The 56,917-nt window shown below is 70.2% G+C and carries 53 protein-coding genes (2 of these 53 only partly in view); 24 read left to right on the top strand and 29 right to left on the bottom strand.

Annotated elements, in window-relative coordinates; translation table 11 throughout:
• From ITJ67_RS00505 to ITJ67_RS00490, 4 genes are all read right to left on the bottom strand, one after another.
• Positions 1-262 carry the start of a sensor histidine kinase gene (locus tag ITJ67_RS00505; protein ID WP_194676394.1) on the bottom strand. The gene continues 1,193 nt to the left of window position 1, outside the view, so only the first 262 of its 1,455 coding nucleotides appear in the window; it begins with the start codon at positions 260-262; its stop codon lies off the left edge, out of view.
• 46 nt (positions 263-308) lie between these two features.
• Entirely contained in the window at positions 309-791 is a 483-nt protein-coding gene (locus tag ITJ67_RS00500; protein ID WP_160075133.1) for a hypothetical protein, read from the bottom strand.
• Positions 792-922: 131 nt separating this feature from the next.
• Entirely contained in the window at positions 923-1,741 is an 819-nt protein-coding gene (locus ITJ67_RS00495; RefSeq protein ID WP_194676393.1) for a M48 family metalloprotease, read from the bottom strand.
• A gap of 74 nt (positions 1,742-1,815) precedes the next feature.
• The gene (locus ITJ67_RS00490; protein ID WP_104240193.1) at positions 1,816-2,214 is read right to left on the bottom strand and encodes a BlaI/MecI/CopY family transcriptional regulator; all 399 of its coding nucleotides are present in this window, start codon (positions 2,212-2,214) and stop codon (positions 1,816-1,818) included.
• 177 nt (positions 2,215-2,391) lie between these two features.
• Here ITJ67_RS00490 and ITJ67_RS00485 point away from each other — a divergent pair, with 177 nt between their 5' ends.
• The 3 genes from ITJ67_RS00485 to ITJ67_RS00475 are packed head-to-tail and all read left to right on the top strand — an operon-like array spanning position 2,392 to position 5,764.
• Positions 2,392-2,955 (top strand): ECF transporter S component, encoded by a 564-nt coding sequence (locus ITJ67_RS00485; RefSeq protein WP_194676392.1) that lies wholly within the window; start codon positions 2,392-2,394, stop codon positions 2,953-2,955.
• On the top strand, positions 2,952-4,898 hold the full coding sequence (locus ITJ67_RS00480; protein WP_323741340.1) for an ABC transporter ATP-binding protein: 1,947 nt from the start codon (positions 2,952-2,954) through the stop codon (positions 4,896-4,898). The genes ITJ67_RS00485 and ITJ67_RS00480 overlap by 4 nt, the downstream gene beginning before the upstream one ends.
• The gene (locus ITJ67_RS00475) at positions 4,895-5,764 is read left to right on the top strand and encodes an energy-coupling factor transporter transmembrane component T (protein ID WP_194676390.1); all 870 of its coding nucleotides are present in this window, start codon (positions 4,895-4,897) and stop codon (positions 5,762-5,764) included. The genes ITJ67_RS00480 and ITJ67_RS00475 overlap by 4 nt, the downstream gene beginning before the upstream one ends.
• 31 nt (positions 5,765-5,795) lie before the next feature.
• Here the strand turns inward: ITJ67_RS00475 and ITJ67_RS00470 are convergent, their stop codons facing one another.
• The 4 genes from ITJ67_RS00470 to ITJ67_RS00455 form a co-directional block, all read right to left on the bottom strand.
• Positions 5,796-6,131: a hypothetical protein gene (locus ITJ67_RS00470; protein ID WP_194676389.1), complete on the bottom strand. Its 336-nt coding sequence runs from the start codon at positions 6,129-6,131 to the stop codon at positions 5,796-5,798.
• Positions 6,132-6,245: 114 nt separating this feature from the next.
• Entirely contained in the window at positions 6,246-8,351 is a 2,106-nt protein-coding gene (locus ITJ67_RS00465) for a DEAD/DEAH box helicase (RefSeq protein ID WP_194676388.1), read from the bottom strand.
• Positions 8,352-8,522: 171 nt separating this feature from the next.
• A complete protein-coding gene (locus ITJ67_RS00460) occupies positions 8,523-11,969 on the bottom strand; it encodes an efflux RND transporter permease subunit (RefSeq protein WP_228502150.1) in 3,447 nt (1,148 codons plus the stop codon).
• A gap of 129 nt (positions 11,970-12,098) precedes the next feature.
• Positions 12,099-13,250: a YdcF family protein gene (locus ITJ67_RS00455; protein WP_194676386.1), complete on the bottom strand. Its 1,152-nt coding sequence runs from the start codon at positions 13,248-13,250 to the stop codon at positions 12,099-12,101.
• Between the two features lie 123 nt (positions 13,251-13,373).
• On the opposite strand from ITJ67_RS00455, the gene ITJ67_RS00450 reads away from it, so the two are divergent.
• The 6 genes from ITJ67_RS00450 to ITJ67_RS00425 all read left to right on the top strand — a co-directional run bounded on the left by ITJ67_RS00450 (position 13,374) and on the right by ITJ67_RS00425 (position 18,918).
• Positions 13,374-14,351 (top strand): hypothetical protein, encoded by a 978-nt coding sequence (locus ITJ67_RS00450; protein ID WP_194676385.1) that lies wholly within the window; start codon positions 13,374-13,376, stop codon positions 14,349-14,351.
• Complete coding sequence (locus ITJ67_RS20395; protein WP_194676384.1) at positions 14,348-15,376, top strand: PadR family transcriptional regulator; 1,029 nt, start codon at positions 14,348-14,350, stop codon at positions 15,374-15,376. Before ITJ67_RS00450 ends, ITJ67_RS20395 begins: the two co-directional genes overlap by 4 nt.
• Before the next feature lie 141 nt (positions 15,377-15,517).
• On the top strand, positions 15,518-16,033 hold the full coding sequence (locus ITJ67_RS00440; RefSeq protein ID WP_194676383.1) for a fluoride efflux transporter FluC: 516 nt from the start codon (positions 15,518-15,520) through the stop codon (positions 16,031-16,033).
• Positions 16,033-16,497 carry a FluC/FEX family fluoride channel gene (locus tag ITJ67_RS00435; protein WP_194676382.1) on the top strand — a complete coding sequence of 155 codons (465 nt, stop codon included), beginning with the start codon at positions 16,033-16,035 and terminating at the stop codon, positions 16,495-16,497. Before ITJ67_RS00440 ends, ITJ67_RS00435 begins: the two co-directional genes overlap by 1 nt.
• A gap of 127 nt (positions 16,498-16,624) precedes the next feature.
• Entirely contained in the window at positions 16,625-17,443 is an 819-nt protein-coding gene (locus ITJ67_RS00430; RefSeq protein ID WP_194676381.1) for an ABC transporter ATP-binding protein, read from the top strand.
• Entirely contained in the window at positions 17,440-18,918 is a 1,479-nt protein-coding gene (locus ITJ67_RS00425) for a permease (RefSeq protein WP_194676380.1), read from the top strand. Before ITJ67_RS00430 ends, ITJ67_RS00425 begins: the two co-directional genes overlap by 4 nt.
• A gap of 206 nt (positions 18,919-19,124) precedes the next feature.
• Here ITJ67_RS00425 and ITJ67_RS00420 read toward each other — a convergent pair whose 3' ends face one another.
• Positions 19,125-20,354 carry a flavin-containing monooxygenase gene (locus ITJ67_RS00420; protein WP_194676379.1) on the bottom strand — a complete coding sequence of 410 codons (1,230 nt, stop codon included), beginning with the start codon at positions 20,352-20,354 and terminating at the stop codon, positions 19,125-19,127.
• A gap of 144 nt (positions 20,355-20,498) precedes the next feature.
• Here ITJ67_RS00420 and ITJ67_RS00415 point away from each other — a divergent pair, with 144 nt between their 5' ends.
• Together ITJ67_RS00415 and ITJ67_RS00410 are read left to right on the top strand one after the other, a co-directional pair.
• Positions 20,499-20,744: a DUF3073 domain-containing protein gene (locus ITJ67_RS00415; RefSeq protein WP_160074629.1), complete on the top strand. Its 246-nt coding sequence runs from the start codon at positions 20,499-20,501 to the stop codon at positions 20,742-20,744.
• A gap of 72 nt (positions 20,745-20,816) precedes the next feature.
• Positions 20,817-21,194, top strand: coding sequence for an SdpI family protein (locus ITJ67_RS00410; RefSeq protein ID WP_181059585.1), 378 nt, complete (start codon positions 20,817-20,819; stop codon positions 21,192-21,194).
• A 27-nt stretch (positions 21,195-21,221) separates the two neighbouring features.
• Here ITJ67_RS00410 and ITJ67_RS00405 read toward each other — a convergent pair whose 3' ends face one another.
• The 8 genes from ITJ67_RS00405 to ITJ67_RS00370 form a co-directional block, all read right to left on the bottom strand.
• The gene (locus tag ITJ67_RS00405) at positions 21,222-21,713 is read right to left on the bottom strand and encodes an FBP domain-containing protein (protein ID WP_160074631.1); all 492 of its coding nucleotides are present in this window, start codon (positions 21,711-21,713) and stop codon (positions 21,222-21,224) included.
• Positions 21,714-21,738: 25 nt separating this feature from the next.
• Positions 21,739-22,419, bottom strand: coding sequence for an alpha/beta fold hydrolase (locus ITJ67_RS00400; RefSeq protein WP_194676378.1), 681 nt, complete (start codon positions 22,417-22,419; stop codon positions 21,739-21,741).
• Positions 22,420-23,219: 800 nt separating this feature from the next.
• Positions 23,220-24,527, bottom strand: a complete 1,308-nt coding sequence (locus ITJ67_RS00395; RefSeq protein WP_194676377.1) for a M20 family metallo-hydrolase — start codon at positions 24,525-24,527, stop codon at positions 23,220-23,222.
• On the bottom strand, positions 24,517-25,635 hold the full coding sequence (locus ITJ67_RS00390) for a DUF917 family protein (protein WP_194676376.1): 1,119 nt from the start codon (positions 25,633-25,635) through the stop codon (positions 24,517-24,519). Before ITJ67_RS00390 ends, ITJ67_RS00395 begins: the two co-directional genes overlap by 11 nt.
• Positions 25,628-27,484 (bottom strand): urocanate hydratase, encoded by a 1,857-nt coding sequence (locus ITJ67_RS00385; protein WP_323741339.1) that lies wholly within the window; start codon positions 27,482-27,484, stop codon positions 25,628-25,630. The genes ITJ67_RS00390 and ITJ67_RS00385 overlap by 8 nt, the downstream gene beginning before the upstream one ends.
• Positions 27,477-28,319, bottom strand: coding sequence for an IclR family transcriptional regulator (locus ITJ67_RS00380; protein WP_194676374.1), 843 nt, complete (start codon positions 28,317-28,319; stop codon positions 27,477-27,479). The genes ITJ67_RS00385 and ITJ67_RS00380 overlap by 8 nt, the downstream gene beginning before the upstream one ends.
• Positions 28,320-28,321: 2 nt before the next feature.
• Positions 28,322-29,710: a dihydroorotase gene (locus ITJ67_RS00375; RefSeq protein ID WP_194676373.1), complete on the bottom strand. Its 1,389-nt coding sequence runs from the start codon at positions 29,708-29,710 to the stop codon at positions 28,322-28,324.
• A 376-nt stretch (positions 29,711-30,086) separates the two neighbouring features.
• Positions 30,087-30,569, bottom strand: a complete 483-nt coding sequence (locus ITJ67_RS00370) for an Lrp/AsnC family transcriptional regulator (protein ID WP_416362272.1) — start codon at positions 30,567-30,569, stop codon at positions 30,087-30,089.
• A gap of 141 nt (positions 30,570-30,710) precedes the next feature.
• Between ITJ67_RS00370 and ald the strand changes: the two genes are divergently transcribed.
• Complete coding sequence (ald, locus tag ITJ67_RS00365; RefSeq protein ID WP_194676372.1) at positions 30,711-31,832, top strand: alanine dehydrogenase; 1,122 nt, start codon at positions 30,711-30,713, stop codon at positions 31,830-31,832.
• A gap of 234 nt (positions 31,833-32,066) precedes the next feature.
• On the opposite strand, the gene ITJ67_RS00360 is transcribed toward ald, so the two are convergent.
• The 5 genes from ITJ67_RS00360 to ITJ67_RS00340 form a co-directional block, all read right to left on the bottom strand.
• Positions 32,067-32,822: an ABC transporter permease gene (locus tag ITJ67_RS00360; protein WP_194676371.1), complete on the bottom strand. Its 756-nt coding sequence runs from the start codon at positions 32,820-32,822 to the stop codon at positions 32,067-32,069.
• The gene (locus ITJ67_RS00355) at positions 32,822-33,547 is read right to left on the bottom strand and encodes an ABC transporter permease (RefSeq protein WP_104240165.1); all 726 of its coding nucleotides are present in this window, start codon (positions 33,545-33,547) and stop codon (positions 32,822-32,824) included. Before ITJ67_RS00355 ends, ITJ67_RS00360 begins: the two co-directional genes overlap by 1 nt.
• Positions 33,544-34,608 carry an ABC transporter ATP-binding protein gene (locus tag ITJ67_RS00350; protein WP_160073898.1) on the bottom strand — a complete coding sequence of 355 codons (1,065 nt, stop codon included), beginning with the start codon at positions 34,606-34,608 and terminating at the stop codon, positions 33,544-33,546. The genes ITJ67_RS00355 and ITJ67_RS00350 overlap by 4 nt, the downstream gene beginning before the upstream one ends.
• Positions 34,609-34,654: 46 nt before the next feature.
• Positions 34,655-36,334: an aromatic amino acid ammonia-lyase gene (locus tag ITJ67_RS00345; RefSeq protein ID WP_194676370.1), complete on the bottom strand. Its 1,680-nt coding sequence runs from the start codon at positions 36,332-36,334 to the stop codon at positions 34,655-34,657.
• Positions 36,335-36,501: 167 nt separating this feature from the next.
• Positions 36,502-37,440: an ABC transporter substrate-binding protein gene (locus tag ITJ67_RS00340; protein ID WP_160073894.1), complete on the bottom strand. Its 939-nt coding sequence runs from the start codon at positions 37,438-37,440 to the stop codon at positions 36,502-36,504.
• Between the two features lie 243 nt (positions 37,441-37,683).
• Between ITJ67_RS00340 and ITJ67_RS00335 the strand changes: the two genes are divergently transcribed.
• Positions 37,684-38,625 (top strand): asparaginase domain-containing protein, encoded by a 942-nt coding sequence (locus ITJ67_RS00335; protein ID WP_323741338.1) that lies wholly within the window; start codon positions 37,684-37,686, stop codon positions 38,623-38,625.
• 625 nt (positions 38,626-39,250) lie between these two features.
• Here the strand turns inward: ITJ67_RS00335 and purM are convergent.
• A complete protein-coding gene (gene purM, locus ITJ67_RS00330) occupies positions 39,251-40,357 on the bottom strand; it encodes a phosphoribosylformylglycinamidine cyclo-ligase (RefSeq protein WP_160073892.1) in 1,107 nt (368 codons plus the stop codon).
• A gap of 280 nt (positions 40,358-40,637) precedes the next feature.
• Here purM and purF point away from each other — a divergent pair, with 280 nt between their 5' ends.
• The 4 genes from purF (at position 40,638) to ITJ67_RS00310 (ending at position 44,297) form a co-directional block, all read left to right on the top strand.
• A complete protein-coding gene (gene purF, locus ITJ67_RS00325) occupies positions 40,638-42,095 on the top strand; it encodes an amidophosphoribosyltransferase (RefSeq protein WP_104240160.1) in 1,458 nt (485 codons plus the stop codon).
• 144 nt (positions 42,096-42,239) lie between these two features.
• A complete protein-coding gene (locus tag ITJ67_RS00320; protein ID WP_194676369.1) occupies positions 42,240-42,872 on the top strand; it encodes a biotin transporter BioY in 633 nt (210 codons plus the stop codon).
• A 51-nt stretch (positions 42,873-42,923) separates the two neighbouring features.
• On the top strand, positions 42,924-43,625 hold the full coding sequence (locus ITJ67_RS00315) for an energy-coupling factor ABC transporter ATP-binding protein (RefSeq protein WP_194676368.1): 702 nt from the start codon (positions 42,924-42,926) through the stop codon (positions 43,623-43,625).
• 57 nt (positions 43,626-43,682) lie between these two features.
• Positions 43,683-44,297: an energy-coupling factor transporter transmembrane component T family protein gene (locus ITJ67_RS00310; protein WP_194676367.1), complete on the top strand. Its 615-nt coding sequence runs from the start codon at positions 43,683-43,685 to the stop codon at positions 44,295-44,297.
• 25 nt (positions 44,298-44,322) lie between these two features.
• On the opposite strand, the gene ITJ67_RS00305 is transcribed toward ITJ67_RS00310, so the two are convergent.
• A complete protein-coding gene (locus tag ITJ67_RS00305) occupies positions 44,323-44,754 on the bottom strand; it encodes a hypothetical protein (protein WP_194676366.1) in 432 nt (143 codons plus the stop codon).
• Between the two features lie 104 nt (positions 44,755-44,858).
• A complete protein-coding gene (locus tag ITJ67_RS19480) occupies positions 44,859-45,233 on the bottom strand; it encodes a sterol carrier family protein (protein ID WP_416362270.1) in 375 nt (124 codons plus the stop codon).
• A gap of 130 nt (positions 45,234-45,363) precedes the next feature.
• Here ITJ67_RS19480 and purD point away from each other — a divergent pair, with 130 nt between their 5' ends.
• From purD to ITJ67_RS00280, 4 genes are all read left to right on the top strand, one after another.
• A complete protein-coding gene (gene purD, locus ITJ67_RS00295) occupies positions 45,364-46,647 on the top strand; it encodes a phosphoribosylamine--glycine ligase (protein WP_160073880.1) in 1,284 nt (427 codons plus the stop codon).
• A complete protein-coding gene (locus ITJ67_RS00290; protein ID WP_160073878.1) occupies positions 46,644-47,537 on the top strand; it encodes a phosphoribosylaminoimidazolesuccinocarboxamide synthase in 894 nt (297 codons plus the stop codon). Before purD ends, ITJ67_RS00290 begins: the two co-directional genes overlap by 4 nt.
• Positions 47,538-47,749: 212 nt before the next feature.
• Positions 47,750-49,291, top strand: a complete 1,542-nt coding sequence (locus ITJ67_RS00285; RefSeq protein ID WP_323741337.1) for a SulP family inorganic anion transporter — start codon at positions 47,750-47,752, stop codon at positions 49,289-49,291.
• Between the two features lie 48 nt (positions 49,292-49,339).
• Positions 49,340-49,648, top strand: a complete 309-nt coding sequence (locus ITJ67_RS00280; RefSeq protein ID WP_194676364.1) for a DUF1905 domain-containing protein — start codon at positions 49,340-49,342, stop codon at positions 49,646-49,648.
• Between the two features lie 22 nt (positions 49,649-49,670).
• On the opposite strand, the gene ITJ67_RS00275 is transcribed toward ITJ67_RS00280, so the two are convergent.
• A complete protein-coding gene (locus ITJ67_RS00275) occupies positions 49,671-51,152 on the bottom strand; it encodes an MFS transporter (RefSeq protein WP_228502148.1) in 1,482 nt (493 codons plus the stop codon).
• Positions 51,153-51,245: 93 nt separating this feature from the next.
• On the opposite strand from ITJ67_RS00275, the gene ITJ67_RS00270 reads away from it, so the two are divergent.
• The gene (locus ITJ67_RS00270) at positions 51,246-51,959 is read left to right on the top strand and encodes a TetR/AcrR family transcriptional regulator (RefSeq protein WP_194676362.1); all 714 of its coding nucleotides are present in this window, start codon (positions 51,246-51,248) and stop codon (positions 51,957-51,959) included.
• 323 nt (positions 51,960-52,282) lie between these two features.
• Here ITJ67_RS00270 and ITJ67_RS00265 read toward each other — a convergent pair whose 3' ends face one another.
• The 3 genes from ITJ67_RS00265 to ITJ67_RS00255 form a co-directional block, all read right to left on the bottom strand.
• Positions 52,283-53,395, bottom strand: coding sequence for a transaldolase family protein (locus ITJ67_RS00265; RefSeq protein ID WP_194676361.1), 1,113 nt, complete (start codon positions 53,393-53,395; stop codon positions 52,283-52,285).
• Between the two features lie 248 nt (positions 53,396-53,643).
• On the bottom strand, positions 53,644-54,501 hold the full coding sequence (locus ITJ67_RS00260; RefSeq protein ID WP_194676360.1) for a hypothetical protein: 858 nt from the start codon (positions 54,499-54,501) through the stop codon (positions 53,644-53,646).
• Positions 54,501-55,904 (bottom strand): AI-2E family transporter, encoded by a 1,404-nt coding sequence (locus tag ITJ67_RS00255; RefSeq protein WP_160073866.1) that lies wholly within the window; start codon positions 55,902-55,904, stop codon positions 54,501-54,503. The genes ITJ67_RS00260 and ITJ67_RS00255 overlap by 1 nt, the downstream gene beginning before the upstream one ends.
• A 165-nt stretch (positions 55,905-56,069) precedes the next feature.
• Here ITJ67_RS00255 and purS point away from each other — a divergent pair, with 165 nt between their 5' ends.
• Both purS and purQ read left to right on the top strand, forming a co-directional pair.
• Positions 56,070-56,435, top strand: a complete 366-nt coding sequence (purS, locus tag ITJ67_RS00250) for a phosphoribosylformylglycinamidine synthase subunit PurS (protein ID WP_160073864.1) — start codon at positions 56,070-56,072, stop codon at positions 56,433-56,435.
• Positions 56,432-56,917, top strand: the 5' portion of a protein-coding gene (gene purQ, locus ITJ67_RS00245; RefSeq protein ID WP_104240145.1) for a phosphoribosylformylglycinamidine synthase subunit PurQ. It continues 219 nt past the right edge of the window; only the first 486 of its 705 coding nucleotides appear in the window; its start codon is at positions 56,432-56,434; its stop codon lies beyond the right edge, outside the window. The genes purS and purQ overlap by 4 nt, the downstream gene beginning before the upstream one ends.

Raw genomic sequence — 56,917 nt, 5'->3', positions numbered from 1 at the left:
GGACGAGGAACATGCCGACCAGCGCCGAGGCGGGGTCGGAATCGTGGAGGATCGCGCCGACCTCTGCCGGATCTGCGCCCTTGCGCAGCTCGAGCACGGCCCAGTTCGAGAAGGCCATGAGCGCGACGGCGACCAGCGCCACGACGATGTCGGTGCGCAGCGCGCGAGGCGACGGCCCCGGACGCCTCCAGTCGGCGGGATGCTCGGCATCGATGCCCTGCAGCCGCTGCCACAGCTCGCTGCCACGTGCTGACGAGATCATGCGGCCAAGCGTAGGTGCGGGCTTCGACATTCGGCGCGCGAGCGCATCAGTCGAGGAGCCCCGTCGGCTCAGCCGGGAGGCGGCGCCAGGCGGCGTGCAGCCAGATCGCGCCGACGACGCCCGTGCCGAGGCCCACGACCAGCTGCACCGTGCCCGTCGGGCTCGCACCGGTGATGGCGAGCACTCCGGTGAGGAGCAGGCCCGTGACCGCAAGCACCGACAGGATGCTGCCCGCCGTGCGGGCCCCCTCCGCGCGCTTCCGCCTCGGCGAGCCGAGCAGCTTCCAGATCGCACCGTAGCCGACCACGACGACGACGAGCGTGACCGCGAAGCTCAGCACGCTCGCTGAGCGGAACTCGGCCTCCTGCTGCCAGTTGGCGAGCGCGCCGGCTGCGATCATCACGGCGAGCAGAATCGTGAGCTTGCGCAGCCTCGAGACCCGGGACGGCGTGAGCGCGCGCTCTGGCTCAGCGTCGCGCGCGACGTCGTAGCCCGGGCGTGGTTCTTCGAACGGGGTGGAGTCAGGCATGACCCAAGCCTCCCACGTCGAGCACCCGCGGCCGTGTCCGTCCCGTCACAGAACGGATTCGAACACCTGGATGCGCGTCCAGCTTCGCCAGCGATCGACGTGAGCTGAGAGCCCTCCCTGCCTCGCTGAGCTCAGGCGTCGAGGCTCGGCGCTGCTCCGGTGGTCCGCGTGCGGAGCCTCCGCGCGCGCTGCACGAGCACGTCGTCCTCGGCGCCGGCACCCGCGAGCGCCTGGAGCGCACCGGCGAGTGCATCCGCACCGGCCTCGTTCGCGGCCGCGTCGTCGGCGATGAGCTCGATGAGCAGCGACGTCGCACGCGACAGGTTCTTCGCGCCGGCGTACCGCGGCAGGCAGGCCTCGTTGACCTCCGCGAGGCGCTGCGCGAGGGCGTGGAAGCGCATCAGGTGGCAGCGCTCGTGCGCCACGACGGCCTCGAGCTGCTCGCGCGTCAGCAGTTCCACGAGGCCGCTCGACACGATGACGACCGGCGCACGCCCCGCGGCCGCGAGAGCGTGGGGCACTGGCGAGTCGACGAAGCGCACGAGCGCTCCGCCGATTCGCTCGTCCCGGTAGGACAGCACGCGCGCGGCGTCTCGGAGCTCGTCGTTCGCGCGACGGCCGTCGGCGAAGGCGCGACCGGACCGGCGCGTCATGATGAAGCCCCAGCCGAACATCGCGATCAGGCCGGCGCTCGCGAAGACGGAGGCGAGTGCGATCTCGAATCCGCTCAGCCAGCTTCCCTCATCGTGCTCCCAGGTGAGCACCGCGACGACCGAGAGGGCGACGGCCGCGAGCAGGGCGAGCGAACCGCCGACGACTGCCCCGTGCCAGAGGCCGAGGGCGAGCTGCGGGTGTCGCACCTGCCAGGTGCCGCGCGTCAGCAGCGAGGGTGCGGCGAGCATCGTGAACACCGCGAACACGAGGCACACGAGGGCAGGGATGATCCACATCGGAGATCACTCGCGCTCGGGCAGCACGCCCGAACGCCCTCTCGGAGCCATGGTGAAGGCCAGTCCGGCTCCGGCTAGCTGGCCGTGGCGGCCTCGGAGGCCGCGGCAGGCGCGTGCTGGAGGGCGGCACGCAGCAGGTCGGCGTCGCGGGCGTCGAGGTTGCCGGCGAACTTCAGCAGTGCGGCCTCGCGGCCGTCGATGGTCTTGAGGGCGTTGAGCATGGCTCGAGACGCGTGCTCCGCCTCGCTCTGCGTGGCAGCGAAGCGGATGCCCCGCTGCTCGTGGCCGACACGGGCGACATCGCCCTTGGCCCTGAGCCGGTCGAGGGCTGTGAGAATGGTCGTGGAGGCGGGAACCCGGCCCGGGAAGCGGTCCTGGATCTCGCGCGCGGTGAGGGGTTCCGCCGCTGCCCAGAGGAGCCGGAGCACGACGAGTTCGAGCTCACCCCGCGCTCGAGTGCGAGTTCCTGGCATTGTGCTGCTCCAATTCTTGTCGCGGTGGTGCCATGGGGAGCGTCACCCAGGCATCCGCGAATCTCCAGGCTATCAAGCCCGGCGGCCTGTCGCGCGACTCGCTCTACATTTTGTAGACTTGGGTCAGCCCGTGAGCCCAGCGGGACCGTATCCCGCTGAGGGAAGGCGTGGAGCCCAATGAGAACCGTCAGCACTCGTCTGCTCATGAGCTGTGCCGCGATCGGCGTCGCCGGCGGCGTGGTGTTCACCGTCAACGCCTACATCGGCGGCGCGGTCTCGAACCTGCTCCCGCTGGTCTACGGGCTCACGATCGGCCTCTACTTCATTCCGGGGGCCTTGGCCCAGGCGCTCTACCGTCGGCCTTGGGTCGGCCTCATCACCTCTGCCCTCGCCGGGCTCGTCGCGAGCCCGTTCCAGCCGATCGCCTTCGGGGCGTTCCTCATCGGCCTCGGCATCGGCGTCCTGCAGGAGCTGCCGTTCCTCATCACCCGGTATCGGCGCTGGCAGGCCTGGCTGTTCCTCGCGGGTGCGGCCTTCGCCGGCCTCATCATGACCGCGGCCGCGTTCCGCATCCTCGGGGGCGGCGACTACGACGTGCTCGGCACGGTGCTGCTCATCGGCAGCTTCTTCATCTCGCCTCCGCTCTGCACCATGATCGCCGTATGGCTCGCGAAGCAGCTCGAACGAGCGGGCATCGGCCGCGACCTGCGCCTCGCCGAAGACCGCAGAGCAGCCAGGTGACGACCCCGCTCCTGCGAGTCGAGCACCTCTCCGTCACCCACTTCGACGCTCCGGCCGCGCGCCCCCACGACGTCTCCTTCTCGATATCGCGCGGCGAGGCCGTCCTGCTGCTCGGCCCGTCCGGCTGCGGGAAGTCGACTCTCGCGAGAGCACTCAACGGGCTCATCCCCCAGTCCCTCGGAGCCGAGGTGGCTGGCCGCGTCCTGCTCGCCGAAGCGGAGCCAGATCCGGAGCCCGCTTCTCCTCAGCAGTCGGACCCGAGCGCCGACTCCGAACCTGGCTCCGGGTGGCAGGATGTCGCCGAGCTCGGCGTCGCAGCTGCCAGCCAGCAGGTCGCTATGGTGTTCCAGGATGCGGATGCCCAGATCGTCACCGGGCAGGTCTTCGACGAGGTCGCCTTCGGCCCTGAGAACCTGCGGCTGCCCGTGCCGGAGATCGAGGAGCGCGTCGAACGGGCGCTCCTCCAGCTCGGCCTCTGGGACCGCCGCGAGGACTCCCCCGACATCCTGTCCGGCGGGGGACGGCAACGGCTGGCTATCGCGAGTGCCCTCGCCATGGGCTCGCCGCTGCTTGTCCTCGACGAGCCGACCGCGAACCTCGACCAGGCCGCGAAGCAGTCCATCTACCTCGCCCTCGGCGAGCTCGTGCGCGCGGGCACGCACGGCCTGCTGCTCATCGAGCACGACCTCGACGAGGCCCTGACCATCGCCACGCGCGTCATCGTCCTCGACGCCGAGGGGCGACTCGCGTTCGACGGCACACCACGCGAGGTCTTCGGGCAGAACGCTGCACGGCTGCGCGAGCTCGGCGTGTGGTTCCCGGTCGCACACGAAGCTGCGGCGTGCTTCACGGCTGCAGGCTGGGACCTCGGCCCCGGCCCCCTGCCCCTGCTCGGCAGCGAGCTCGCGCGGCGTCTCGAGCGGGTGGAGCGTGGGGAGCGTGGGGAGCGTGGGGAGCGTGGGGAGCGTGTGGAGCGTGCATCGCCGCCCAGCACCGGCGGCAGCGGCGCGCGTCGACGCACGCCGACGACTTCTGCGGAGCCAGAAACGGGTGCCGCTGCCAGGGAGCTGTCGCTGCGGTCGCTCACCGAGCCGAGCGCAAGCCTGGCCGGGGAGAGGGCTCCGCGGCTCGAGACTCGTGCGCTCACGGTCACGCGGGGCCGCACACGCGTGCTCGGCCCCGTCTCGCTGAGCATCCAGCCCGGCTCGATCACGGCCATCGTCGGCCACAACGGCGCAGGCAAGTCGATCCTGCTCCAGGCGCTCGCCGGAGTCCGCCGGGCGCCGCGCGGCACGGTCCTTCTCGACGGACAGGACACGGCTCGCATGCGAGCGGGCGCGCTGCGCACGCGCGTCGGCTATGTCTTCCAGAACCCGGAGCACCAGTTCCTCACCCACACCGTGCGCGAGGAGCTCGCCTTCGAGATCGAGCGCGGGGCGGCGGATGCGCAGACCCGCGTCGACGACATGCTCAAGCGCTTCGGCCTCGCGGAGCACGCAGACCGGCATCCGTTCCTCCTCTCGGGCGGACAGAAGCGAAGGCTCACGGTGGCCGCCGCTCTCCTCGACGGTGCCGACGTGCTGGTGCTGGATGAGCCGACGTTCGGGCAAGACCGCGCGCGGGCGGAAGAGCTCGTCGCCCTCCTGCGGGAGCTCCACCGGGACGGGGCGACGCTCGTGCTCGCCACCCACGACCTGCAGCTCGTCACGGAGCTCGCCACGCACCTGCTTGTCCTCGACGGCGGCGTGGTGGCAGCGCACGGCGAGGTGGACCGCGTCGTGGCATCCGGGGCGCTCGAGGCCGCGGGGCTCGGCCTCCCCCCGCTGCCACGAGCGCTCGCCGGTGTGCACCGGCACTCCTACCTGCGCGGGATCACGTCGATCTCGCAGCTGGAAGCCGCGCTCGCTCGCCACCCGGACATCCACGACCGCGGTGCCTCATGAGTGGCACCGGAAACGCCCTCGTCTCGCGCCCGAGCGTCGATCGCTCCCGTCGGGACCACCTTCCGTGGCTGCACCGGCGCACGCCGCTCGTAAAGATCGCGGCGACGCTGCCAGCCATCGTCGCGATGTTCCTCGTGCGGGACACGTTCAGCCCGGCGCTCCTGATCCTGCTATGCGGGCTGGTCATCCTCAGCGGCACTCGCCTGTCGGGACGCGGCACGCTGCTGCTGATCGTCGGCGTTCCCGTCGTGCTGGCCGTGCTCTCGGTGACGCTCGGCGTCTGGGTGGACCCGACCGTTGCGGCGGAGACGTCGAGTGCCGCTCCCCTGCTCGCGGCGGTTGGGCTCGATGGGACATCCACCATCTTCGAGATCGTCGGGCGCCCGTTCACGGTCGCCGCCTGGGCGACGGGTCTCGGCACGGCGCTGCGGCTCGTCGCCATCGTGCTGCTGTCGTTGGTGGGCGGCATCGCCACGGCCGGAGACGACTTCGTGCGCTCCCTGGTGCAGCACCTCCGTGTGCCCTACCGCTTCGGCTACGCGGCGATGGCGGCGTTCCGGTTCGTGCCGAGGTTCCAGTCGGAGCTCGAGGTGATCCGAGCAGCTCGCCGCGTGCGCGGCATCGACCGCGGACGCGGACCGATCGCGTGGCTGCGCTCCCAGCTGGACGTCGCCATTCCGCTGCTCGCGGGCGCTCTGCGGCACGCCGACCGGGTCGCCCTGTCGATGGATGCACGCGCCTTCGGGTTCGCGAGCACACGCACCGAGCGTCACGTCCTGCACACGGACACGGGCGATTGGGTGCTTCTGCCCATCGCCTGGGCGGCCACGGCCTTCGCGCTGCTCGCGCCGAGCTTGCTGAGCTGACGCCCCGCGCCGAGGCGCAGCAGCGCCCGCGCTACTCGGCGGTGTTCTGCCCGAAGTTGCTCTCGGCCACACCCGACTCGTCCGGGCCGGTTGCGAAGCGCGTGTCGTGCGCCTCCGCCTCCTCGACCTCCGCCTCTAGCTGCTCCGGGGTGTCGACCGGCTCCGGCTCGAAGAGCGAGCCCGCGTCGGGGAAGAGGTTGCCGTCGCCGTGCGCGCGCTCATTCTCGAGCTGCTCCGTGCTGATGCGAGCCGAGCTCGCCTGCGCCGCATGCTCACCGGCAGAGCCTTCGCCGTTCGCCGCGACGTCTTCGCCGGCACTCGCCTGGTCTGCCCGCGCCTGCGGGTCGTTCGCCTGCTGTTCGCTCATGGGCGCAACGCTACGCGGGCTTCATCAACGTTCAACGTGCGCCGCGACGACAGATGCCCCTCGGGCTGGAGCAGCGTCCATCCTGAGGGGCATCGGTCGTCGGCGTCCGGAAGGTCAGTCGGCGTAGGCCATGAAGGCGTCGAGCTCAGCGCCACCCGGGCGTGCCGGGATCATGGGCGCCTCGATCTCGGCGCGCTCGAGCAGTTCCGACATCCGGCGACGGCGCTGCTTCGGGATGACGGTGACGACAGTGCCGCGCTGACCCGCGCGGCCCGTGCGGCCCGAGCGGTGCAGGTACGACTTGTACTCCTCGGGCATGTCCGACTGGATGACCAGGCGGATGTCGTCGACGTGGATGCCTCGCGCGGCGACGTCGGTCGCGACGAGCACGTTGACCTTGCCGCTCGTGAGGAGTCGCAGGTTGTGCGTGCGTCGCCCCTGCGTGAGGTCTCCGTGGAGGGCGGCCGCGGGAACGCCGGCCATAGAGAGCTCGGTCGCGAGGCCTTCTGCTGCCACGCGGGTCTTCGTGAAGATGAGGACTCGTCCGCCCGATCCGGCGAGCTGCTCGATCACGGCACGCTTGTCGTCGCGTTCGACGACGAGCACGCTGTGGTCGATGTCGGTGTGCTGCTCTTCCTCACCGGCCACCTCGTGCACCGATGGCTTCTTGAGGAACTCCGTGACGAGCCGCTGCACGGCGGCGTCGAGCGTCGCCGAGAACAGCAGTCGCTGACCGCCCGGCATGGTCATGCGGAGGATGCGCTGCACCGGCTCCAGGAAGCCGAGGTCGCACATCTGGTCGGCTTCGTCCAGCACCGTGATCTCGACCTGGTCGAGGCGCAGGAAGCCCTGGCGCTCGAGGTCCTCGATGCGGCCGGGCGTGCCGATGACGATGTCAACACCGCGGCCCAGGGCCGTGACCTGCCGCTGCTGCGGCACGCCGCCGTAGACCTGGGTCGTGAAGAGGCCGACGCTGCGGGCGATGGGCTGGATCGTCCGGTCGATCTGGAGGGCGAGCTCGCGAGTCGGCGCGACGATGAGGGCGCGGGGCGCGCGCCCGATCTTGCGCTTGCTCGCGTCAGCGTCGCGTCCGCGGGCCACGCTGAGGCGCTGCACGAGTGCGGCGCCGAACGCGATCGTCTTGCCGCTGCCAGTGCGGCCACGGCCGAGGACGTCTCGGCCCTGGATCGCATCCGGGATCGTGGAAGCCTGGATGGGGAACGGGCTCGGCGCACCGAGCTCGGCCAGCGCGTCGACGATGTTCGCGCCGAGGCCGAGGTCGCCGAAGCTCAGGCCGTCGGCGTTCTTCGCTCCGACCGCGGTCGGGGCGAGGCGCTCGAGCACGCGGTCCTCGTCATGGGAGGGGGCGCGGCCAGCAGCCGACTGGCTGTGGCTGCGGTAGTCCTGGATGGCCCCGCGCTGCGGCTGGTTCGCGCCTGGCGCCGTCGGGTCGAAGTGCTTCGCGCTGCGGTCGCCGCGAGAACCCGCGGCCGGCTGGCGGCCGTGCGATTGGCGCAGTGCGTCGTGGTGGTGCCGGTCGATGCGCTCGTTGCGGTCCGAGAACTGGCCGTCGCGGCCGCGGGCGCCGCCACGGGCGGGAGCTCCACCGCGAGTGGGCGCACCTCCGCGAGCGGATGCTGCCCCCTTGCGGGTGCTGTACCGGTCTTCGCCGCGGGGGCGGCTCTGATCGGAGCTGCGCGAGCTGTCGCGTGAGCGGTCGAAGGACTCGGCCCGTCCTGCACCGTCGTAGCCGCCGCGACGGTCGTCGCCGCTGGCACGGTAGCCGCCCCGACGCTCATCAGTGCCCGAGCCGCGACCCGCGCCGCGTCGGTCGTCACCGGCGGCTGGCCGCGAGGCGCGTCCGTAGCCGCCCTGTCGCTCGTCGCTGCGTCCCCCGTAGCCGCCGCGGCGGTCGTCGCCACCTGCACGCGCGCCGGGGCGCCGGTCGTCGCCGCCTGCCGAGCCGCCTCGGCGGTCGTCGCCACGGTACGAGCCGCGCTCGCCGCCGCCCGAGGAGCCGGAGCCGCGTCGGTCGTCGCGGCCGCCTCGGCGGTCGTCTCCGCCGGCACCGTCGCGGCGGCTCTCGCTCGCCCAGCGCGGGTTTCCATTGGCGCCAGCGCCGCCACCGGCACGTGCCGGTCGCTCGCCACGACCCGAGGAGTCCTTGGGGATGTAGTTGCTCGCGGGCTTGAACCCGCCCTTTGCTTTGCGCTTGGGCATGTGTGCCTTCTCCAGTCCGGCACGCTGCTCACACAGAATTCGGCGCATGCCCAACTTGCCAGGATACTCGACAACTCACGACCTGGCCAGGGCGGCACTCGCGCAAGCTCCGCCGGGGGCCCGCCGCTCCCTCGAGGTTGTCACGAGCAGCGCCCATGAGCCGGTTCGCGGCTAGGGCAGCGGGGTGCTCAGCTCTTCGTTCTGCTCGGTGGAAGCGAGCTCCTGCTCGATGCGCTCCTCACGGCGGGCACGGCGACGTTCGAGCGGTCCTTCGACGACGGAGTAGAGGGCAGGGAGGACAAGCAGGGTCAGCACCGTGGAGGAGAGCAGCCCGCCGATCACGACGAGCGCGAGCGGCTGCGAGATGAAGCCGCCGTGCCCGGTGATGCCGAGCGCCATCGGGGTGAGTGCCAGCATCGTCGCAAGCGCGGTCATGACGATGGGGCGGACACGTCTGGCGCCTCCGGCGAGCATCGCCTCGTGCACGGCGAGGCCCCGCTCCCTGAACTGGTTGACGAGGTCAATGAGCACGATGGCGTTGGTGACGACGACGCCGATGAGCATGAGCACGCCGATGAGGGAGGCGACGCCGAGGGGCACGCCGCTCGCGAGCTGCAGCAGGATCGCGCCCGTCGCCGCGAATGGCACGGATACGAGCAGGAGCAGCGGCTGCAGGAGGCTCTTGAAGGTGGCCACCATGACGATGTAGACGATGAGGATCGCCGCCAGCAGAGCAAGCCCGAGCTGCTGGAAGGCGGCTGCCTGGTCGGAGCTGACACCGCCGAGGGCGGCGGTGGCGCCTTCTGGCAGGGTGATCGTGTCGAGCTGCTCGGTGATGAGCGCATTCGCGGAGCTGAGGTTGTCGTCAGCGGGCACGACGGTGATGGAGGCGAGGGGCACCCCTCGCTCGGACGAGATGGAGACGGGTCCGTCGACGATCTCGACGCTCGCGAGCGTGGTGAGCGGGACGGGACCGAGTGCCGTGGGGATGCTCGTGGCGCGGAGCGCGTCGATGTTCGCCGGTGGTTCGGACCCGAGGAGCACTACCTGGACGCTGGATCCGTCGACGGTGAGCGATCCGACGGGGGTCGGCTGGAGCTGCTGGGCGACGATCGCCCCGATGGCGGTCTGGCTGAGCCCGTACTGGGCGGCCGTGGCCTGATCGATGTCCATCTCGACGAACGGTCTGGTCTCGTCGAGGTCGCTCGTGACCTCGCCGAGCTGCTCGACTCCCGCGAGCACTGCGACGACCTGGTCACTCGCCTGGCGGAGGGTCTCGGCGTCCGGTGCGGTCAGGTCGACGCTGATCGCACTCGAGAATCCGGCGCTTCCGCCGCCTCCCACGGAGATCTCGCCTGCCCCGTCGAGGCCGTCGAGCTCCTCGCGGAGGTCGGCCTGGATGGCGTCGGAGTCGGCGTCGGTGGAGGTGGTCACGGAGAAGCTCGCGCGGGAGGCTCCGCCGCCGGTGAAGAGCGATGCGGCTCCCCCTCCGCCGATCGTGAGCTGCACCGTCTCGACGCCTTCCTTGGCCCTGATGAGGTCCTCCACCTGGGACGCGGCCTCGCCGGAGGCGGCAAGCGTGAGGTTGGGTTCGAGGGTCTGCGTCACCGTGAAGCTGTTGCTGCCGGTGTTGCCGAGGAAGTTGGTCTTCATGAGCGGCGCGAGCGCGCCCGTGAGGATGAGGATGAGCAGCGCCGCGCCGAGCGTGATGAAGGGACGGCGCAGGGTCCAGCCGAGGACCGGCTCGTAGCCGCGCTGCAGCCAGCTGCTCTCTTCACTCGACGAGGCGAGCTCGGAGTCTGGGCCGTTCTCGGCGCGGCCGGCGACGGCGGCCTCCTGCTCCGCCTGGCGGCGGAGTGCACGTCGAGGGTGCAGATCCTCGTCGTCGCTGCGCAGGCCGAGCGGAGCGAACCGACCGGCGTCGCGCTTGGCACGCTCTCGACGAGGGCGCACGCGGACGGGCTCGACGGGCGTCTCGTCGCCGCCCGCGGCAGTGAGCGGCTCTTGCACGGTGACGCTGCCCGAGTTGGGCGCCGCCTCGCTCGCGAGGACCGCGTCCCGGTCTTGGGCGGTCTCGCCTGCGGGGGTGCTGCCTCCGACCCAGGTCTCAGCCGTGCCGACGCGGGCGCGGCGCTTGCGATGCCGCCCTCCGAGCATCCAGTAGGCGAGCACGGGGACGATCGTGAGCGAGACGAGGAGCGACGCGAGGAGCGCGATGACGCTCGTGAGGGCGAACGGGCGGAACAGCTCCCCGGAGATGTCGCCGACGAATGCGATGGGCAGGTAGACGGCGACGGTTGCGATCGTGGCGCTCGTGACGGCGGTCGCGACTTCGCGGACCGCCTCCGTGATGACGCGCACGCGCTCGGTGCCGCGCAGGCTCGCATCCGGGTGCATCGACATGTGCCGCTTGATGTTCTCGATGACGACGATCGAGTCGTCGACGACTCGCCCGATCGCGATGGTGAGGGCGCCGAGCGTGAGGATGTTGAGCGAGTACTCGGCGGCCTGCAGACCGATGAACGTCACGAGCAGCGAGGTCGGTATGGAGATCGCCGTGACGAGCGTGGCGCGGAAGGAGAGCAGGAAGACGAAGATGACGATGACCGCGAAGACGAGACCGAGGAGGCCTTCCACGACGAGGGTGTCGATGGACTGCTGGATGAACGGGGCCTGGTCGAAGACGATCTGCAGGGTCGCTCCCCCGCCGATGGACGCCTGGAGCGCGGGGAGCGCGTCCCGGACCGCCTGCGATACCTCGACGGTGTTGGCGTTCGCGAGCTTCGTGACGGACACCGTGAGGGCGTCCTCGCCGTTGACGCGTGAGATGGAGGTCGCGGGCTCCGGCCCGAGCTCGAGGGTCGCGACATCGCCGAGGGTCGTCGTGGCGGGGGTAGCCCCGCTGAGGGGCAGAGCGGCGATGGCGTCGACGTTGTCGAGCAGCGTTCCGGCCTGCACGGTGAGGGCGTCGTCGCCCTCGGTGATCTGTCCGATGGGGATGAGCGTGCCTGCTGCGTCGAGCGTGTCGCGGATGCTCTGGACGCTGGCTCCGGCCCCCGCGAGCGCCGCCTGGTCTGGCGTGATCTCGATGCGGGAGACCGGTGCACCGCTGACGGCCGCCTCTCGGACGCCGTCGAGCTCGGTCAGCCCTGGCACGGTCGAGCTCTCGAGGCTCGCCGCGAGCTCCTCCGTGCTCCTACCGCCCGTCGCAGCGATCTGGATGACTGGGAAGTCGTCGATCGAGCCGCTCAGCACGGTCGTCTCCGTACCTTCCGGCAGCTGGCTCTCGATGCGGTTGAGGGCCTGCTGGATGCGCTGCTCGGCGTAGACGGTGTCGGTGCCGTACTCGAACTCGACCGTCACCGACGACAGGTTCGCGCTGGAGGTGACCTGCGTCGAGGAGAGCCCCTGAAGCCCTTGAAGGGAGGTCTCGACGAGCCTGGACACGTCCTCGTCGACGATCTCCGGCGACGCGCCCGGGTAGCTCGTCACGACCGACACGATCGGCAGGGAGACCGAGGGAATGAGCTCCTGCTTGAGCGAGGTCATGGACAGTCCGCCGAAGAGGAGCACGGAGAGCGTCACGAGGGCGATCAGCGCGCGGTTCTTCAAGCTCATCTCAGCGAGTTTGTGCACTCCGTCAGTGTCGCACGCACCGCCGACACAGCCAGGGACCCCAGCCGAGTGCGTCCCGAATCCGTGGCCCGAGTCACGCTCGCCGTTCAGACGCGCCGCCCGCAGGCGAGATCAGCCGTTGCCGAGGGCGACCCAGAGGCTGAGTGCAGGGATAGGGAACGCGAAGAGCACCCCGGCGACGAGATTGAGCAGCCAGTAGCGCCGGAGGATCGCCGCGAACTCCCGAAGAATCGCGCTCGGCCAGTAGTAGCGGGCAACGGGTGCCTGCACTGCCTGCGCGTCGATGCCGAGCTCCCTCGCGAGCATCGCGGCGCGCATGGCGTGGTAGTTGCTCGTCGCGATGATGCCGGGGCCGGTGACGCCCTCACGCTCGAGGATCCGCTTCGTGAAGCGGAGGTTCTCCTCGGTGTTGACCGATTCCTCCTCGCTCAGGATGCGCGGCTCGGCCGCGCTCCCCGCAGTCGGCAGAGCGTTCCGGCGCTTGTCGGCGTCGGCGTTAGCGTTGGCGGGGTCGAGCGCCCACTCGCGCATGGCGCGACCCTCAGCGAGCGCCTCGTCGCCGCCCTGCCCGCCGGACATGACGACGACGGAGGCCCCGACCCGGTGCGCCGCATCCAGGCCCGCCCGGATGCGCGCGGCCAGGAGCGGCGGCACGCGCCGCCCGCCGCTGAGGCCGGAGCCGAGCACGACGACCCAGGTGCCGACGGCACCGCGAACGAGCCGCGAGTAGAGCCATGAGTACGCGAGGAACAGGGCGAACGCCGCACCGAGGTAGGCGGCTCCGGCGGCCAGGAGGAGCGCGATGGAGATGAAGACGTCGTCGCCGACCAGGACGGCCGCGAACGGCAGTGCGGCCAGGGCCGTCAGGATGATGGCGAGGGCGAGGGACAGCAGGTTCCCCAGCGAGCGCCCCTCGCGTCGGATCATGCGGGCCCCGTTGATGTACAGGAGGACGATGAGCGCCAGCAGCAGAGCGGGCGAGAGCACGAGGGGCAGCCACGTGAGGGTGCTGACGAGCATCGACACCTGGCCGTCGAAGCTGGAGACGGCGCTGATGAGGACGACGGCCGCAGCGACGATCCACACGCCGTTGCTCAGGCGTCGAGGCTCGTTCCTCGTGCGCTGCACGGCGATGAAGGCCAGTCCCGCACCGACGACGAGGGTGAGCAGCACCGACAGCCATGACAGTTCCTGCGTGATGATGTCCTGCTCCCTCGCGACGCACTCGCCGGGGCCGCCGACGGTGCGCCCAGTATGCCGCACGCCGAAGGCGAGCTGAGAGAGTCGCGAGAGCGCGCGAATCCCCAGACTCGCGATATAACGTGAGTTGCAGTCGTCGGACGCGAAGCCCGACGCTCATCAAGAACCCTTCCCCGAGGAGCAGCAGTGGCTATTGAACAGTGGATCGTGGATGGACCCCGCGTCATCGACGTGCAGACCGTCCGTAGCGTTCGCGCGAGACTGGCAGGCGGCGCCATCAGCGTGCTCGCGCACAACGAGCCGAGCACCCGCATCGAGGTGTCCGGCATCACCGGCCGCGATCTCAAGATCGCCATCGACGGAGACCAGCTCCTGATCGACCACCCCCAGCTGTCCTGGACGGATGTTCAGACCTCGGCGAAGACCATCTGGAACCAGCCGAACGTCGTCGTGAGCGTGCTCGTCCCCGCCGGAGTCGACGTCGATGTGCTCGGCGTCAGCGCGGAAGTGCTCGTCGCCGGAATCAGCGGACGCATCGACATCAACACGGTCGGCGGAGAGCAGTTCCTCGACGCGACTCGCGGCGAGCTGCACCTCAACTCCATCGGTGGCGAGATCAGCGTCCGGGGCCATGCTGGGACCGCCGTCGTGAAGACCGCGTCAGGAGACGTCACCGCCACCGGAGCTCTCGTGAGCTTCGACGGCAGCACCGTCTCTGGCGCCACGATAGTCGACGTCACCTCTGGCGCCCCCAGCCTCATCGCGAACAGGTCCGTCAGTGGTGCCACCACCGTGCGCCTGCCCGGCGGCACCCACCCCAGCTACCAGGTCTCCACCGTCGGCTCCTCCGTGCAGCTCGACGGCCTCCACCTGGAACCGCTCCGCGGAACCACCTACCGCTCCGAGCCCACCGAGGGCGCCGTCACCGACGTGCGCATCAGCACCGTCACCGGTCGAGTCTCCGTGCTCCTCTCCGCCCGCACTCCGCGGGCAGGAGATGCGCCAGCGGACTTCGACGAGCGCATCGACGCCCGCATCGCGACTTGCCCCGTTCCCGACGGCGACCCAGCCGGGGATGGCGGCCTCGAGGCCGCAGCCCCTGCATCCGAGAACGCGGGCGACGAGCCCGAGAACGACACCACACAGCCGGGAGGCACCGCGTGACCCCGCCAGTCTTCGCCCACGGACACCTTCGCCTCTACCTGCTGAGCCTGCTCGAAGACCAGCCGCGCCACGGCTACGAGCTCATCCAGGCGCTCTCCGAGCGCTTCGATGGCACCTACTCGCCAAGCGCCGGCACCATCTACCCGCGCCTCGCGAAGCTCGAGGAGGAAGGGCTCGTCACCAAGCACAACGACGGCCGCAAGAGCGTCTACCGCATCACGGAAGCCGGCCGGCGTGAGCTCGATTCGCGCCGAGAGGAACTCGCCTCCATCGAGCAGGACGTCGACTCGTCGGTCCGCCGCCTCGCCGCCGACGTGCGCCACGGGCTCGCGAGTGCCCGCGAAGAGCTGCGCGCCGAGTTCGCGCGGCTCGCCCAGGAGCTCGGGCCGGATGCACGCGCCGGGTTCGAGAAGGCCGCGAGCGCAGGAGCCGCGGGAGCCGCATCCGCTCGTGGCTTCTTCTCCGGTGCAGGCAAGGGATGGGATGCGCCCCGCGAGAACCCGATCACGACGCCAGGCGACACTCCGCCCGGATTCGTGCCGCCGGGATTCACGGGAGGCCCGAGCGCCGCGGGCGAACCGCGCCCGCAGGACCCGCCCCGGCCCCCGTCAGGACCAGACGCACCTGGAGCCCCCGAGGCGCCGCAGGGCCCGACAGCAGCGGGCGACGGCCACCGAACGCATGGGCGCTACGACACCTGGTCCTCCGCGAGCAGCTCGCACGTCTGGAGCAGCGGCACGACAGACGACGGGGCCGCAAGATCCGAGCCAGCAGGCGACAGCCGACCGCCGCGCGACGCCCTGCGCGCGCAGCTCGAGGCCCTGTCTCAGGCGGATCTGGTGCTCAACCGGTTCCGCCACGAGCTGCGCCAGGAGCTCCGCGCCGCACAGAGCGAGCAGCGACTCTCCCCCGGAATCGTGACGTTCCTTGACCAGGAGCTCGAGCGAGTGCGCGAGCGCATCTCGCACGCCCTCGGCTCGCGTGACGACAGGAGCGGCAGCGGCGGGGGCGCTTCCGACGCCTGAGTCGGTCGCGTACGCGCACGCCCGACACTGTGCGAGGGGCGTTCTCCACCACGGGGAGCGCCCCTCGGTATGAGCGCGGCGCAGGTTCGCCGTCGCCGCGGGCTGCTGGCGCGGGGCTCTACCCGGGAGTACGGTTGCCGCGTGCGTTCGCCTGCCCGCCTCCTCCTCGCCGTGTTCCTCGGCGGCGCCCTCGGGACGCTCGCGCGCGTCTGGCTGACGTCAGTGACGACGATGTCGACGCTCGATGGCGACCAGACGCTGTTCGTCCCACTCTCCGCGAACCTGCACGTCCTCGACTCCGACATCATCGCGGCGCTCATCGCCAACGTGGCCGGATCCCTCGCGCTCGGCATCGTCGCGGGAGCGCACTGGCCGGAGCGGATGGCGACGCTGAGGGCGGCCCTCGGCCCCGGCTTCTGCGGCGGCTTCACCACGTTCTCCCTCATCGCCCTGGCGCTCGCCCTCGTCTTCTCGAACTCGGGATGGGCGGTCGTCGCGTTCGTGGCCGGCACCGTCGGCGGCATCCTCGCCATCGTCGCGGGGCGAGCCATCGGGCGACGCATCTCCCCTCCACCAGGTGCTGGCCGAGGCCCAGCCACGCCGAGCCACGACACGTTCGGCCCCGACGGCGAAGCGCCAGCTGGTGGGGTGCGCTGATGGACATCCTCATGCTCCTGGCGGTCGGGCTCGCCGGAGGGCTCGGCGCCTGCATCCGCTACGTCGCCGTCGAAGGGTGGCCGCGGATGCGCCAGCCGGCATCGGCGATCGCCACCGCCCACCCATCGCTCCCGCACGGCACAGCCTCACCACGCCGAGTGGCACCGGAGTGGCGGCTCATGATCGTGAACGTCGTCGCGTCGCTCATCGCCGGCCTCGCGGCCGGCCTGCTCCCGCTTCCCACCGTCGCGTCCATGCTCGTCATCTCCGGCTTCTGCGGGGGCATGAGCTCGTGGAGCTCCGTCATGCTCGACGCGACGAACGCGTTGGGAGCCCGCAAGATCGGCAAGGCCGCGATCATCGTGACCGTCCAGATGCTCTGGGGAGTGCTCGCGGCGCTGATCGGCGTGACCGTCGGCCAGGTGCTCGGCGAGAGCCTCGGGCTCGGGATGCTCGGCTGGTAGACCCCGGCCGCGGCGCCAGCGGTCATCCTCCCGGATGACGCCGACCCGCGAATACCCTCCCAGAGTCGGGGGAGGATGAGCCCGCAGGGGGTCGAGGCGCGCACCCCCAGGCGGGCACCGTGGAGGCATGACTTCCCACCCAGGCTTCCAGACACCGGCCGCGGCGCACCCGCACGCGGCAGCAGCACCCGCAGCACGCTTCGCTCCGCACCCGCACGATGCGGCGGGCCGCGCATCCGCAGCCCTGCCAGCCGCCAGCGGGGTGCTCACGGCACATTCGCTCAGCAAGGCCTACGGGCCCACGACCGCCCTCGCAGGCGTCAGCATCGCGGTGCACGCAGGCGAGGCGCTCGCCATCATGGGAGCCTCCGGGTCAGGCAAGACCACGCTCCTGCACTGCCTGGCAGGCATCGTCACGCCGGACGCGGGCCGCATCGACCTGCACGGCCCTGCCGGCAACCGCGAGATCACCGGAATGTCCGACGCGGAGCGCACCGAGCTGCGCCGCACCGAGTTCGGCTTCGTGTTCCAGGAGGGCATGCTCCTGCCGGAGCTCACCGCCCTCGAGAACGTCGCCATCGCGGCGATGCTCTGCGGTGTCGACCGCACGCGCGCCGAGCAGGCCGCGACACAGTGGCTCGCGGCGATGGGGCTCGCCGGCATGGAGACTCGCCGCATCGGAGAGCTCTCCGGCGGGCAGGCGCAGCGCGTCGCCATCGCCCGCGCGCAGGTCACCGGCGCCCGCGTCGTGTTCGCGGACGAGCCGACGGGCGCCCTCGACTCAGCGACGAGCGCCGACGTCATGACGGCACTGCTGGCCGCGACCGCACGGGCCGGCCGCAGCCTCGTCGTCGTCACCCACGACCCCGAGGTCGCGGCCCGCTGCGACCGCACGGTGCGGATGCGCGACGGGTACCTCCTCGAGGACACGGCGGCCCGCGCATGAGCGGCAGCCACGACGCCGGGCCCCTCGACCTCGCATCAGACACCCGCCCGACCGCCAGAGCCAGGGCCGCCGAACCGTTGTCCGCGGTCGTCCCCGTGGGCGTCCCGAGCCCCGCGCCCGGCGGGTCCGGTCGCATCCCGCTCCTCACGATCCTGCGGATGCTCACTCGGCCCGACACCGTCGGCCGCGCCGCCGTCGCCCTGCCGGCCGTGGCCTTCGCCGTCGTGACTGCCCTCACGCTCGTCGTGGTCGGCGGCACCATGATGCTCTTCAACCCGCCGCCGGGCATGCCATCCCACGGCTTCTTCGCCGTCTTCGCGCTGACCCTGCTCGCGGTCCCGCTCCTGACCCTCGGCGTCGCGGCGGCCCGCCTCTCCGCCCGACGCCGCGACGACCGTCTCGCGACCCTCAGGCTGCTTGGCGCATCCACCAGGGTCGTGACGCTCCTCGCCGTCGCCGAGGCGACGCTCGTCGCCATCGCAGGCATCCTCGCCGGCATGGTGCTCTACGCCGCCCTCCTCCCCCTCGTGGGGCTCCTGCACTTCTACGGCGCCCCCATCGGGGCGGCGTCCGTCTGGGTGGGGTTCCCCGTGCTCCTCGCGACCGCGGCCGGCATCACCCTGCTGGCGGCCCTCAGCTCGTTCGCCGGGCTCGCAGCCGTGCGGGTCACGCCCCTCGGCGTTCGCAAGCGCGGCACGCAGCCGCGGGTCAAATGGTTCGCGCTCGCCGCGGGCATCGTCATCCTGCTCGTCAGCCTGGGCCTCGTCGGCATGATGCAGGGGTTCACGTCAGCCTTCGGCATGATCGGACTCGTCATCGCAGTGCTCGTCCCCCTCGCGGCCGGGATGCTCGCACTCAACCTCATCGGAAGTCCCCTGGTCGGCCTCATCGGCCGCCAGATGGCGAAGCGGGCGAAGTCACCGGCCCGCCTCATCGGCGGGCGCAGGCTCGCCGAGACGCCCGGCGTCGCCTGGCGCAGCGTCTCGGGCATCGCGATGGTCGCGTTCGTCGCCGTCATCGGCGGCAGCGGCCTCGCCCTCCTCGACATGGTCGGCACGTCCGGGATGCGGGCAGAGGACCTCATCCTCATGACGGACCTGCGCACCGGCGTCTTCCTGACGCTCTTCATCGCGTTCCTCATGCTGGCGTGCACGGTCGGCGTCTCGCAGGCGGCCGCGATCCTCGACGAGCGCAAGCTGCTCATCTCCCTCGACAGGGCCGGCATGCCGCGCAAGGTCTTCGAGCAGGCGCAGCGCGTGCAGGTCTGGGCGCCGCTGCTGCTCGCCGCGCTCGGAGGGGCCGGGGCCGCGGCAGCCCTCATCCTGCCGATCGTCGGCGCCTCGCTGATCATCGCGCCCCTCGCGATGCTCACGATGGTCGTCTGCTTCGCGCTCGGATTCGGTGCCGTCTGGCTCGCGCTCCTAAGCACGCGCCCCGTCGTCACCTCGGTGCTCGCCTCCGCGCACCGCGGCTAGCGCGCCTGCTCCTGTCCCGACTCCTGCCCCTCTGCCCCTGCTCCCTCTGCCCCTGCCCCTGCCCCTGCCCCTGCCCCTCTGCTCCCCGGCGGAAGAGTGAGCCAGATGCACGCTCCCGCTCGCCAGAAGCTGCATCCGGCTCACTCTTCAGAACGGGAATGGGCGGGGAGGGAGGAGCGGAAACGAAGAGGCTGGGAGGAGCGGGGCTACTTCACCGTGGCCGGGGTCTCGCCGAGACGGTCGAAGACGCCCTCCGCGAGATGCTCGGCATCGAGGCGAGCCGCCACCGGGTTCCGACGGTTCGTTCCGTAGCCGAGCAGCGCGACGCGATTGTCTCGCCGACTCCAGCCGTCGCGCAGACGAGCCATACCGCCCTGCTCGCGCAGCTGCAGGGGCGCGAGATGGCGCATCGTGGGACGACTGCCCGTCGCCCAGATGATCGCATCCGCCTCGAAGCGGTCGCCGCTCGCCAACGTCACCCCATCCGGCTGGACACTCGCGAGGGGACCCCGCGAGACGAGCAGCCCCCGCCGAATCGCAGCGAGAGTGCCCCTCGAGAGCGGGATGCCTCGCACGCTCACCTCGCTCGGCAGACGCTCGCCTCTCTCGACGAAGCGGACGAACTCGGCCTCGTGGCGTGCATCCATCTCCCGCTGACGGAAATCGGTTCGCGACGGCAGCGTGAGGCGGGGCAGCTCGTGGAAGTCGGGCTCACGCCGCGTTGACCACGCCGTCTTGGCCGCGATCGGCTCCAGCTCGCGCAGGATCGTCACGGCCGAGCGCCCACCGCCCACGACGAGCACCCGCTTGCCCGAGAATCCCGCCAGCGACTCGATGTGAGCGGAGGGGAGCTGCAGACCGGCGAAATCGAGGGCGCCCGGATACCAGGGCACAAACGGCGACGACCAGTCGCCCGTCGCGTTGATGACGTATCTCGTCGTGATCGTGCGCGGCGGGCGGTCCCCCACCTGGATGTGCAGCGTCAGCAGCGGCGAGCGGCGCATCGCCTCGACGCGCAGCACCCGAACCGGGCGGGCCACGAACAGGTCGTACGCGTCCTCGTAGCGCCGCATGAGCGGGGGCATGATGTCGCGGACGATGGCCTCAGGATCCTGATCGCTGAGACGGATGCCCAACTCAGAGAGCCCAGGCGGACCGGAGAGCAGGGGCGTGTGCCCCACCGTCTGAAAGTCCCATCCGCGCCCCCAGGACCCGCCAGGCTGCGGCTCGGCGTCGAAGACCACGAAATCCCGCAGCGGCCGGAGGCCCATCTCAGCCAGCGTCGCAGCGACCGTCACACCGGGCACACCCGCGCCGATGACGACGAGGTCGATGTCGGTCTTCACGGCGAGCACGTCCGGCTTCCTGTCGAGGCGCTGCGGGCGCAGCTCTGCGGGTACATCGGACTGTCGACGAGCTCGGGTCCGGTAGGCCACAGTCTAGAGACGCAGAGTGACGCGGCCGGGTCGGCGCACCGAAGATTCGCTCGGCCGCCGTGGTAATGTGAGCGTCAGATTTTCGTTAACGACTTGCGACCGGGTGGCCATTCCTGCCCGGCCCGAATTATAAGGGGGTTACGCATGGGGCGTGGCCGTCAAAAGGCGAAGCACACCAAGGTCGCCCGTGAGCTCAAGTACTCCGTACATGAGACGAACTATGACGCGCTGGCACGTGAACTCTCCGGTGGCTCCTCGAGCTACCCGGTGAGTCCGCCAGTCACTGAAGAACCCAACGACGACATCCTCTCGAAGTGGTCCGAGTACCTCGACGATGATGACGCCGACGAAGACGACGACGCGAGCGGCTACGAGCAGAAGCGCGCGTAAGCGTGCGAGCACGACTCCCCGGAGTCCTGCCGCCGCTGCTCTCGTCTGACTCCGAGCCGACCTCATCACCTGGTGATCGAACTCCAGCCCCCGAGCTTCCCTGCCGCCATAGCAGTGGCAGTGATCCTCGTCGTCGGCAACCTCATGAGCATGCTCACGGTCCGCTGGGGAGCTGATGGACGTCTCGATCGCTGGGGGTACGCGGGTCTGCGCACCGCCGCGACCCGCGCATCCGACGAAGCCTGGCGCGCTGGCCACGAGGCGGCACTGCGTCCGGCGAATACGGGTGCAGGCGCCGGCATCGTCTTCGCGATCGTCTCAGTGCTCTCCGCGAACTCCGTCGCGCCGTACCTCGTCGCGCTGTCCCTCGCCGTGATCTCGACGCTGACGGGAGTCATCCTGAGCCTCGTCATCGCCCACCGGGCCGCCAAGGCCGTCGCCGGCAAGTAGACGCCGGCGGCATCCGGTGGATGCCCGTCAGACCCCGTCGCGCAGGTTCCTCGCGAAGCTCGCAGCGCGCACCCGCAGGTTCTCCTTGCGCTGCTCGCGGGCCGCCTCGCGGTCGTAGCCGATGTACGCCGACGTGGGAAGACGCCGCACGTTCGTCGAGCACTCGAACTCGGCGCAGACCAGCGTGCCGACGGTATCCCCTCGGCGACCGGCGTCACCGGTCCGCTTCGCGCTGTAGAACACGACGTCGTTGGGCAGCGTCACGTCCTCGCACCACGAGCACATGGCGCGCCGAGTCGGCAGCTTCCGCGCACGCTCGAACATGATCGCCACGAGGTCCCCGTCCACAGGGATCACCGCGTAAGCGCGACGCCCCAGCTTCGGGTCCGTCCAGCCGAGGTAGTCGCGGCGCTCCCAATCCACATCGTGGAACCCAGGCAGCAACGTCAGGTCGCTGACCTCCTTGCGCGAGGCGTTGACAAACGCATCCCGGATCTGGGCCTCGGTGAGCTGCTGCATCTGACGAGCGTACCCAGCCTCCCGGTCAGAGGCCGTCAGCAAACTCCGCGAGGGCCCTCGCGAGCGGGTCAGGCGCGCCGATGGCGACGTAGTGCCCTCCCGGGACCACGACCGCCTCGACCCCCGCACGGTCGCGGGCAAGCTGCTTCGCGAACTCGAGCGGGAAGAACAGGTCGTCCTCAGGCGCGATGAAGCCCGTCGGGACCTCGCGTCCGACGCCCGGCCACGGAGCATCCATCCACGAGCCGGACTCCTCTCGCACGTGCGCCTTCGCGTCGACCACAAGATCGTCCGGCACGAGGTTGTAGTAGACGAGCTCGTCCTCGGCATCGACGCCCAGCGCGCTGTGGCCCGTCGCCGTCCACCATTCCTCGATCGTCTCGCCCGGCCTGGGGATCATGCCCGCGACGTAGACGAGCCCGTCGGCGAGGAGGCGCTCAGCCACGAGGGCCGCGGAGAAGCCGCCGAGCGAGTGACCGACGATCACCAGCTGCTCCCCCTGCCCGTCTCCGTCGGAGCTGTCGCCCCTCGCCTCGTCGAGCTGCGCCGAGACCGAGTCCGCGTAGTCGACGAGCGACAGACCTGGCTCCTCGATCGGCAGGTCGACGGCGACCACGCGATGACCCGCCTCCTCCAGCTTCGGGGCCACAAGGTGCCAGTCCCAGCTCGAGGACCCTCCACCGTGGATGAGCACAAACGTAGCCATGGGCGTTCCCCTCGTTCCTGACGGCCGGCCAGCTGACCGACACACGCTTCCACCTTGGGGGCCGCGCCTGGACTTTCGCTCGACTCGCGCGTGGTTCGCGCGTGGATCGACTCTGGCACTCCAGGCCTCAGACGTCGCGTACCTCCCCCGCGTCCCAGACCTTACATCCCAGACTTCCCGCGTCCCGAACCTCGCGCGCTTTCTGAAACTCGGGCTGGCGAAGTCACTTCGTGCTGGAGAACTTCCCGCAACGAAGCGACCTTTCCATCCCGAAACCCCGGAAACGGCAGGAACGACACCTCGCCCGCGAAGACCACCCCACCCTCACCGCCAAACCCCTAACCGCCTACCTAGTCGGCCCGACACCCCAACCGGCCCACCCCAGGCCACGACTCGGGCTGGCGAAGTCACTTCAAGCTGGAGAACTTCCCGCAACGAAGCGACCTTTCCATCCCGAAACCCCGGAAAGGGCAGGAACGACACCTCGCCCGCGAAGACCACCCCACCCTCACCGCCAAACCCCAAACCGGCCGACCCAACCAACCCCACACCCCTACCAGCCGAGAACAGCCAAACCCAACCCACCCCAGCCCACCCCAGGCCACGACTCGGGCTGGCGAAGTCACTCCCTGCTGGAAAACTTCCCCCAACGAAGGGACCTTTCCATCCCGAAACCCCGGAAACGGCGGGAGCGAGATCAACCGGGCAGACAGGCAGGACGGGCAGGCAGGACGGGCAGGCAGGACGGGCAGCGCCGGGCAACCGGGCCGGCCCGGAGGTCGGCGTCGCGGCCGGCCCGCTCAGCTCACGGCGAGGGGGCGCTCGCTGCGGTCGGCCGCGACAAGCGCAGTCGCGAGCACGTGGATGCCGACCGCGATGTCGTCGGCCTCGGTGAACTCCCCGGGCACGTGGCTGCGCCCGCCGACCGATGGCACGAAGATCATGCCCATTGGTCCGAGGTGCGCCAGGTGCGCCGCGTCGTGGCCCGCTCCGGACGGCACGGCCTCCCACGTGTAGCCGAGCGCGTCAGCGGCCTCGCCGAGGAGGCGCTGCACGTCGGGGTCGGCCGCGACCGGATCCTGGTCGTTGAGCCACTCGATTGCGGTCTCGACACCGCGGAGCGCGGCGGCCGACGCGATGTCCTCGGCGACGCGACGCTTCGCGCCGTGCAGCCACGACGCATCCACGCTGCGCATCTCCGCCCAGATGCGCGCCTCGTCTGGAACGATGTTGAAGGAGCCAGGCGACGACTCGATACGGCCCGTCGTCGACACGCCGTGGATGGGGGCCCCGCACGCCTCCCGCTCGATCGTGAGGATCGCCTCGGCGGCCGCGATGAGCGCGTCGTGCCTGCCCTGCATGGGCATGGTGCCCGCGTGGTCCGCACGGCCCGAGAACGCGGCCATGAGGCGCTCGATGCCCGCGATCGCCGTCACGACGCCGATCTGCCTGCCGCTGCGTTCGAGCTGCGGCCCCTGTTCGATGTGCAGCTCGAGGTAGGCGTGCAGGGAGCCGGGAGCCCAGGCCTGGCCGAGGGCGCCGCTCGTGTCGAGGCCGAACCCCGTCATGGCGTCGCCAAGCCGAAGCGCCGAATCGCCGTTCGTTCGCTCGAGGTGCTCGGGGAGGAGCAGCCCCGCGATGGAGCGCGAGCCGATGCAGGAGACGCCGAACGAGTTCGCCTCCTCCCCGAGGAAGTCGACGACGTACAGGTCGCGTGCGAGCGTGATGCCCTCCTCGCGCAGCCGCCGAGCCACCTCGATGCCGCCGAGCACGCCCACGATGCCGTCGTAGCGTCCGCCCGCGTGCACGGTGTCGGTATGCGAGCCGGTCATGAGCGGCTTCAGCGACGAGTTCGCGCCGCGCAGCACCCCGACGACGTTGCCCGCCGGGTCGATGTGTGCGTCGAGACCGGATGCGCGCATCCGGTCTCGCACCCATTCGCGCCCTGCACGGTACGCGTCGGAGAACACTCGACGGGAGAACCCTGGCTCTGCGCTCTCGATGAGGCCGGCGAGCTCGGTCAGGTCGGCGAGCACCCGCTGCTGGTCGGGACGAAGACGCGACGGGTCGACGGCGCCGAGCAGCACATCCGCGGTGTCAGCCGACATAGCCGGCCGTTCCGCCGACGAGGCCGGAGTCGCGGTACTTCAGGAAGTCGATGCCCATGATCTGCTCGATCTCGGCGAGCCCGGACTCGTCGATCGCCGACGACGACACCGGCAGCGCGGAGGCCGGCACCGACACGAGCACGACCTCCTGGCCCTCGGCGGCATCCTTCACCGCGACCGCCTCTCCGAGCTTCGGGTCGAGGAGGATGATCGTGTCCGGGTAGGTCGCGATGCGCTCACCGTCCGACTCGATGGCCATGTACTCGTTGAGGTACGGCACCGTGAAGTCCCCGATGCGGAAGGTGCCGTGGTCCCAGCCTCCGTGCGTGTCGGTCGGCACCTCGAGGCCGAGCGGCCCGCGCGAGACGACCGTGCCGCCGAGGCGTTCGACGACTGCCTGCACGAACGCCTCCTGCTTGCCGGCGCCGCGCTTCCTGAGCGCCGCCGCCATGTCCCTGCCGAGGTCGAGGGCGAGCGAGATGGACCCGTGCGCGGCGTGCTCGCGCACGTAGCTCAGCTCGACCGGGTTGCGGGCGGCGGCGATGAAGCCGCCCGTGCGCACCGAGATGTCGCGCAGCACGTCGTCGCACGTGTTGATCGTGCCTCGGTTCACGGAGAGGAAGTGGCCGTGGAGGGTACGGTTGCCGCCCGACACGACCTGCGTCGCCACGTAGCCTTCTCGCTCGGCGAGGCCGAGCGAGCCGAGCTTGCCCGTCGGGTGCGCGCGCACGTCTCCGGCCGCATCCAGCACCTTGACGCCAAGCACGGACGACTGGATCCAGCCGTTCAGGGTCGTCGAGTAGCCGTTCTGGGCCGTCATGACGGCCGAGATGGGCACCTCGGTCGCTTTGATGAGCTCCTGCAGGGCGTGCACGTAGTCGACGGGGCGGATCTCCCAGTTCTTCGCGGCTGGCGCGCCGATCGCGGTGACCGTCGCCACCCAGCTGTCCTCCGGGAGCTCGTCGATGCTCGCGAGCACCGGCCTGTTGAGCTCGGTCGCCATGCGGCCCATGAGCTCGCCGTGGTGCTTCCACCCGCCGCCGCCACACGCGAGCACACCGCCCCCGAGCACTCCGTGGACGGCGTCTTCCTGGGTCAGTTCACGCACGGGCGTTCCCTTCGGGGTCGGTGGGGGTGGATGCTGCCTGCTCGGCCGCCTGCTCGGCGGTCGCCGAGGCACCGCGCGCGGCGAGCCCGAGGGCGGCGATGGGGGCGTCGCCCGTCTCGCCGTTCCGCTCGATGGCGGACGCTGCCTCCTCGTAGCCAGCGGCGGCGTGGCGGATGACGCCGAGCCCCGTGTCCAGGTCGAGAGCCAGGCGGAGGCGTTCGAGGGTTTCCGGCTTGCCGTCGGCGACGATGGAGACGCCAGCGGACTGCATCCACCCGGTGTAGCCGCCGCCACCCGAGTGGATCGCGACGAGGTCGGCCCCGGCCGTTGAGAGCAGCATGGCGTCGAGGAGCGGCCAGTCGGTAACGCCGTCGGAGTCGTCTCGCATGCCCTCGGTGCCGATGCGCGGATGGGTCATGCCGGCGGAGTCGAGGTGGTCGCGGCTGAAGAGCACGGGAGCAGTGAGCCGGCCGTCGGCGACGAGCTCGTTCGCGGCCTGCGCGAGGCGCGAGCGTTCGCCGTGCCCGAGCCAGCAGGACCGCGCGGGGAGGCCCTGCTGCGGCACGTGGACGCCCGCGAGCGCGAGCCACTCGGCGACCTCGGGCCGGTCTGGGAAGAGCGAGGATGCGAGCGCATCCATGGTCAGCTGGTCTTCGATGTCGCCGGACAGGCACACCCAGCGGAAGGGCCCGATGCCGCGCGCGAAGAGCGGCCGGAGGTAGGCCTCCATGAACCCGGGGATGCGGTTGACCCGCTCGGTCTCGCTCTCGCCGAGGTGCTCGAGCGCCTTCACGCGCAGGTTGTTGCCGTTCTCGAAGGCGACGGATCCGCGTTCCTGCAGCGTGAGCATGGCGTCGACCTGCTTGGCCATGGAGGCGCGCGCCAGGGCCTCGACGCGTTCCGGCTCGGACTCACGGGCGGCGACCCACTCGTCGAGCGTGTACTCGAGGGGCACGTAGCCGTAGCGCGCGTCGTGCGCGGCGGTCTGGTCGGTGACGATGTCCGGGACGACGCCGCGCGAGGCGAGCTCCGCGAAGACGGCCGCCGCGTTGGCGCGGAGCGCGACGGCGGCGGGGATGCCCTCGGCGCGGGCCGCCTCGAGCAGCGCCAGCGCATCGTCGAGCGAGGGCGCGAGGACGTCGACGCCGCCCACCGCGAGGGCTCGATCGATCTTCACCTGGTCGATCTCCACGGTCAGCGACGACAGGCCGAGGATGCGCGCCGAGATGGGCTGGGCGGAGCCCATGCCGCCAAGTCCGGCTGTGAGCATCCACCGGCCCTCTGCCCGAGCGTCGTAGTGCTGGACCAGCACCTCTCGGAGGAGCTCGTACGTGCCCTGCAGCACGCCCTGCCTGCCGATGTACTGCCAGGCGGCTGCCGTCAGCCCGCCCCAGATGGTCTGCCCGGCCCGATACCGCTCGTAGAAGCGGTCGCTGGTCGCCCAGTTGCCGACGGTGTTGTTGACGGCGGAGAGCACCATGGGCGAGTCGCGCTTCGTCGACATGACGCCGACCGCGGCGCCCGTCTGCAGGATCAGCGTCTCGGCCTCGTCGAGCTCCAGCAGCGAGTTCACGATGCGGCAGGCCTCGTCCCAGTTGCGGGCAGCCTTGCCGAGCGACGCGTAGACGATGAGCTCCGCCGCGTTCTCGCCCACTTCGAGCACGTTCTCGAACATGCGCAGCAGGCCCTCTGCCCGCCAGTTCCTGGCGCGCAGCTTCGTACCGCGCTGCGCGGTGATCGGCTGCGTTCCACGCGCGAGGATGGGGCTCGCGAGCGGCCCGGACACGGGCGGCGCGGACTCCTCGAACGCGGGGGATGGGGCTGCGGGGTTCGCGGCGATTTCAGGCACTCTGGTCGCTCCAGACTTCGAGGTCGACGTTCGACGGCAGTTTCGCGGCGAGCTCTGCAGCTCCCTGCTTGAGGAGCGCGACGCGCTCATCCAGTACCCCAGTCTGCCGCTCGTCACCGACAAGAGACAGGGAGCACAGCACTCGGCCGCCCGCGAAGACGGGCACGCCGATGCCGACCATGCCCGGGGTGATCTGCCCGTAGGAGACGGCGTGCCCCTCGGCGCGCACCTGCCGCAGGTACGGCTCGATCATCTCCGGGCTCATCGTCGCGGTCGTGTACGCGCGGAGGCCACCGGAGAGGAGCTCGCGCACGACCTTCTTCGGCGCGTACGCGAGCAGAGGCAGCGCCGTCGCCCCCGCGTACAGGCTGCGCACCTTCCCGCGGCCGAAGGGGATGCGGTGCTGCGGATGCGCGTACGACACTTCCAGGCACACGGCCGTGATGTGCACGCGCACGGCGAGGATCGCCGTCATGCCGGTGAGCTCCCTGAGGCGACGCAGCACGGGTGCCGCGTAGCGCACGAGGTGCGGGGAGGCGTCGTCGCTCTCCGCGAGGCGGCTCGACGGCATGAGATAGCCGTCGATCTCGATCGCGAAGCCCGCGTCTCGAAGCACGGTCACGTAGCGGTACACGGTCGACAGCGGCATGCCGAGCTCGCTGCTGATCTCCGAGATCTTGAGCCGCCCTCGGCCCTGGATCAGCTGCAGGATCTCGAGGCCCCGGTGCAGCGACTTGTAGGCGGCTCCCCCGGTGCCGCCGGCCCCGCCGGAGGCGGCCGCTCCCCCTGATATCGGCCGCCCATTCGGGTCTGCCTGTGGTCGCAGGTCGCTCATGGTCAGACCAGCACCTCTCCCCGGCCCGCGCGCGCCAGGAGCCCAGCGGTGTCGGAGTAGACGAGCTCGCCGCGCGAGAAGGTGTGCGTCACACTGCCGCCGGGCGACATGCCCTCGTAAGGCGTCCAGCCGGCGTTCGAGAGCATCCGGTCGAGCTCGATGGATGCGTCCCCCGGCGTGAACACGACGATGTCGGCGTCTTTGCCGACCTCGAGCGACCCCTTGCGAGCGTCGAGACCGTACCGGCGCGCTGGACTGATCGTGAGCGCATCCACAGCCTGCGCCAGCAACGTGCCGGACGGATCGCGACGCAGCGCGCCGCCCAGCGTCGCGGCGACGAGCGTCTGCACGCCCGGAGCGCCCGAGCTGTTGTCGAGCATGACGTCGTGGTCCTTCAGCTCCCTCGACCACGGGGCGTGGTCCGAGCTGACAACGCTCACCAGGCCCCTGCCGAGGCGATCCCACAGCCCGTCGCGCGCCTCCGCGTCACGCAACGGCGGGTTGATCTTCAGGTGCCCCCGCTGCGTCTCGAGGTCGTCCTGGGTGAAGGTCAGGTAGTGCGGGCAGGTCTCGAGCGTCACATCGGCGCCCTGTGTCCGGTACCAGTCGACCAGGTCGACGCTGCGGGGCAGCGACAGGTGGCAGACGTGCAGCCTGGCCCCCGTGTCGGCGGCGACCTCGAGCGCCGTCAGCACGCCGAGCGTCTCCGAGACGGGCGGACGAGAACGTGAGTGCGACTGCGGGTCGCTGCTGCCCGCCGCTCGCTCCTCGCCGAGGAGTGCCTGGATGATCTCGTTGTTCTCGGCGTGCGTGCACAGCGTGCGTCCCGCGTCCCGAACCGCGGCCATGACGCTCAGCAGCTCGCGGTCGTCGATGCGAGGAAAGCGCGTCTCGTGCGTGTGGAACAGCGACACCTTGAAGCCGGCGGCACCAGCCTCGGCGAGTTCGCCGGCCGCGCGCCAGCCACCGCCGGGCGCGAGCGTGCCGAGGAGCGCCACGTCGATGTGCGCCTCATCGTTCGCGAGGTCCTGCTTCGCGCGGAGCCTGTCGAGGCTGTTGATGGGGCCGGTGCCGTCATAGGGCATCTCGACGATCGTCGTCACGCCGCCGGCCGCAGCGGCCCTCGTCGCCGCCGCGATGCCCTCGCCGCCGTGCGAGAGGGAATGCACGTGCGCATCCACCACACCGGGCAGCACGTAGGCGTCGCCGACGTCGACGATGCGTGCACCAGCGGGCGCCGGAGTGCGGGAGCGCCCCGTGTGCACCGCAACGATGCGCGGCCCCGCCGCCCACACCTCGCCTGGCCCCCAGACACCGCGCGGGTCTCGGATCTTCCCGCGCACGATGAGGGTCGCGACGAGGTTGTCCTGCGCCTGCGCTGCTGGATCCATGCACACAGAATAAGAACGTCACGACTGTTTCGGCTACTGCGTTCTCAGATCGCGGGACGAGCTGCGGGTGCAGGTGGAGGTGGAGGTGCGGGTGCAGGTCGAGGTGGAGGTGGAGGTGCGGGTGCAGGCCGCTGCGGCGACGGGAAGCTGTAGGTGGGCAGGGCCGGCGTTGAGGTGAAGGCCCTGTTGGACGGGCGCACCCCGACGCCGCAGACCTCGGCCTCGCGCAGGTTTGCGCGACGCCGCGCCTGCGTATCCCCGAAGTCTGCGCGGGGTACGGCCACGGCGCTCGCAGACCCGGGCTATCCGCAGGTCGCCACCTCCGTGAAGCTGCCAGAGGCCGACATCTTGGCGTGCGGCACGACGGCGCGGCCGCTCAGCGGATGCGGTGGTGGTCGAAGACGATGCTCGTTCGAGTGGATGCGACGGCAGGGTGCGTCGACAGGTTCGCCACCACGAACTCCCGCGCGTCATTCGAATCGCGGACCGCGACGTGAACGATGAAGTCCTCCGAGCCGCCGAGGAAGAAGATCTGCACGACCTCGGGCAGTGCACGCATCTCCTCCGCGAAGTGAGCGAGCTCCTGACGCTGCCCCGAGCGGATGTTGACGCTGATGAGGGCCTGCAGCGCAAGGCCCAGCTGCGGCAGGCCCACATCCGCTGTGAACCTCGTGATGATGCCGCGATCGACGAGCGAGCGCACGCGCGCGATGCACGTCGACTGGGCGATGCCGACCGCGGTCGCGAGCTGCGTGTTCGACTGCCGCGAGTTGGCCTGCAGCAGCTCGACAAGACGGCGGTCGACCTCGTCGAGCATTCCGGCATCGACTGCCCGTAGTTCCTTCGGCGTTTCACCCACGCGCGTGCTCCTTCATCGCAGTTTCCTCCTGATTCTCCCTCATGTGCCGATGTTTCTTCGGTATGCAACGTATTCGAAGCACGTTCTGCGCATGATTGCCGGAGAGAAACACCGAACGAGCACGAACACAAAGGGGTAATCATGCGCATCGGGGTCCCGACGGAGATCAAGAACAACGAGAACCGCGTGGCCATCACGCCCGCCGGGGTCCACGAGCTGGAACGCCACGGCCACGAGGTCTTCATTGAGGCGGGGGCAGGCCTCGGCTCAGCTATCGCCGACACCGCCTACGAGGCGGCGGGTGCGCGCATCCTCGCGACCGCAGACGAGGTCTGGTCCACGGCCGAGCTGCTGCTCAAGGTGAAGGAGCCCATCGCCTCCGAGTACCGCCACATGCGCCCCGAGCTGGTGCTCTTCACGTACCTCCACCTCGCGGCCGACCGCGCGCAGACGGAGGCGCTCGCGGACGCCGGCACGACCGCCATCGCGTACGAGACGGTGCAGCTCCCGAACCGCTCCCTGCCGCTGCTCACGCCCATGAGCGAGGTCGCGGGCCGCCTCGCCACCCAGGTCGGGGCCTACCACCTCATGAAGGCCGCGGGCGGACGCGGCCTGCTGCTCGGCGGCGTGCCCGGCACCCCGAAGGCGAAGGTCGTCGTCATCGGCGGTGGCGTCGCCGGGGAGCACGCCGCTGCGAACGCCGTCGGCATGGGCGCGGACGTCACCATCATCGACCTGAACATCCCGCGCCTGCGAGAGCTCGAGGTGCAGTTCCAGGGCAAGATCCAGACGCGGGCATCTTCGGCGTACGAGATCGCGGCGCAGCTCGCCGAGGCCGACCTGGTCGTCGGCTCCGTCCTCATCCCTGGCGCCGCCGCCCCGAAGCTCGTCACCGACAAGATGGTGGCGGGCATGAAGAAGGGCTCGGTGCTCGTCGACATCGCAATCGACCAGGGCGGATGCTTCGAGGGCTCCCACCCGACGACGCACGACGACCCGACGTTCCCCGTGCACAACTCGATCTACTACTGCGTCGCCAACATGCCGGGCGCCGTGCCGGAAACCTCGACGCGCGCTCTCACGAACGCGACGCTCCCGTACGTGACCGCCATCGCCGATAAGGGCTGGAAGCGGGCCATGCAGGAGGACCCTGCCCTCGCGCTCGGCCTCAACGTGCACGGCGGGCAGATCACCAACCGAGGTGTCGCCACGGCGCTCGGCCTCGCATACCGCCCGGTCGACGAGGTCCTCGCCGCCGAGTAGCTCGCTCCCCGGCGCCGCGCCGGCGTCCCGCGCCAAGGCCAACGCCAACGCCCGCCAGCCCGCGACGTCCCGTGCCCACGCCATCCCGCGCCCGCACCCGCGCCGCACCACCCCGCACCGCGCCCACCTCGATCGCTGCCCGGCGTTTCGCCCTCCAAAACCGTTCCTGGAGGGCGAAACGCCGGGCAGCGACTGGCTTGCGGGGCGGGGCGGGGGCGCCGGGGCGCCCGGGGGCTACGCGCTCGCCGTGGCCGTGCTCGTGGAAGCAGCGGTCGGGCCGGAGACGGCGCCGGCACGAGAACCGGCACCGACCTCAGCCCCGGCCCCCTTCGACCCGCGCTTCGTGCGGCCGGGGACGACGAGTCGCCCGAGCAGCGCGAGCAGGCCGTCGACGACCAGCGCGAGCCCCGTGACGAGGACAGCGCCGACCAGCACGCGCCCGTAGTCCGTGACCGCGAGGCCGTCGAAGATGTAGCGTCCGAGGCCGCCGAGGTTCACGTAGGCGGCGATGGTCGCCGTGGCGATGACCTGCAGCACCGCGCTGCGGAGTCCCGCGACGATGAGGGGCATCGCGTTCGGCAGCTCGACCTGCCACACGATCTGCCACTCGGTCATGCCCATCGCGCGCGCCGCATCCACGGTCGCGCGGCTCACGTTCGCGACACCCGAGTAGACGCCGGCGAGGAGCGGGGGCACGGCGAGCACGACCAGCGCGATCACCGGCGGGAACAGTCCGAGGCCCATGAGCAGCACCAGCAGCGTCATGAGACCGAGGCTGGGGAGTGCTCGCAGCACGTTGGCGGTGGCGACGATGAACGTCGTCCCCTTGCCCGTGTGGCCGATGACGAGACCGAGCGGGAACGCGATGACCGCGGCAAGCGCGACCGCCAGCAGCGAGTACCAGAGGTGCTCGCCGACCCTGGCTGGGATGCTCGAGGAGCCCGCCCAGTTGGCCGGGTCGAGGAAGTAGGCCAGCATCTCGTTGAACATCAGATGTCCCCCTTCGCGATGACGGTGTCGAGCATGGCGGTCTCGGTGCGCTCGTTCGGCGTGCGCCTCGACGCCCGCTTCGCCTTCACCCGGTCGCTGCGCAGCCATGGGGTGGTCGCGACGCCGATGATCGCGATGACGCGGTCGAAGATGAACGCGAGCACGAGGATCGTGATGATGCCCGCGAAGATCTGGTCAGGGTAGTCGCGCTGGAACCCGGCGGTGAAGAGCTGGCCGAGGCCGCCGACGCCGATGACGGCGCCCACGGAGACGAGCGACACGTTGGTGACCGCGACGACCCTGAGCCCGGCGACGAGCACGGGGATGGCGAGGGGCAGCTCGACCGCGATGACGCGTTTGATGGGCGAGTAGCCGATGGCGCTCGACGCGTCCTTCACATCGTCCGGAACCGCGTCGAGCGACTCAAGCACGGTGCGGATGAGCAGCGCTGTCGAGTACAGCGTCAACGCGATGATCACGTTGAGCGGGCTGATGATGGGCGTGCCCACGATCGACGGGATCACGACGAAGAGCGCGAGCGAGGGGATCGTGAAGACGATGCTCGCGACGATGATCGCGACGCCTCGTCCGCGCGGTCGCCCGACGAGGAGCATCCCGAGCGGGAGGGCGATGACGAGGCCGAGCACCGTCGGCACCACCGACAGCACGGTGTGCTGGATGATGATCGGCCAGACCGTCTCCCAGTTCGCGATGAGCCAGTTCATGATCGGTCGCCGCTCGCGTCCGCGACGCGGGCGAAGACGGCCTCGCCGCGCACCACCCCGGTGGCCACGCCGGCCTGGTCGACGACGATCGCGAGGCCGGCCGGGGAAGCGAGCACCGCATCCAGGGAGCGACGCAGGTTGTCGTCGAGCGTCACGACCGCGCCGACCGGGACGCGCAGCGAGCTCGCACGGTGCAGCCACGCGTCGGGGCGTCCGTCGTCGTCGACCGCGAGCGACCACTCGGCCGTGTGCCCGTCGAGGCCGATGATGCCGGCTACGGCGTCGGCGAGGGGCTCCGCGGTGAGGGAGGCGTCCCGGAACGTGAGGGCGCGGTAGCCGCGGTCCTTCGAGATCATGCTCGACACGAATGTGTTGGCGGGCCTCGTCATGACCTCCTCGGCTGCCGCGTACTGGTGGAGCACGCCGCCCGGCCCGAAGACGGCGATCTTGTCGCCGAGGATGAGGGCCTCGTCGATGTCATGCGTCACGAACACGATCGTCTTCTTCAGCTCGCGCTGCAGGCGGATCATCTCTTGCTGCAGCTCGTCGCGCACGACGGGGTCGACGGCGCTGAACGGCTCGTCCATGAGCAGGATGGGCGGGTCTGCCGCGAGGGCACGGGCCACACCGACGCGCTGCTGCTGGCCGCCGGAGAGGTCGGCCGGGTAGCGGTGGACGAGCTCGGGGCGGAGGCGGACGCGCTCGATGGCATCCATGGCCTTCGCTCTGGCCTCCTTCGCGGGGACCCCTTTCAGGCGCAGCACCGTCGCGACGTTGTCGAGCACCGTGCGGTGCGGGAAGAGGCCGGCGTTCTGGATCACGTACCCGATACCGAGGCGCAGCTGCGTCGAGGGGACGTCCGCGACGTCCTTGCCCGCCACCGTGATGCGGCCGCTGGACGCGTCGATCATCTTGTTGATCATGCGCATCGACGTGGTCTTGCCGCATCCGCTCGGCCCGACGAAGGCCGTGAACGAGCCCTCCTCGATGTTGAGGCTGAGGTCGTTCACCGCCGTGGTGCCATCCGGATACGTCTTGGTGACGTTCTCGAAGGTGATCATGCTGCTCCTTGGCTGGTGACGGGTGGTCGTGGGGCGAGCGTGGAGCTCACGCGTCCTGCACGTGCTCGCTCAACTCGGCGATGTCGGCGCGCACGCGATCGATTCGCTGAGAGGTCATGATCGCCGGGTCGTTGAGGGCGAGGGTCTCGCGGATGCGCTTCGAGAGCTGCACCACAAGCGGAGCGCGGTCCTTCATGCTCGGGGCCGGTGCGGCGACGCCCACGCCGACGGCGAGGAGCCCCTCGATCGCGAGGAGTCGCTCGGCCGCCTCGAGGCTGTCCTCGAGGAGCCGCACGGCCAGGTAGCCCTGCGCGTTGTGGTCTTCCACGCCGTCGCCGACGACGCCGCCGAGATGCGAGACGGGCGCCGCGAGCTGCTGCAGGCGCGCCATGAGCGACGAGGCCGTGTTCGCCAGGATGACGGGCACGAACGGATGCTCGGCGTCGTCGATCGACAGCACCTGCTCGACGAGCGAGCGCTCGGAGCGGAGCCGCCTGATCATGAGCGAGCAGCGCCGCTCGCTCATGATGCCGAAGTGCGCGAGCAGGAGGCGCACGGAGTCGGCCGTGATGGCCATCTGGATCGTCGAGAAGTTGCCGTTCGAGATGATGACGTCGTTGTCGATGTCGATGTACGGGTTCTCGCTGCGCGCGTTCAGCTCGACCGTGACCGATTCTCGCAGCACATCCGCCTGCTCGATGAGGGTGCCGTGCACCTGCGGCACGGTGCGCATGGAGAGCGGGTCCTGAAGGGAGCCCGCCGTGGCCGGCCCGTAGGCGCGGCTCGAGCCGAGCAGGGAGCGGAAGCGTGCGGCCGCCCGGATCTGGCCGGGGTGGGGCCTGGCCGCGACGACCTTCTCCTGGAAGCCCTTGACGCTGCCGTTGAGGGCGTCGAAGGTGTGGGCGACGACGAGGTCAGCGGATGCGGTGAACCGGTCGAGCCGCACGGAGGTGAGGGCGGCGATACCGACGGAGGCGGCGTTCGCCCCGACGAGCGCGAGCCCGTCCTTCGCGGCGAGCTCGAGCGGCACGAGACCGGCCGTCGCCAGCGCCTCGCGGGCGGGGACGGTCTGGGTGCCCGTCTCATCGAGCACGCGCCCGCGGCCGACGAGAACGTTGCCGACGGCGGCGAGCATGGACAGGTCGGCGGCACCCACGGACCCCTCGGACGGGATGGCCGGGGTGACGCCGCACTCGAGCAGGCAGCGCAGGCCCTCGAACAGTGCCGTCGTGGCGCCGGAGTTGCCCTGCGCCATGACGGCGAGGCGCGCGAGCATCACGGCTCGCGCTTCGATGGGGGTGAGGTTCTTGCCGACCGCCGCGTCGTGGGAGGCGAGCACGAACAACTGGAACGCGTGCTGCAGCTCCTCCGGGATCTCCTGGTCGCGCAGCGGCCCGAGGCCGCGGTTGACGCCGTATGCGGGCTCGCCGCGGGCCATGACGCTCTCGATCACGCCCCGCGCCTCCGCGAGCCGGACCCTGACGTGCGGGTCGATGTCGAGGTGGCCGACCGTGACGGCGAGCCGCTCCAGGATCCGCGGCGTCATCCGGTCGCGGCCGATGACGAAGCTCGTCAGCGGCAACGACCCCTCTGCGCTGGTGCCCGCGAGCGCGTTGACTCCGGCCGAGGAGGCATCCGTGACCGACCGCTTGCCCTGCGCTGCCCGCTTGCTGGGGCGCATCGTGGGTCGCACGTGCGGCCGTTCGGCGTCTGCGTGCTGCTGCATCCGGAACTCGCTTCTCGTAGATCTTGGAGCTGAAGGTGAGGAAAGCGGGGGGGGTGAGAGTCGGTCGGGAAGTCGGTGGTTCAGGGTGCTGCTGCCGAGAGGGTGGATGCGGCGGGACTCGCCCGCATCCACCCTCGCAGCGTCACCGCGTGATGGGGAAGCGGAGCCTAGGCGCCGAGCAGGCCCTTCTCGGTGAGCCAGTCGGTCGCGGCCTTGGTGGGCTCGACCTTCTCGTCACCGGAGACACGCGTGTTGAGGGCGATGAGCTCGTCGGTCGTCAGCTGCGCCGAGATGGCGTCGATGACCTCAGCGACCTCGGGGGTGAGCTTCTCGGTGTTGCCGACAGGGATGACCTGCTGGGCCGGGAAGTTGTTCTTCGGGTCCTCGAGCACGACCAGGTCGTTCTCGACGATCGCAGGCGACGTCGTGAAGATGTTCGCGACCTGCACCTGTCCGCTGACCAGCGCGTCGACCGTTGCCGGTCCGCCACCATCGGCGATGGGGGTGAACGCTGCAGGCTCGACGCCGTAGTTCGCCTTCAGACCAGGCAGACCCTGCGGGCGCTCCTGGAACTCGGCCGGGGCACCGTAGGTGATCTCGGCGTTGTGGGCGGCCAGGTCGGCGATGGTCGTCAGGTTCCACTTCTCAGCGGTCTCCTTCGTGACGACAACGGCGTCCTTGTCCTCGGCGTCGGCCGGGGTGAGGCCCGTGAGCCCCTCCGTCTCGAGTGCCGCGGTGAGGTTCGTGTTGATGGTCTCCGCGTCCGTCGTCTCTGCCTCGGGGTCGAGGAAGATGAGGAGGTTGCCCGTGTAGTCGGGGATGAGGTCGATCGATCCGTCCGACAGCGCGGGGATGTACGCCTCGCGCGAGCCGATGTTGAACTGCGTCTCGACGGTGAAGCCGGCGTCCTTCAGCGCTTCCGCGTAGAGGTTTCCGATGATCTCGGACTCTGGGAAGTTGGCCGAGGAGACGACGATCGTGTCGCCGGATGCTGCGCCAGCGTCGGTGCCGCCAGCGTCGGGAGCGGTCGGGTTGGAGCAGGCCGAGAGGAGGCCGATCGCTGCGAGTGCAGCGACGCCTCCGGTAATCAGACGCTTCTTCTGCATTGGGGTTCCCCTATCTTCGGCGGTAGCCAGAACATCAGTGAGTTCGGCCATCTTAGGAATGTGCCCCATGAATTCGGAGCGCGCTTCCCGGATAGCGCGAATTAACTCTGTGTTACGTGCGCAACGTCGCGGACCGGCCCGGTGTTCCCGAACCAGATGCGGCGCATCCTCAGTACATTCGCACGAAATGCGGGAAGTCAACCCTCAGCGCGCGCGGAAGCCAAACCGGGTAGAAATGACCACGTGACGACCTCATCCTCGCTCCCGCTCATCGCCGTCATCGCGACGGGCGGCACCATCGCCAGCACGACGACGGCATCGGGCGCGACCACGCCGAGCCTCGGGGCGGATGCCCTGCTCGAGGGAACCGCGGCGCAGGGCGCCGAGCTGCGCGCCGTGAACCTCATGGCCGTCGACTCGTCGAGCCTCACACTCGCCGACATGCAGTCGATCAGCGACGAGGTGCGGCGCCAGGTCGAGGACGACGAGGTCAGCGCCGTCATCGTGCTGCACGGCACCGACTCGATGGAGGAGACCTCGCTGCTCACGGACCTGCAGCTCGAGAGCGACAAGACCGTCGTCTTCACCGGCTCACAGTTCACGGCCGAGTCGGAGTCGCCGGACGGGCCGGCGAACGTCGCGGCAGCCCTCGCCGCCGCACTCGACCCGAAGAACCGCGGCCGAGGCGTGCTCGTCGCGTTCGGCGGCAGGCTCCTCAAGGCGTGGGGGCTGACGAAGGCCTCAGCAGACCGCGCGGACGCGTTCCGCAGCGTCACCGACAAGCCCGCCCGCCGCCTGCACCTTCCCGCGCCCGTCGCCGGCATGCGCGTCGACACCGTCGCGGTCAGCCCCGGCGCCGACGCGACCCACCTGCACGCGAGCCTCGAGGCCGGCGTGCAGGGCATCGTCCTCGTCGGCCTCGGCTCAGGCAACGCGAGCCAGAGCGTCGTCTCGGCGGCCTGGGAATGCCAGGCATCGGACATCCCGCTCGTCGTGTCGAGCCGCGTGCCGTTCGGCGTGCTCAAGGCCAGCTACGGCGGGGGCGGCGGCGGACACGACCTCGCGGTTGTCGGCGCCATCCACGCGGCCGTCCTGCGGGCCGGTCAGGCGCGCATCCTGCTCGCCGCCCTCCTCGCCAACGAGGCGACGTCAGAGGAGATCGCTGCGGCGTTCGCCGCCGAGTAGCTCGGCGCCGCCGCTGGAGCCGCCCGCCGCGCCGGCCGGCCCCTGGCGCGTGACCAACATCCGTGCAATATCGGCACCCGTAGCCCCGAAACCGGCTCAACGCACGTGTATTGCACGCAACTTGGTCACGACCCCGCCGCACCGCCCTGTTCAGCCACCGGGGCACCGCTCGCGCACGACCGCCGCAGCCGCCTCGCTGGGTCATCCGCCTCGCTGGGTCTTACTCTGCCGCCGTGACACCGCCGCCGCATGACCATCATCCGTGCAATATCGGCGCCCATGGCCCCGAAACTGGCTCGACGCACGTGTATTGCACGCAAGTTGGTCACGGCCCCGCCGCGCCGCCCTGTTCAGCCGCCGCGCTGAGTCGCCTCTGAGCCAGCCACAGCGCCAATCGCCGCGCTGAGGCTCGCTGCGCCGCCGCACCACCGCCCGCGCATGCCGCCGAGCCGGCGCCGGCGCCGGCGCCGGCATGACCAACATCCGTGAGAAAACGGCGTCCGCAGTCCCGAAATCGGCTCAAAGCACGCGTCGATCACGCAAGTTGGCCGCCTCGCGGGCGGATGCCGCCGGGTGGCCGCCACCACCTCACCTGTCGGCGAGAAGCGGCGGCTCGCGTTCTGCCCTAGCTGGCGTAGCTGCCGACGAGGCGCACCGCGCCGCCATCGACGCCCTTGGCGCCCTGCTCGAAGCCCTCGAAGTCACGCGACTCGGTCGAGATCGTGCCGGCAACCCACGACGGTAGGCCAGCGGCTTCGAGCCACTCGACGACCGCGGATGCACGCTGGGCGTCGACGACGGCGAACATCCCGATCCCGAGGTTCCAGGTGCCTTCCGTCGACTCGAGGTCGGTGCCAGCGAACCCCGCGAGGACGCGGAAGATGTCGTTCGGCGACCAGGCGCCGCGGTCGAGCTCGATCCAGGCACCCTGCGGGAGGACCCGCGCGAGGTTGGCGGCGATGCCGCCGCCGGTGACGTGGCTGAAGGCGTGCACGGCGCCGTCGAGGGCAGGCTCGGCGAGGAGCTTGACGAGGGGGCCGGTGTAGAGGCGGGTCGGCTCGAGGAGCACTTCGCCGACGACGCCGCCGAGCTCGGCGGAGGTGTCGGTGAAGGCGAGGCCCTGGTCGGCGACGATGCGGCGCACGAGCGAGTAGCCGTTCGAGTGGAGGCCGCTCGAGGCGATCGAGATGACGACGTCGCCGTGCTGCACGCGCTCAGGCCCGAGCATCCGGTCAGCCTCGACGACGCCGACCGCGGCGCCTGCCACGTCGTAGTCGTCGGGGCCGAGGAGGCCAGGGTGCTCTGCGGTCTCGCCGCCCGTGAGTGCGGTGCCGGTCTCGGCGCACGCCTTCGCGATGCCCTCGACGATCGAGGCGATGCGCTCCGGCACGACCCGACCGCAGGCGATGTAATCGGTCATGAAGAGGGGCTCGGCGCCCACGACGACGATGTCGTCGACGACCATGGCCACGAGGTCCTGGCCGATCGTGTCGTGCTTGTCGATCGCCTGCGCGATCGCGACCTTCGTGCCGACGCCGTCTGTCGACGTGGCGAGGATCGGCTTCGTGAACGAGGTCAGACGCGAGGCGTCGAAGAGGCCGGCGAAACCGCCGACTCCCCCGAGCACTTCCGGTCCGTGGGTCGCCTGGACGGCGCGCTTCATGAGCTCGACGGCGGTGTCACCCGCACGGGTGTCGACGCCAGCGGCGGCGTAGAGGTCGTTGCCTGACACAGAATGCCCTTTCCTCGGGGGGATGCGCCCAACAGCCTAGTGCGCCGCGAACGTGACGCCGGAAGCGAACCCTCTACACGCGGGTGCGCGCGGATCCGCGAGCTGTGACAAAATCGGAAAATCGTTCAGGGCGCCTCGGTGCCTCATCACACTCGTGGCCCTCGCGGGCCCCGTCGAAACTGTGGCCCTCGCGGGCCCGGTCAAATCCGTGGCCCTCGCGGGCCCGGTCAAATCCGTGGCCCTCGCGGGCCCGCTTACCTGTGCTTGGAGCTCCCCCAGCGTGTGCGGCATTGTTGGTCACGTCTCGACCAGTCCCGTCAACCAACAGATCTACGATTCCCTCCTGCTCCTGCAGCATCGCGGTCAGGATTCGTCCGGCATCGCGACGGCGGACGGTGACACCTTCCACATCGCGAAGGTCAAGGGCCAGGTGCGGGAGGGCTACCGCACCCGCGACATGCGGAACCTGCTCGGCAACGTCGGCCTCGGCCACGTCCGCTACGCGACGGCCGGCAGCGCGAAGAGCGACGACGAGGTGCAGCCGTTCTACGTGAACGCGCCCTACGGCATCGTCCTCGTGCACAACGGCAACCTGACGAACACGCGAGAGCTGCGCAAGGAGCTCTTCAACGTCGACCGCCGGCACCTGAACTCGTCGAGCGACACGGAGCTGCTGCTCAACGTCCTCGCGAACGAGCTGCAGCACGGCATCAACGGGGACGAGCTCACGCCGGATGACCTGTTCGACGCGATCTCGCGCCTGCACGACCGCGTCGAGGGCTCCTACGCATCCGTGGCCCTGCTCTCCGGACACGGACTGCTCGCGTTCCGCGACCCGTTCGGCATCCGCCCCCTCGTGCTCGGTCGACGCGACGACGAGCACGGCCGCGACGAGTGGGTCGTGGCGTCCGAGTCGTTGGTGCTGGAGTCCGGCGGCTACGACCTGGTCCGCGACGTGGAGCCGGGCGAGGCCATCTTCATCACGATGGGCGGCGAGCTGTACTCGCGCCAGTGCGCCGTGAACCCGCGCCTCGTGCCGTGCTCGTTCGAGTACGTGTACCTGGCCCGCCCCGACTCCGTCATGAACGGCATCTCCATCTACGAGTCGCGCCTGCGCATGGGGAAGACCCTCGCCTCGAAGGTGGAGCGCAGCATCACCGCCGGCGACATCGACGTGGTCATGCCCATCCCGGACTCGGGCCGACCGACCGCGATGGAGATGGCGAAGACCCTCGGCATCGACTACCGCGAGGGCTTCTACAAGAACCGCTACGTGGGCCGGACGTTCATCATGCCAGGGCAGAAGGTGCGCAAGAAGTCGGTGCGCCAGAAGCTCAACGCGCTCCCGACGGAGTTCCGCGGCAAGAACGTGCTGCTCGTCGACGATTCGATCGTGCGCGGCACGACGTCGAAGGAGATCGTCGAGATGGCGCGTCAAGCTGGCGCGAACTCGGTGACGTTCGCGTCCGCTGCTCCCCCGGTGCGTTACCCGCACGTCTATGGCATCAACATGCCGTCGCGCGGCGAGCTCGTGGCCTCCGGAAGGTCGATCGAGGAGATCGCGTCGGTCATCAGCGCCGACCGCCTCGTGTACCAGGAGGTCGGAGACCTGTTCACGGCCATCACCGAGGGCTCCGACGTGAAGGAGCTCGACATGAGCTGCTTCGACGGCAAGTACGTGACGGGCACCGTGACTCCCGAGTACCTGGCCTGGCTCGAGCTCAACACGAAGAGCTAGCCGGGCGGGACAGACCTCCGGGAAACGCATGTTCGTTGCACGACGAGCATGCGTTTTCCATAGGTTCCGAAGGGGATGCTCGATGCGGTTCGACTGCAGCGACGGGGTCGGTGCGCAGGTCTGCGCGCCGGTAGAGTCCCGTGCATGACCGACGCGCACCCCGCACCCCGCAATCGCACGCGCGACCTCACGCAGGTCGCCGTGTTCGCCGGCATCGTGGCAGCGCTCGGAGTGGTGCCGGCCATCACGATCCCCGGCCCTGGAGTGCCGATCACCCTGCAGACGCTCGGCGTCATGCTCGCCGGCGCCGTGCTCGGCTCGAAGCGCGGCTTCTCGGCGCTGCTGCTCTTCGACGTCCTGGTGCTCGCCGGGCTCCCGCTTCTCGCGGGCGGCCGCGGTGGGCTCGCCGTGCTCGCGAGCCCCACGGTCGGCTACTTCATCGGCTTCCCCATCGCGGCGTTCGCGGTCGGCTGGCTCGTCGAGCGCTTCGGCAGCCCGTTCCGCATCCTCCCCGGCATCGTCTCGACGGCCGTCGGGGGCGTGTTCGTGCTCTACCTGCCCGGAATCATCGGCGTCGCCCTCGTGGCGAAGATCGGCTTCGGGGCCGCGGCGCTGTCGGCACTCGCCTTCCTGCCGGGCGACCTCGCGAAGGCCGTCATCGCGGCGGTCATCGCGCGAGGTGTGCACAAGGCCTACCCGGGGCTGCTCCCCGATCGGCGGCCGCGAGACCGACCGACCTCGCCCGACCAGGCAACGGCACCGGCAGTGGATGCGTGAGGCCGGGGCCGTCGTCGTACCCCGCGGGTGCCTCCTGAGCCGGGGCCGCGCATGATCGAGCTGCGCCACGTCAGCGTGAGCTTCGGCGAAGGCGCGCAGCGTCGCTCCGTGCTCGACGGCATCTCGGTGACACTCGGCGAGCAGCGGATCGGCGTCATCGGTGCGAACGGCTCGGGGAAGTCGAGCCTCGCGCGACTGCTCAACGGGCTGCTGCTGCCCTCGAGCGGGACCGTCTCGGTCGAGGGCTTCGACACGAGGCGCGCCGGCAGGGAGGTGCGGCGACGGGTGGGGTTCTGCTTCACCGACCCCGACTCGCAGATCATCATGCCGACCGTGGGCGAGGATGTCGCCTTCGGGCTCGGTCGGCGCGGTCTGAGCAGGGCGGAGATCGCCGCACGCACGGCTGCGGCGCTCGAGCAGGTCGGTCTCGCCGACCGCGCCGACCATCCAGCGCATCTGCTCTCCGGAGGGCAGAAGCAGCTGCTCGCCCTCGCGGCCGTGCTCGTGACCGAGCCGAGCATCCTCGTGCTCGACGAGCCGACGACGCTCCTCGATCTGCGCAACTCGCGCGCGATCGCGGCGCGCATCGCCACGCTCCCCCAGCAGGTGGTCCTCGTGACGCACGATCTCGAGATCTTGGAGGGCTTCGACCGCGTGCTCGTGGTGCACGAGGGGCGCCTCCACTTCGACGGTCCGCCACGGGATGCGGTTTCCGCCTATCGCGTTGCTGTCTCCCTCGAGGGCGGCCTGTGACTCCCCTTCCCGCGACCGCGACGGCGACGGCTACGGCGACGGCGACGGCGACGGCTCGTGGCTGACCGCGGAACAGCACTGGCCGTCTACGTGCCGGGCGGCTCCGTCATCCATCGCCTGCCGGCCGGCTTGAAGCTGCTCGCGCTCACGGCCGCCGGGGCGGCCGTGCTCGCGCTCGGCTCACCGCTCTCCGCCGGCATCGCCGTCGCGGTCTCGGCGCTCGGCTTCGCGGCGGCGCGCCTTGGCCCTCGATACGCGTGGCGCGGCGTGCGCCCGACCTGGATCTTCCTGCTCGGCATCTTCGCCTTCCAGTGGTGGACCGCCGACCTGTCTCGGGCCGTCGGCGTCGTCGGCTCGATCATCGCTCTGGTGCTCGCGGCGACACTCGTGAGCCTCACGACCCGCACCACGGACATGATCGACGCCATCGTCTGGCTGCTCGGGCCGCTGCGTCGAGTGGGCGTGAACCCAGACCGCGTCGCCCTGCAGCTCGCCCTCGGTGTGCGTGCGGTGCCCCTCGTCGCCGAGCTCGCCGAGACCGCGAGGCAGGCACAGTACGCGCGGGGCCGTCGCGGCAGCCCGCGGGCTTTCGCCGTGCCGCTCGTCGTCAGGGCGCTGCGTCGTGCCGACGCCATGTCCGACGCCTTGCACGCAAGGGGCCTCGACGACTGACGATGGCCCGCCTACCGCTGGTGCGCTAGGAGCGGTTCTCGAGCTCGTCTGCGCGGATCAAGCGCGCGTCGACCGAGCGCTTCGCGGACACGCGGCCGGCGATGTACCCGGCGATGCCGCCGAGCGCGAGCGTGACGGGCACCGTGAATGCGAGGAGGAACGCGAACACCTGGATGCGGGAGAACACCTCGTTGGGCGGGAACGCGAAGGTGAGGATCGTCACCAGGACGACGCCGACGATCGCACCGAGCACGAGGAAGCTGCTCATGCGAGGGACGTGGTGCACCCTCGCCGCCGTCTCCCGAACGCCGTCGTCCACGTCCTCGTCCTGCTCCTCGAACTCGGCGAGTTCAGCGTCGTAGCCCTCGAACTCGCGTCCGGCGTCGACCTCGCGGCCTGCCATGGTGTCGGCGCCGTCTTCGGGGCGCGACTGAGTGGGTTCGTTCTCGCGGAGCATGCATCCATTGTCGCGCAGTTCGCGGGGAGCGTTCGCAGACTCCGATGGAGCGCCGGGAGCTCCAGCGAGCAGGGCTGGCAGACCGTGCAGGCGGGACGCGCTCGTCAGCGGCGCACGAGCGGCAGCCAGGGAGAGACGTCGGCGCGGGTTCCGGATGCGCGCACCCGGTTCGCCTCGAACGCCTCCTGCCAGCTCGCGCGGCCAGTTGCGAGCTCGAGCCAGGTGTCGACGTCGAGCTCGATGACGTTCGGCGGCGTGCCGCGGGTGTGGCCTGGGCCCTCCACACACTGCACGGCGCCGAACGGCGGCACCCGCACCTCGACGCTCGCGCCCGGGGCACGGTCTTCGAGAGCCTGCAGGGTGTAGCGGACGGCCATCGCGGCGTCGGCGCGGAGCGTTGGGCGACCCGCGGCGCGGGCTTCGCTCCAGGCGGTGATGGCTCCGAGCCCTGCGGCGTCGGCGATTCGGGGTTTCGGCACACCCCCATTGTGCGACAGGACAGGCGCGCAGGGTGCGAACGCGGTGCCGTCCGTGGCGGCCAGGTGTCGTCGTGCGGTCATCTGCGTTCACGCGGCGGCACGAGCCGTCGTCCCCGGTTAGGCTGGTGCGGTGAGAATTCTCGTCCTCGGATCCGGTGCCCGCGAGCACGCAATTGTTGCCGCCCTCCACAGCGAGCGCGCACACTCGATCGTCACGGCCCCGGGCAACCCCGGCATCGCCGCTGAGTCTGAGGTGATTCGGCTCGACGTGAATAACCCGTCGCTTGTCACCGACTTCGCCAAGGACGAGAACTTCGACCTCGTCGTCATCGGACCTGAGGCCCCACTCGTCGCGGGTGTCGCCGACGCCCTGCGCGAGGCCGGCATCCCCGTCTTCGGCCCGTCGAAGGCCGCCGCGACGATCGAGGGCTCGAAGACGTTCGCGAAGGACGTCATGTCCCGCTCCGGTGTCCCCACCGGTGGCGCGCGCCTCGCGGAGACGCTCGACGAGGTGGCCGCCGCCATCGACGAGTTCGGTGCGCCATACGTCGTGAAGGCCGACGGCCTCGCCTCGGGCAAGGGCGTCATGGTGACCGAGAGTCGCGAGGACGCGCTTGTCCACGCCGAGCACTGGCTCGCAGCCGGGCCCGTGCTCGTCGAGGAGTTCCTCGACGGCCAGGAGGTCTCGCAGTTCGTCTTCTCCGATGGCGTCAACGTGCGGGCGCTCCCGCCTGCCCAGGACTTCAAGCGCCTCCTCGCCGGTGACGAGGGGCCGAACACCGGCGGCATGGGCGCATACACTCCCGTCCCGTTCCTCAACGAGCGCTTCGGCGGAGAGCGCGCCTTCTCGAAGCTCGTCGTCGACCAGGTCGCGAAGCCGGTCGTCGACGAGATGCGCGCCGCCGGCACCCCGTTCGCCGGGCTCCTCTACTGCGGGCTCATCGTCACGAGCGCGGGCATCCGCGTCATCGAGTTCAACGCTCGCTTCGGCGACCCCGAGACGCAGGCCGTGCTCGAGCGTCTCGACCAGCCGCTCTCCGAGCTCCTCTACGCGTCCGCGACCGGCACCCTCGGGCACCTGCCCGAGGAGCTCGCGATCGCCGACAACGCGGCGGTCACGATCGTGCTCGCGAGCGAGGGCTACCCGGAGGACGTGCAGTCGGGCCGCACCATCGCCGGGGTTCCGGATGCACTGGCCGAGCCGAACGTGAAGGTGCTGCAGGCGGCGACCACGCAGCGCGACGACGACACCCTCGTGACGAGCGGCGGCCGCATCCTCAACGTCGTCGGAACCGGAGCGACGATCGCCGAGGCCCGCGCGTTCGCCTACCAGGGCCTGTCGCGCATCCACATCGACGGTGCCCAGTACCGCGCGGATATCGCGGAGCTCGCCGCCCGCGAGCAGCAGTCGTGACCGACGCCGCCAACGCTCCAGCCCTCGAGGGCTGGTCGCATGTGTCGTCCGGCAAGGTCCGTGAGGTGTACGAGACCGCCGACGACAACCGCGTACTGCTGGTCGTCGCGAGCGACCGCGTGAGCGCGTTCGACCACATCCTCTCCCCCGGCATCCCCGGCAAGGGCGCACGCCTGACGGCGCTGAGCCGTTGGTGGTTCGATCGCATCGACGTGCCGAACCACCTCCGCGAGCCGTCCGGGTGGGGCACCGCGTTGCCGGCCGACACCGCGGCACGCTCCATGCGTGTCGTGCGCCTCGAGATGTTCCCCGTCGAGTGCGTCGTGCGCGGCTACCTGACCGGCTCCGGACTCCTCGAGTATCGCGAGCACGGCACCGTGTGCGGCATCCAGCTGCCGCTTGGCCTCGAGGACGGCGACCGGCTGCCGACGCCGATCTTCACCCCCGCGTACAAGGCGCCCCAGGGTGAGCACGATGAGAACATCAGCTTCGAGAGGATGATCGAGCTCGTCGGCCTCGACGACGCCGTCGCGCTGCGCGATCTCTCGCTGCGCATCTTCCGAGAGGCATCGGCCATCGCCGAGGATCGCGGAGTGATTCTGGCCGACACGAAGTTCGAGTTCGGGCGCAACCCAGCCAACGGTGAGATCACGATCGGCGATGAGGTACTCACGAGCGACTCGTCCCGATACTGGGATGCGACGCTCTACGCCGATGAGAGCCTGCCGCTGAAGCAGCGCCTGTCGTCGTTCGACAAGCAGATCGTTCGCGACTGGCTCTCCGCGAATTGGGACAAGCAGGGGCAGCCGCCCGAGCTTCCCGCCGAGGTCATCGAGCGCACGCAGGCGCGCTACGCGGAGCTCTTCGACCGCCTGGGCGTCCGCGCCTAGGCCCGCCTAGGTCCGTCCGACGCCCCTGGAACGCAGCTCCGCCTTGGGCGCCTGCTCGTCTCGTCGTAGAATCGCCGTCGGCGGCGCACGCACTGCCGCCCTCCGCTGGGCTTGACGACCCGGACTCCCTCCTGGAATCCCGCACGCGCATCCGCGTGTGCCCGCACCGGCCGTTCCCTTCGCACTCCTCCCCTCGAGACTGGAACTCCGCCGTGACCTCCTCCCACGCCTCCGCGCCCGCTGCAGCTTCGGCGGCCCCGGCCTCGCTCTCCCCCGAGCAACGCCAGTCGGTGCTCCGCACCCTGCGGTCGCCGCGCCTCCTCAAAGTCGAGGTGCTCGGTGGACTGGTCGTGGCTCTCGCGCTCATCCCCGAGGCGATCGCCTTCTCGGTCATCGCGGGCGTCGATCCTCGGGTCGGCCTCTTCGCCTCCTTCACGATGGCGGTCTCCATCGCGATCCTCGGCGGCAGGCCCGCCATGATCTCCGCGGCGACGGGCGCCGTCGCCCTCGTGATCGCGCCCCTCATGGCCTCGCACGGCCTCGACTACCTCATCGCCGCAGTCCTCCTCGCGGGGGTCCTGCAGGTGCTCCTCGCAGTGCTCGGGGTGGCGAAGCTCATGCGCTACATCCCGCGCCAGGTGATGGTCGGCTTCGTCAACGCGCTCGCGATCCTCGTGTTCCTGGCGCAAGTGCCGGAGCTGCTCGGGGTGCCGTGGCTCGTGTATCCGCTCACCGCGCTCGCGCTCGTCATCGTGTTCGGCCTGCCGCGGCTGACGACCGCCGTACCGGCCCCGCTCGTCGCCATCGTCGTGCTCACGCTCATCACGGTGCTCGCGTCGGTCACCGTGCCGACCGTTGGCGACAAGGGAGAGCTGCCGAGCACGCTGCCCGGATTCTTCATCCCGGATGTGCCCCTCACCTTCGAGACACTCCAGCTGCTGTTCCCCTTCGCGCTCGCGATGGCGTTCGTCGGCCTGCTCGAGTCGCTCATGACGGCGAAGCTCGTCGACGACATCACCGACACCCGCTCCAGCAAGACGCGGGAGGCGTGGGGGCAGGGGGCCGCGAACATCATCACCGCCTTCTTCGGTGGGATGGGCGGTTGCGCGATGATCGGGCAGACGATGATCAACGTGAAGGCGTCCGGCGCTCGCACGCGCATCTCGACGTTCCTCGCCGGCGTCTTCCTCCTCCTGCTGGTCGTGCTGCTCGGCGACCTGGTGGCGCTCATCCCGATGGCCGCGCTCGTCGCCGTGATGATCTTCGTCTGCTGGGCGACGTTCGACTGGCACTCGATCCGCCCGTCGACGCTGCGCGGCATGCCCCTGAGCGAGACCGCCGTCATGCTCGTGACGGTCGTCGCGACCGTCACGACCCACAACCTCGCGATCGGCGTCGGCGCCGGCGTGCTGTGTGCGGTGCTGCTCTTCGCGCGCCGCGTCGCACACGTCGTGCAGGTGCGCCGCACGCTCTCGGAAGACAGCACCCTGGCTTCGTACGCGGTGACGGGGCAGCTGTTCTTCGCCTCGTCGAACGACCTGTACGCGCAGTTCGACTACGCCGCCGACCCGGCACGCGTGGTCATCGACCTGAGCGCGGCGCACGTCTGGGACGCGTCGACGGTCGCCGCCCTCGACGCGGTAATCGAGAAGTACGAGAAGCACGGCGCCTCCGTGGAGGTCGTCGGCCTCAACGCCGAGAGCGAGACCCGCCTGCAGCGGATGCGCGACGTGCTGCCGGGCGCCGGGCACTAGAGCCGCTCAGGGCTCGCCGCGAGCCGCCCCGTGCGCGATCATGGACGCATGGAGTTCTCGTTCTCGAATCCGCTGTGGCGCTGGGAGAAGCGGCGCGAGCTGTGGACGTTCGTGAGCCTCAGCGAGGACGCCTCCGACAAGATCGCCGCGGCCACGGAGCGCTTCACGCACGGCTTCGGCTCGGTGCGGGTCGAGGCGACCGTCGGCGGATCCACGTGGCGCACCTCGATCTTCCCGAGCGACGCCACCTACATCCTGCCCATCAAGAAGGCCGTACGGGAGGCCGAGGGACTCGAACTGGATGCGCCCGTCGTCGGCAAGGTGCGGCTCGTCGACGTGGAGGCCCCGCAGCAGTAGGGGGGCGCAGCCCGGCACACTCCTAGTGCGCGAGTACGGGAGCTGCCCCCACCTCCGCCGGTTCCTGGCTGAGGGATGCGCCCTGACCGCGGCGGCGGAACAGCAGCGCGGAGACCACGGCCCCGACCGCGAAGAAGCCTGCACCCCACCAGTAGGCGGCCGCGTAGCTCGCGATCATCGAGTCGCCGACCGCTGCGGGCCCGTGCTCGACGAGGTAGTCGGCGGCGGCGGTCGCGGCAAGCGTGTTCAGCAGGGCCGTGCCGATCGACCCGCCCACCTGCTGGCTCGTGTTGACCATGGCCGACGCGACGCCCGCGAACTGGCGGTCGACGCCGAGCGTCGCCGTCTGCATCGACGCCGGCATGATCGTGCCCATCGCGAACCCGATGAGCATGAGCGGCGGCATGACGTGCCCCGCATACGTGCTCGACGCATCCAGGAACGTGAGCCACACCATGCCGCTCGCGCCGAGCGACATGCCGATCGGGACGAGCACCTTCGGACCGAAGCGCGGCACCAGCAGGTTCGTGCCGAGCTGAGCCGCGAGCACGAGCATCCCGATCATTGGCAGGAACGCGAGACCGGTCTGGATCGGCGAGTAGCCGAGCGTGAGCTGCAGGTAGTACGTGACGAAGAGGAAGATCCCGAACATGCCAGCACCGGCGATCATGACCGACAGGTAGGCGGCACCTCGGTTGCGGTCGCGGACGATGAAGAGCGGCAGCAGCGGATGCCCGGCACGCGTCTGCCAGAGCACGAACGCCGCGAGAAGCACCACGGCGCCTGCGAGCATGCCCCACGTGAGCGGGGAGTCCCAGCCGTCGGTCTCGGCGTTCGAGAAGCCGTAGACGAGGCCGAAGAGGCCGCCGGAGACGAGGAGGGTGCCCGGGATGTCGAGCTTCGGGCGCGGGCCGGATCGCGAGATGGAGGGAACGTAGATGACCGCGCCGACCAGGGCGACCGCTGCGATGGCGACGTTGATGTAGAGATTCCAGCGCCAGTCGAACGCCTCGGTGAGCACGCCACCCAGGAGCAGGCCGACGGCTCCGCCTGCACCGGCGATCGCGCCGAACACACCGAAGGCGCGGGCGCGCTCCTTCGGGATCGTGAAGGTCGTGGTGAGCACGGCGAGGGCGGTGGGGGCGAGCAGTGCGCCGAAGACTCCCTGCAGTGCTCGTGCAGCGACGAGCAGCTCGAACGAGGGCGCGGCACCGCCCAGCGCTGAGGCGATCGCGAAGCCGATCAGGCCGATGACGAACGTGCGCTTGCGGCCCATGAGGTCGGAGAGGCGACCTCCGAGCAGCAGCAGGCTTCCGAAGGCGAGCGAGTACGCGGTGACGATCCACTGTCGCTGGCCGTCGGAGAAGTCGAGGTCGGCCTGCGCCGACGGCAGGGCGATGTTGACGACAGTCGCGTCGAGGACCACCATCAGCTGGGCGAGGCCCACGACGATCAGCGTGAGCCAGCGGCGACCGTCGGTCGCAGGGGTTGAGGTTTCGGACATGCGGCTCACCATATACGAGACTGAGCTGTTTCGGATACCTTGAGTTTCGTAATGTCGCGAGCTAGGCTGTGACCACAACGAGAGGTGGTTTCGATGACGCAGACTGACCTCGCCGACAGCTCCCCCACAGCACCGGCGACCGAGGCGACAGGAACGGCGACCGCACCCGAGGCACCGACCTCCCAGTCCCCGGCAAGCGCCGAGAAGAAGCCAAGACTCGGCCGCAAGCGCGACCACACGCGAGACACCGACATCCTTGAAGCGGCACTGGATGTGCTCGCCGAGACGGGCTACGACGGCATGACGATCGACATGGTCGCGACCCGCGCGAAAGCCGGCAAGGCGACGCTCTACCGGCGCTGGGCCTCGAAGTCAGACCTCGTGCTCGACGCCGTCGCCTGCATGAAGTCGAAGGACCTTGACCTCGCCGCCCTCCCGGACACGGGCTCCCTGCGCGGCGACCTGGTCGCGATGGTGCGCCCACCGAGCATCCGCGACGCCGAGCGCAAGCTCAACGTCATGACGGGCGTCGTCTCGATGATCGCCCGCGACCCCGAGATGGCCGCGGCAGCCCACGAGGCCATCGTCGCGCCGAGGGCAGCCGCCAACCGCGCCATCTTCGAGCGGGCGATCGAGCGCGGGGAGATCTCCGCCGAAGTCGACCTCGAGACCCTGAGCATGATCGCGCCGGCCATGGCCGCCTTCCGAACGCTCATCCTGCACCGCTCCCCCGACCGCGACTTCCTCATCGGCATCATCGACAACGTCGTGCTGCCGGCCGCCCAGCGCGGCGCACCCACGAGCTGAGCCTCCGCCCGGCGCAAGAGTCAGCCGGAAGCACCCGCCCGAGGCGAGAAGCCTGCGTCTCCCTCACTCTTGTTGCGGTTCTGGGGAGGAGAAGGGGCGGGAGAGGGCAGACGGATCCGGGGCGCTCCGAAAGCAGGGGTGCGCATGCGCGGGGCGCGCAGAAGGGGAGGCGCCTGGGCTTTCCTCGCGAGAAAACGACGGCCCCTCCCCTGCGCCGTCCCACTGATTGAGCAGCAGGCGGGATGAGCTCGGCACGCTCCGGGTTTCGCGACTCGGTGCGGCCGAACTCAGTTCAGGAAGCGGATACGGCAGACCTGCGCTCGCTACGCGGCGGGCACCAGGATGTCGCGCACAAGCGCGTCGAGCTGCGCATCCGCGTCGAGGAACTGGCGGAGCGTGTTGCGTGCCGCGCCGAAGTCCTGGAACTCCTCAGGAGTCATGCCCTCAACCTCGTAGGCCCGGCGGAACTCACTGAGGGTGTTCAGCTCCTCGAGGATCCCGGCTTCCACGGGGACGCCGATGCGATCCGCGACGGGGATGTCGTTCTCGTTGATGCGCGCCTGCCAGTCGAACGGCGGCGAGACGACGAGGTCTCCGCCCACGAGTTCCGACCACTGGAGCTGGTTGCGGAACGCCGCCGAGAGCACGCGGCTGCGGTAGCCGCGCTCCTGGAACACGGCGTGCGCTCGCTTGAGCGCCGCGACACCTGCCCACTCGAGGATGCCCGGAGTGACGAGGATGCGATTGGCGGTCGTCCACTTCTTGAGCCAGTCATCGAGGCGCCCACCCATGATGGTGACGACGTGCCCGAACTCCTGCTCGGGGAGACCGTCGGCGGCTCGGCGCTCGAGGGCACGCTCGAGGGCAGCACCGACCGCGACAGCCTGCGGCACGGTGAAGCTGAGGGTCGCGTTGATGCTGACGCCGCGGTAGGCCGCTTCCTCCATGGCCTCGATTCCCGTCTTCGTGGCGGGTATCTTCACGATGATGTTCTTCGCGAGCTTCGAGAACTCCTCGGCCTGGTCGGCGAGGGCAGCCGCGTCGCGGTGCAGGCGCGGGTCGGTCTGGATGGAGAGGCGGCCGTTGCGGCCTCCGCTGCGCTCGAACTCCGGCTCGAGGAGGAGGGCGGCGTTGATCGAGAGGTCGCGCACGGCCTGCCAGCCGATCTCCGACTCGCCCCAGGTGGGGTTCAGCGCCGCGATCTCCTTGATGCGCGGGCCCCAGACGTCAGGGCGCTTCTTGATGGCCGCGAAGGCGATGACGGGGTTGCAGGTGGCGCCGACCGCGCCGAACTCGATGGACCTCGTGAGCTCCTCGGGGTCTGCGGAGTCGTTCCAGAGTGCGGTCTTCGTGTTCTGCGCCGCCCAGGCGAGGGGTGCGAGCTTCGTGGCTGGAGTGCCGTTGTCACTGGACGGCGCTGTGTCGAGCAGGGTCATGCTGATCTCCTCATCGGTGGCGGATGGCCGGGTTCGCCGGTGCCGCGGCGGCCGCACACCCCGAGGTCCGAGGCGTCAGGCCTCGCGGGCCATCACCGACGTGGATGCTCGCCTTCGAGTCCGTGTCGGCCGATACCCACCTGCCGCATATGTCCTGACATTATCACAACAGGTTTTGGATGCGCCAGAGGCCCGCTTGTCGCAGCCGGGGAGCAGGAGCCCGCCTACGTGCAGGTGTGCAGGGGCCGCTATTCGCCACCACGGTCGGCGGCGCGCCCCTTCGGCGACGTGCTCTTCTGCGGCTTCCGCATGACCACGACTGCGACGACGGACGCGACGAGCAGGAGGGCGCTGAGCATTCCGAGCACCCAGAGCACGTCCCACAGGTAGCGGTCCCACCAGGAAGGTTCGAAGTCGACGATCGCGAGCCAGGTGTTCTGGAACGCCTCGACGGCGTTCCTTCCGCGAGCGTTGCTCTCGCCAGACACCCACAGCGACGGGGCGAGGAAGATCAGCATGAGCATGCCCGCGAAGGTCATCCGCTCGAGCCGGGCCCTGGCGAGGCTTCCCTTCGGCGCTGGCTCGGCGTTGATCGACGCCGCCCGCGCGGGATCACGCCAGGACAGGACCGGAAGTACCACGAACACGAGGCCGACAAGCGCCCCGCAGAGCACGGCGGCGAACCCGACCAGCCAGGTGAGGAAGGCGTTGAGCAGCAGCTCGGCGACCGGCGATTCCGTCTCGTTGAGCTCCGGGACGATGCCGCCAGTCAGCGTCAGCACGAGCAGGAGCAGCGAACCGAGCAGCCAGGCGGCCGTGAAGAGCACCGGCCCGACCACCATCGTTCGAACCATGAAGCGCCCGAGCAGCGGGCGGTCCGGGGTGTCAGGAAGGCTGAGGAGCTCGACGATCAGCCAGATGCCGAGGAGCGCGGGAGCCCCCATGCCCGCGTAGGCCCATGCGGAGCCGTCGTAGGGGAACTGCGTGATGTCGGCGATCGTGTACAGCGTCCAGACGCCGACGAGAACCGCCACCGCGATGCCCGCCGAGCTGAGCTCGGCGAGCATCCCCTTGCTCCGGATCCCCCGGGTGAGCTGGCTCCACATCAGGCGTCGGTGTTCGAGCCCTTGGCGTCGGTAGCGGCGCCGACAGCGGCGTCTTCTTCGCCGAGGCCCTTGCGCCACGGCAGCCGCGTGCGCATGTCGTCGGGAACCGCCTCGTCTTCCTGCAGCTTCTCGAGGGGCTCGTACCAGGCGCGGATGAGCGCCCAGCTGACGGCGGCGACCGGCACCGCGAGCAGCGTGCCGATGATGCCTCCCAGGATCGTGCCGACGGTCAGCGCGATGAGGACGACGAGCTCGTGCAGCTTGAGCGACTTGCCGAGCACGACCGGCTGGAGGAAGTTGCCCTCGAGCTGGTTGACGAGCACGACGATTCCGACGACGACGACGGCCGGGACGAGTCCGTTCGTGACGAGTGCGACGAGCGCCGCAAGGATACCCGCGAGCGTCGCTCCCACGATCGGGATGAAGGCGAGGATGAAGACGAGGACAGCGAGCGGGAAGGCCAGGGGCACCCCGACGATGGCGAGCCCGATGCCGATGAACACCGCATCCACGAGCGCGACGATAACCGTGCCGCGCACGTAGCCGCCCATGACCTCCACCGCACGGGACCCCATGAGGCGCGCGCGGCGCTGGTTGGCGCCCTTGAGCGGCTTCGTGAGGAAGCCCCAGATGAGCGGGCCGTCCTTCATGAAGAAGAAGAGGATGACGACGAAGAGCACGCCGCTCGTGATGAACGTGGTCACGCCGGAGATGCCGGCGGTGAGGCCGCTCGCGGCGGCGTTGCCGAACTGGCTCGTGAAGATGAAGTCCTGAGCCTGCCCGATCCACTCGTTGATCTGGTCTTGGTTGATCGTGAACGGCAGCGTGTTGTTAGCCCACTCGATGGCCTGGTTGAACCCCTGGACGGCCTGCTCGGAGAGCTCGGACCACTGGTTCCGCACGAGCAGCACGACCGTCGTGAGTGCGCCGCCGAGGAAGACGATGATAGCCAGCAGCACCGTGACGGTCGCCAAGGCCGGCGGCCACTTCTTGGACGTGAGGAACTTGATGATGGGCCACGCGGCGGCGGACACGATGAGCGCCAGCAACACCGGGATGACGACGATCGTGACCTGCAGCCCCGCGAAGATCAGCAGTGTCGCGGCCGCAACGATGACCAGCCCCTGCAGCGCGCGGGTGGCGACTCGGCCGAGCTGGTCGGTCCACATGACGCCGACGCTCGTCGGGCGGCGCCCGCGACCCTCGCCGTCGTCGGGCGCGTACGCCTGCACGGCGCTGCCGCCGACCATGACCTCGTCTCGGGCGGGGGCCTCGAGGTGCTCGACCGACCCGGCGGACTGCGCCGCCAGCTGGGCGGCCACGGAAGATGCGGAGGGGGCCGGCAGCGCAGGGCGAGCCGCTGGCTTGTCGCGGCCGAAGAGGCGCTTGAGCTTGTCGCTCATGGATGCTCCCAGAAGGTCGGTGAGGCGACCGGCGGAGGTGCCCGCCGTCGCGAAGATGTGACAAGGCTATGCGTGTGCACCGACATTGTGGACGAGCCTCGCGCATCCGCGCCTGACGGTAAGCTGGGGGCGTCTCTTTCCTCCATCGAATCGGAGCCGCTCCCGATGCCCAAGATCGTCGTCATCGTCATGCCGAAGCAGGAACTTCTCGACCCGCAGGGCAAGGCCGTCGCGGGCGCACTCTCGCGCCTCGGCAAGGACCACCTGCACGACGTGCGCGTCGGCAAGCGCTTCGAGATCACCACCGACCGCGAGGTCACGGCCGAGCTCATGGAGGAGATCTCGCAGGTCGCCGATGAGCTCCTCGCCAACGGAGTCATCGAGGACGTCATCTCCATCGACGTGCTTCCCGACGGCACCGAGACGCCGGAAGACGCCGACGAGCTCGACGACGCCGCCGCGGTCGAGACCGAGGACTCCCTCGCATCGGTCATCGCCGCCGAGGTGCAGTCGAAAGGCTCGGCTTCATGAGCCCCCGCATCGGCGTCATCACCTTCCCCGGCTCGCTCGACGACCGCGACGCCCAGCGCGCCGTTCGCCTTGCAGGCGGCGAGGCCGTCGCGCTCTGGCACGGTGAGCACGACCTGCACGGCGTCGACGCCATCATCCTCCCGGGCGGGTTCAGCTACGGCGACTACCTCCGCGCCGGCGCGATCGCGAGCCACTCGCCGATCATGGCCGAGGTCATCACGGCCGCCAACGCGGGCCTGCCCGTGCTCGGCATCTGCAACGGCTTCCAGATGCTCACCGAGGCGCACCTCCTGCCAGGCGGGCTCATCCGCAACGACCATGGCAAGTTCGTCTGCCGTGATCAGGTGCTGCGCGTCGAGAACAACGACACCGTCTGGACCAACGCGTACGAGAAGAGCGCGGAGATCACGATCCCGCTGAAGAACGGCGAGGGCGGCTTCATCGCCGACGACGAGACCCTCGCGCGCATCGAGGGCGAGGGC

It is taken from the genome of Pseudoclavibacter sp. VKM Ac-2867, assembly GCF_015351275.1.
Classification (GTDB): Bacteria; Actinomycetota; Actinomycetes; order Actinomycetales; family Microbacteriaceae; genus Pseudoclavibacter.
This window is presented reverse-complemented; position numbering and strand designations above follow the sequence as displayed.

Bases quoted from the DNA above. Each gene is read 5' to 3' on its own strand.
- ITJ67_RS00500 (WP_160075133.1), bottom strand. From the start codon at position 791: ATGCCTGACTCCACCCCGTTCGAAGAACCACGCCCGGGCTACGACGTC.
- ITJ67_RS00495 (WP_194676393.1), bottom strand. From the start codon at position 1,741: ATGTGGATCATCCCTGCCCTCGTGTGCCTCGTGTTCGCGGTGTTCACG.
- ITJ67_RS00490 (WP_104240193.1), bottom strand. From the start codon at position 2,214: ATGCCAGGAACTCGCACTCGAGCGCGGGGTGAGCTCGAACTCGTCGTG.
- ITJ67_RS00485 (WP_194676392.1), top strand. From the start codon at position 2,392: ATGAGAACCGTCAGCACTCGTCTGCTCATGAGCTGTGCCGCGATCGGC.
- ITJ67_RS00475 (WP_194676390.1), top strand. From the start codon at position 4,895: ATGAGTGGCACCGGAAACGCCCTCGTCTCGCGCCCGAGCGTCGATCGC.
- ITJ67_RS00470 (WP_194676389.1), bottom strand. From the start codon at position 6,131: ATGAGCGAACAGCAGGCGAACGACCCGCAGGCGCGGGCAGACCAGGCG.
- ITJ67_RS00465 (WP_194676388.1), bottom strand. From the start codon at position 8,351: ATGCCCAAGCGCAAAGCAAAGGGCGGGTTCAAGCCCGCGAGCAACTAC.
- ITJ67_RS00460 (WP_228502150.1), bottom strand. From the start codon at position 11,969: ATGAGCTTGAAGAACCGCGCGCTGATCGCCCTCGTGACGCTCTCCGTG.
- ITJ67_RS00435 (WP_194676382.1), top strand. From the start codon at position 16,033: ATGGACATCCTCATGCTCCTGGCGGTCGGGCTCGCCGGAGGGCTCGGC.
- ITJ67_RS00430 (WP_194676381.1), top strand. From the start codon at position 16,625: ATGACTTCCCACCCAGGCTTCCAGACACCGGCCGCGGCGCACCCGCAC.
- ITJ67_RS00425 (WP_194676380.1), top strand. From the start codon at position 17,440: ATGAGCGGCAGCCACGACGCCGGGCCCCTCGACCTCGCATCAGACACC.
- ITJ67_RS00415 (WP_160074629.1), top strand. From the start codon at position 20,499: ATGGGGCGTGGCCGTCAAAAGGCGAAGCACACCAAGGTCGCCCGTGAG.
- ITJ67_RS00405 (WP_160074631.1), bottom strand. From the start codon at position 21,713: ATGCAGCAGCTCACCGAGGCCCAGATCCGGGATGCGTTTGTCAACGCC.
- ITJ67_RS00400 (WP_194676378.1), bottom strand. From the start codon at position 22,419: ATGGCTACGTTTGTGCTCATCCACGGTGGAGGGTCCTCGAGCTGGGAC.
- ITJ67_RS00395 (WP_194676377.1), bottom strand. From the start codon at position 24,527: ATGTCGGCTGACACCGCGGATGTGCTGCTCGGCGCCGTCGACCCGTCG.
- ITJ67_RS00380 (WP_194676374.1), bottom strand. From the start codon at position 28,319: ATGAGCGACCTGCGACCACAGGCAGACCCGAATGGGCGGCCGATATCA.
- ITJ67_RS00375 (WP_194676373.1), bottom strand. From the start codon at position 29,710: ATGGATCCAGCAGCGCAGGCGCAGGACAACCTCGTCGCGACCCTCATC.
- ald (WP_194676372.1), top strand. From the start codon at position 30,711: ATGCGCATCGGGGTCCCGACGGAGATCAAGAACAACGAGAACCGCGTG.
- ITJ67_RS00360 (WP_194676371.1), bottom strand. From the start codon at position 32,822: ATGTTCAACGAGATGCTGGCCTACTTCCTCGACCCGGCCAACTGGGCG.
- ITJ67_RS00355 (WP_104240165.1), bottom strand. From the start codon at position 33,547: ATGAACTGGCTCATCGCGAACTGGGAGACGGTCTGGCCGATCATCATC.
- ITJ67_RS00350 (WP_160073898.1), bottom strand. From the start codon at position 34,608: ATGATCACCTTCGAGAACGTCACCAAGACGTATCCGGATGGCACCACG.
- ITJ67_RS00345 (WP_194676370.1), bottom strand. From the start codon at position 36,334: ATGCAGCAGCACGCAGACGCCGAACGGCCGCACGTGCGACCCACGATG.
- ITJ67_RS00340 (WP_160073894.1), bottom strand. From the start codon at position 37,440: ATGCAGAAGAAGCGTCTGATTACCGGAGGCGTCGCTGCACTCGCAGCG.
- ITJ67_RS00320 (WP_194676369.1), top strand. From the start codon at position 42,240: ATGACCGACGCGCACCCCGCACCCCGCAATCGCACGCGCGACCTCACG.
- ITJ67_RS00315 (WP_194676368.1), top strand. From the start codon at position 42,924: ATGATCGAGCTGCGCCACGTCAGCGTGAGCTTCGGCGAAGGCGCGCAG.
- ITJ67_RS00305 (WP_194676366.1), bottom strand. From the start codon at position 44,754: ATGCTCCGCGAGAACGAACCCACTCAGTCGCGCCCCGAAGACGGCGCC.
- ITJ67_RS00280 (WP_194676364.1), top strand. From the start codon at position 49,340: ATGGAGTTCTCGTTCTCGAATCCGCTGTGGCGCTGGGAGAAGCGGCGC.
- ITJ67_RS00275 (WP_228502148.1), bottom strand. From the start codon at position 51,152: ATGTCCGAAACCTCAACCCCTGCGACCGACGGTCGCCGCTGGCTCACG.
- ITJ67_RS00270 (WP_194676362.1), top strand. From the start codon at position 51,246: ATGACGCAGACTGACCTCGCCGACAGCTCCCCCACAGCACCGGCGACC.
- ITJ67_RS00265 (WP_194676361.1), bottom strand. From the start codon at position 53,395: ATGACCCTGCTCGACACAGCGCCGTCCAGTGACAACGGCACTCCAGCC.
- ITJ67_RS00260 (WP_194676360.1), bottom strand. From the start codon at position 54,501: ATGTGGAGCCAGCTCACCCGGGGGATCCGGAGCAAGGGGATGCTCGCC.
- ITJ67_RS00255 (WP_160073866.1), bottom strand. From the start codon at position 55,904: ATGAGCGACAAGCTCAAGCGCCTCTTCGGCCGCGACAAGCCAGCGGCT.
- purS (WP_160073864.1), top strand. From the start codon at position 56,070: ATGCCCAAGATCGTCGTCATCGTCATGCCGAAGCAGGAACTTCTCGAC.